A 57671-nucleotide genomic window follows, 5' to 3' on the forward strand; every position below is an offset into this window, starting at 1 on the left:
TAATCTTTTATTCATTCTAGGATTAGTAGGATTGCTCTTCTTTTCTTACTACCTACAAAGAAACAGTTAAATTTATAAAATATAGATTTACTTTACAATAAAACACTAAAAAGAGAATTATTATGTCTAACATTCAAAACATGTCCCTGGAGGACATTATGGGAGAGCGTTTTGGGCGCTACTCCAAGTACATTATTCAAGACCGGGCTTTGCCAGATATTCGTGATGGATTGAAGCCGGTTCAGCGCCGTATTCTTTATTCGATGAATAAGGATGGCAATACCTTTGACAAGAGCTACCGTAAGTCGGCCAAGTCTGTCGGGAATATCATGGGGAATTTCCACCCACACGGTGATAGTTCTATCTATGATGCCATGGTTCGTATGTCTCAGGACTGGAAAAATCGTGAGATTCTAGTTGAAATGCATGGTAACAACGGTTCTATGGACGGGGATCCGCCTGCGGCTATGCGTTATACCGAAGCGCGTTTGTCTGAAATTGCTGGCTACCTTCTTCAAGACATCGATAAAAAGACTGTTCCTTTTGCATGGAACTTTGATGATACAGAGAAAGAACCGACAGTCTTACCAGCAGCCTTTCCAAACCTCTTGGTCAATGGTTCTACTGGTATTTCGGCTGGTTATGCCACAGACATTCCACCTCATAATTTAGCTGAGGTTATTGATGCGACGGTTTACATGATTGACCACCCGACAGCCAAGGTGGATAAACTCATGGAATTCTTGCCTGGACCAGATTTTCCGACTGGAGCCATCATCCAAGGGCGTGATGAAATTAAGAAAGCCTATGAAACAGGAAAAGGGCGCGTGGTTGTTCGTTCCAAGACTGAAATTGAAAAGCTAAAAGGTGGTAAGGAACAAATTGTTATTACTGAGATTCCTTATGAAATCAACAAGGCTAATCTGGTCAAAAAAATCGATGATGTTCGTGTCAATAATAAGGTAGCTGGTATTGCTGAGGTTCGTGATGAGTCTGACCGTGATGGTCTTCGTATCGCTATCGAACTTAAGAAAGACGCCAATACGGAGCTTGTTCTCAACTACCTATTTAAGTACACCGACCTGCAAATCAACTACAACTTTAACATGGTGGCGATTGACAATTTCACGCCTCGTCAGGTTGGGATCGTTCCAATTTTGTCTAGCTACATCGCACATCGTCGTGAAGTGATTTTGGCGCGTTCACGCTTTGACAAGGAAAAGGCAGAGAAACGTCTCCATATCGTAGAAGGTTTGATTCGCGTGATTTCGATTTTGGACGAAGTCATTGCCCTTATCCGCGCTTCTGAGAATAAGGCGGACGCCAAGGAAAACCTTGAGGTCAGCTATGACTTTACAGAAGAGCAGGCTGAGGCTATCGTAACCTTGCAACTGTACCGTTTGACCAATACAGACGTAGTTGTCTTGCAGGAAGAAGAAGCAGAACTTCGTGAAAAGATTGCTATGCTTGCGGCGATTATCGGTGATGAACGGACCATGTACAATCTCATGAAGAAAGAACTTCGTGAGGTCAAGAAGAAATTTGCGACTCCACGTTTGAGTACTTTAGAAGACACTGCGAAAGCAATCGAGATTGATACAGCTAGTCTGATCGCCGAGGAAGATACCTACGTCAGCGTGACCAAGGCAGGTTATATCAAGCGTACCAGCCCACGTTCCTTTGCAGCTTCCACTCTGGAAGAAATTGGCAAACGTGATGATGACCGTTTAATCTTTGTTCAATCTGCCAAGACCACCCAGCATCTTTTGATGTTCACGACCCTTGGAAATGTCATTTATCGACCAATCCATGAATTGGCAGATATTCGTTGGAAGGACATCGGCGAGCATCTGAGCCAGACCATTACAAACTTTGAAACTAACGAAGAAATCCTTTATGTTGAAGTAGTGGATCAGTTTGATGATGCGACAACTTATTTTGCAGCGACTCGTCTCGGTCAAATCAAGCGTGTAGAACGAAAAGAATTCACTCCGTGGCGGACCTACAAGTCTAAGTCAGTTAAGTATGCTAAGCTCAAAGACGATACAGACCAGATTGTAGCAGTGGCTCCGATTAAACTAGATGATGTTGTCTTGATTAGCCAAAATGGTTATGCCCTTCGTTTCAACATCGAAGAGGTTCCAGTTGTCGGTGCCAAGGCGGCAGGGGTCAAGGCTATGAACTTGAAAGAAGATGATGTCCTCCAATCGACCTTTATCTGTAATACCTCGTCCTTCTACCTCTTGACTCAGCGTGGAAGTTTGAAACGTGTTTCTATTGACGAAATTCCAGCAACCAGCCGTGCCAAACGTGGTTTACAAGTTTTGCGTGAGTTGAAAAATAAACCACATCGTGTCTTCTTAGCAGGAGCAGTTGCAGAACAAGATTTCGTTGGTGACCTCTTTAGTACAGAAGTGGACGAGAACGACCAAACTCTGCTTGTTCAATCCAACAAAGGAACAATCTATGAAAGCCGATTGCAAGACTTGAACTTGTCAGAACGCACAAGTAACGGTAGCTTCATCTCTGACACGATTTCTGATGAAGAAGTTTTTGATGCTTATCTTAAAGAAGTATTTACTGAAGCTAAATAAGTGAAATGAAGAATCAGTTCTAAGAGCTGGTTCTTTTTATTGAAGAAATTTTCTGAAAATTACAAAATATACTTGCTATTTTAGAAAAATAGTGTAGAATATAAGAAATAGGTTTTTAGAATAAGGAGTGGAATATGACAGTAACGATTGATTGGGAAAACCTTGGTTTCTCCTATATGAAATTACCTTATCGCTATATTGCTCATTTTAAAAATGGACAATGGAATCAAGGAGAGCTTACAGAGGATGCAACTTTGCATATTTCAGAGTCTTCTCCAAGTCTTCACTATGGTCAACAAGCATTTGAAGGTTTGAAAGCTTATCGTACTAAGGATGGCAGTGTTCAACTGTTCCGTCCTGATGAAAATGCCAAACGCCTGCAACGGACATGTGACCGTCTCTTGATGCCACAAGTTCCAACAGAAATGTTTGTAGAAGCTTGTAAAGCAGTTGTCCGTGCGAATGAAGAATACGTACCACCATACGGAACAGGTGGAACCCTCTATCTTCGCCCTCTTTTGATTGGTGTCGGAGATATTATCGGGGTAAAACCAGCAGAAGAGTATATTTTCACCATCTTTGCTATGCCAGTTGGAAATTACTTTAAGGGTGGTTTGGTCCCAACCAACTTCTTGATTCAGGATGAATACGACCGTGCCGCTCCAAATGGTACAGGTGCGGCTAAGGTTGGTGGGAACTATGCTGCCAGTCTCTTGCCAGGGAAATTGGCTAAATCACGTCATTTCTCAGATGTTATCTACCTAGACCCTTCAACTCATACAAAGATTGAAGAAGTCGGTTCAGCTAACTTCTTTGGAATTACAGCTGATAATGAATTTGTAACACCATTGAGTCCATCTATCTTGCCATCTATTACCAAGTATTCCTTACTTTATTTAGCAGAACACCGCTTGGGCTTGACTCCTATTGAGGGGGATGTCCCAATTGATAACCTTGACCGTTTTGTAGAGGCTGGTGCCTGTGGTACAGCAGCGGTTATTTCTCCAATTGGAGGTATTCAGCACGGTGATGATTTCCATGTATTTTATAGTGAAACAAAAGTAGGACCTGTGACTCGTAAACTCTATGATGAATTGACAGGAATTCAGTTTGGTGATATTCCAGCGCCAGAAGGTTGGATTGTAAAAGTAGATTAAAAATATATTAAAGGAGATTTTTATGAAATCAAAAAAGTGGATTTTAACAACAGGACTTATCCTAAGCACAACAGCTCTTTTAGCAGCCTGTGGAAAAGCTGATAAAGAAGCAGATGCTCCGACAACATTTTCTTATGTATATGCAGTGGATCCAGCATCCTTGGACTACAGTATAGCAACGCGTACATCCACAACAGATATTATCGGGAATGTCATTGATGGTTTGATGGAAAATGATAAATATGGTAATGTTATTCCTTCTTTGGCTGAGGATTGGTCTGTCTCAAAAGATGGATTGACTTATACCTATAAACTTCGTAAAGGAGTGAAATGGTACACATCAGAAGGCGAAGAATACGCAGAAGTAACAGCCCATGACTTTGTGACAGGACTAAAACACGTCGCTGATGGTAAGTCAGACGGTGTCTCTCTCATCCAAAATTCAATCAAAGGCTTGGACGCCTATATGACTGGTGAAACCAATGATTTCTCTACAGTTGGTGTTAAAGCTTTGGATGACTATACAGTTGAGTATACATTGAATGCGCCAGAAAGTTTCTGGAATTCAAAAGTGACTACAGCAACGATGTTGCCTGTAAATGAAGAGTTTTTAAAGGCATCAGGAAAGAATTACGGAGAGGTTAGCCCAGCAGGTATTCTCTACAATGGTCCTTATTTCTTAAAAACATTGACTTCTAAATCGTTGATTGAATATGAAAAAAATCCAAATTACTGGGATAAAGAAAATGTTAAAATTGAGAAGATTAAATTGACCTACTACGATGGTTCAGATCAGGAGTCTTTGATCCGTAGCTTCTCCTCTGGTGCTTATACGACAGCCCGTCTCTTCCCAAGCAGCTCAAACTTTGCTTCAACTTTGGAAGAATACGGAGATAAAATCACTTATAGCCCACAGGACTCAAGCAGTTATTACTTCACCTTTAACGTAAATCGTCAGTCATACAATAAAACTGCGAAAACAAGCGAAGAGCAAAAGACTTCTACAAAAGAAGCGATGCTCAATAAGGACTTCCGTCAGGCTATCAACTTTGCCTTCAACCGTCATTCGTATGCTGCCCAGCTAAACGGTGAAGATGGTGCGGACAAGATTATTCGTAACAGCCTTGTTCCAGATAACTTCGTACAAGCAGGTGGTAAGAACTTTGGTCAAATCGCCCAAGCAGAGTTGGTGAACTATGGTGACCAATGGAAAGGTGTTGAGCTAGTTGACGGTAAGGATTCTATCTACAACCCTGACAAGGCTAAAGCTGCTTTCGAAAAAGCTAAGAAAGACTTGGAATCTAAAGGGGTAACCTTCCCAATTCACTTGGATGTCCCGGTTGAACAAACAGATACTATCGCCGTTCAACAAAGCAACTCTTTCAAACAGTCTATTGAATCAACTCTTGGTGCTGAAAATGTTGTCATCGATGTACTTCAAATGACAGATAATGAAAAAGAAACGATTACATCACAAGCGCGTGTTCCTTCTCAAAAAGACTATGATTTGAACAGTACAGGATGGGCTCCAAGCTATCAAGATCCAGCATCTTACTTGAATATTATGGATCCAAAATCTGGTTCTGCCATGAAACACCTTGGTATTACGAAAGGAAAAGATAAGGATGTTGTCGCTAAACTTGGTTTGGATCAATATAAGAAATTGTTAGAAGATGCTGTTTCTGAGACCACTGACTTAGAGAAGAGATATGAAAAATATGCCAAAGCTCAAGCTTGGTTGACAGATAGTTCATTATTGATGCCAACAGCCTCATCTGGTGGTTCTCCAGTTGTAAGTAACGTAGTACCATTCTCAAAACCATACTCACAAGTTGGTATTAAGGGGGATCCATATATCTTTAAAGGAATGAAATTGCAAAAAGATATTGTTACAACAAAAGAATATGACGAAGCTCTTAAAAAATGGCAAAAAGAAAAATTGGAATCCAATAGCAAATATCAAAAAGAACTAGAAAAACACATTAAATAAGGAATGGTATTGCTTTTGATAAAATTTAAAAAATACTGTCATTTTGAATATAAAGGAGTTTGATATGGAGTGGATTAAACTAATAGGAATAGCAATCATTGTTGTGGGTTTTATTTTAAAGTTTGATACAATTGCAACAGTAGTCTTAGCTGGTTTGGTTACAGCTTTAGTTTCAGGTGTTTCTCTTGTTGAATTTTTGGAGATTTTGGGAAAAGAATTTAGCAATCAGCGAGTGCTCACGATTTTTATGGTTACCTTGCCTCTTGTGGGGCTGTCAGAAACCTTTGGACTCAAGCAACGATCAATTGATTTGATTCGAAAGATTAAAGGTCTGACAGTTGGAAACTTCTATACAGTTTATTTCTTTATTCGAGAGTTAGCTGGTTTCTTTTCAATTCGTCTAGGAGGACACCCTCAGTTTGTCAGACCTTTGGTTCAACCTATGGGAGAAGCAGCAGCAGAGTCTCAATTAGGTAGAAAGTTAACAGAGGTTGAAGATGAGGCAATAAAAGCGCGTGCGGCTGCAAATGAAAATTTTGGAAATTTCTTTGCTCAAAATACGTTTGTAGGTGCTGGGGGAGTCCTCTTGATAGGGGGAACATTAGATCAGTTAGGCTATGAAAGTAATTATGCAGGGATTGCTTCTGCATCTATTATTGTTGCTGTTATAACACTTATTGTAGTGGGGATTTATAATTATTTATTTGATAAAAAATTGACATCAGAAAAGACTAGGGGAGGAGAACAAAAATGACAGAGTTGGCAAAGCAACTATTAGAGTTGACCTATATTGTGATTGGTTGTCAATTTCTCCATACAGCCTATTGTAGTTATAAAGATAAAACAAACCCAGTCCGATTTGGAACATCTGCATTTTGGACTCTATTGGCTATTACGTTTATAGGTGGTTCCTATATGCCAAATATGAGTATTGGTATTATTGTAATCATATTATCGCTGTTAACATTGTTTAAGCAAGTCCGTATCGGAACCTTGCCATCCTTAGATGAAATGAAAGCCAATATTGAATCTAACAGATTGAAAAATAAAATTTTTATTCCAGTTATGCTGATGGCAATACTTGCGTTGGTCTTAGCGCAAATGATTCCAGAATTTAGCAAGATTTCGATTAGCCTTGCCGCCTTATTTGCTACAATTTCTGTTCTTGTGATTACCAATAGTCACCCTAAGAGTTTGTTATCAGAAAATAATCGAATGACTCAGCAAGTTTCAACAAGTGGGATTGTTCCCCAATTATTAGGGGCTTTGGGGGCTATTTTTACTGTAGCAGGTGTTGGTGATGTTATCTCTCATCTGATTAGCGGTATTGTTCCTTCAGATAGTCGCTTTATAGGAGTTTTGGCCTATGTTCTTGGAATGGTTCTATTCACAATGATTATGGGAAATGCTTTTGCAGCATTCACCGTTATTACAGCAGGTGTTGGAGTTCCCTTTGTATTTGCTCTGGGAGCTAATCCAATTGTGGCTGGTGCTCTTGCCATGACAGCAGGTTATTGTGGGACCTTATTGACCCCAATGGCTGCTAATTTTAACGCTCTACCAGCAGCATTGATGGATATGAAAGATCAGAATGGCGTTATAAAGGCTCAAGCAGGTGTTGCGCTAGTAATGATTGTTATTCACATATTCTTAATGTACTTTCTCGCATTTTAGTAAAGGAAAATAAAATGAAAATATTGGTTACAGGTTTTAATCCTTTTGGAGGTGAAAAGATTAATCCAGCTTTGGAGGCTGTAAAATTATTACCATCTGAGATTAATGGGGCCGAAGTTCGCTGGGTAGAAATTCCAACGGTTTTTTATAAGTCGTCAGAAGTTTTAGAGGCAGAAATATTACGATATCAACCAGATGCTGTACTTTGTATTGGACAAGCAGGCGGCAGGACAGGTTTAACACCTGAACGAGTGGCTATTAATCAAGATGATGCTCGCATACCTGATAACGAAGGCAATCAACCAATTGATACACCGATTCGTATTGATGGAGCATCGGCCTATTTTAGTAGTTTACCTATCAAAGCGATGGTACAAGCTATTAAAAAACAGGGACTTCCGGCAGTTGTATCCAATAGTGCAGGAACCTTTGTTTGCAATCATTTGATGTACCAAGCTCTTTATTTAGTGGATAAAAAATTCCCTAATATGAGAGCAGGTTTCATGCATATTCCATATATGATGGAACAAGTAGTAAATAAGCCGAATACTGCAGGAATGAGTCTATGTGATATTGTAAGAGGCATAGAGGTAGCTATTGAAGCTATTGTAGACTACAAAGATAAGGATTTGCAGTTAGTAGGTGGTGAGACTCACTGATAACCTAAAAAGGATAGTCAATTATGCTTGTTTACTAACTATTAGCTATGCTAAATTGATTGAGGTTGTTTACATAAAACTCTATGTCAGACAAGCCTGATATAGAGTTTTTTCTTGCTAGTTTTAGGATTTTCTTGTAAAATAGAAAAAGTGAAGAGAGGTATGAAATGAGTAAGAAAGATAAAAAAATCGAAATTCAAGTAGCAGATGCCAAGGTTAATGTAGGAAAAGACAGTTTTGAAGGTTATACCTTGACCATTGGTAAAAAAGTTATCGGAGAAATTGCCGAATTAGATGGACAATTTGCCATCATAAAGAATGGGAATGTCGATAGTTTTTATAAAAAATTGGAAAAAGCTGTGGAAATTTTGATTGAAAATTATAATTTAGCAAAATAAGTCTTGTTTTTTTGAAATTTTCATGATATAATAGTCCATGTTGATTGTAGGAGAGATAGCGAAGAGGCTAAACGCGGCGGACTGTAAATCCGCTCCTTCGGGTTCGGGGGTTCGAATCCCTCTCTCTCCATTTTATCAATGGGGTATAGCCAAGCGGTAAGGCAAGGGACTTTGACTCCCTCATGCGTTGGTTCGAATCCAGCTACCCCAGTTCTTAGGTAATAATCAAGATAAAAAGCAAAATATCTTAGGGTATTTTATTTTTATAATTGAAAGACGTGAATGATATGAACATGTCCTTGCGGGTGCTTAGGAAAAAAATTATAAGTATGTCAAGTTTAAGAAAAACTTGATTGTTGGAGGATTTTTTAGATGAACGAATTTGAAGATTTGCTAAATAGCGTTAGCCAAGTTGAGACTGGTGATGTTGTTAGTGCTGAAGTATTGACAGTTGATGCGACTCAAGCTAACGTTGCAATCTCTGGAACTGGTGTTGAAGGTGTCTTGACTCTTCGCGAATTGACAAACGATCGCGATGCAGATATCAATGACTTTGTTAAAGTAGGAGAAGTATTGGATGTTCTTGTACTTCGTCAAGTAGTTGGTAAAGATACTGATACAGTTACATACCTTGTATCTAAAAAACGCCTTGAAGCTCGCAAAGCATGGGACAAACTTGTTGGTCGCGAAGAAGAAGTTGTTACTGTTAAAGGAACTCGTGCCGTTAAAGGTGGACTTTCAGTAGAATTTGAAGGTGTTCGTGGATTTATCCCAGCTTCAATGTTGGATACTCGTTTCGTACGTAACACTGAGCGTTTTGTAGGTCAAGAATTTGATGCTAAAATCAAAGAAGTTGACGCTAAAGAAAACCGCTTCATCCTTTCACGTCGTGAAGTTGTTGAAGCAGCTACAGCAGCAGCTCGCGCTGAAGTATTCGGTAAATTGGCTGTTGGTGATGTTGTAGCTGGTAAAGTTGCCCGTATCACAAGCTTTGGTGCTTTCATCGACCTTGGTGGTGTTGATGGATTGGTTCACTTGACTGAATTGTCACATGAACGTAACGTATCACCAAAATCAGTTGTAACTGTTGGTGAAGAAATTGAAGTGAAAATCCTTGATCTTAACGAAGAAGAAGGACGTGTATCACTTTCACTTAAAGCAACAACACCTGGACCATGGGATGGCGTTGAGCAAAAATTGGCTAAAGGTGATGTAGTAGAAGGAACAGTTAAACGTTTGACTGACTTCGGTGCATTTGTTGAAGTATTGCCAGGTATTGATGGACTTGTTCACGTATCACAAATTTCACACAAACGTATTGAAAATCCAAAAGAAGCTCTTAAAGTAGGTCAAGAAGTTCAAGTTAAAGTTCTTGAAGTTAACTCAGATGCAGAGCGCGTATCACTTTCTATTAAAGCTCTTGAAGAGCGTCCAGCTCAAGAAGAAGGACAAAAAGAAGAAAAACGTGCTGCTCGTCCACGTCGTCCAAAACGTCAAGAAAAACGTGATTTTGAACTTCCAGAAACACAAACAGGATTCTCAATGGCTGATTTATTTGGTGATATCGAACTTTAATCAAATTGAAAATTCACAAAATCCTTTGTTTACTAAACAAGGGATTTTTCTTTTGTCTCGGCTCCTTTTTTGATATAATAGTTCTATGTTAAAATCAGAAAAACAATCACGTTATCAAATGTTAAATGAAGAATTGTCCTTCCTATTGGAAGGCGAAACCAATGTTTTGGCTAATCTTTCCAACGCCAGTGCTCTCATAAAATCACGTTTTCCTAATACCGTATTTGCAGGTTTTTATTTGTTCGATGGAAAGGAATTGGTTTTAGGTCCCTTCCAAGGAGGTGTTTCCTGCATCCGTATTGCACTAGGCAAGGGTGTTTGTGGTGAGGCAGCTCACTTTCAGGAAACTGTTATTGTTGGAGATGTGACGACCTATCCCAACTATATTTCTTGTGACAGTCTAGCTAAAAGTGAAATTGTGGTGCCGATGATGAAGAATGGTCAGTTACTTGGAGTTCTGGATCTGGATTCTTCAGAGATTGAGGATTACGATGCTATGGATCGAGATTATTTGGAACAATTTGTCGCGATTTTGCTTGAAAAGACGGAATGGGACTTTACAATGTTTGAGGAAAAATCTTAATGTATCAAGCACTTTATCGAAAATATAGAAGTCAAAACTTCTCCCAGTTGGTTGGTCAAGAAGTTGTGGCTAAGACTCTTAAACAAGCAGTAGAGCAAGAGAAAATAAGTCATGCCTATCTTTTTTCTGGTCCACGGGGAACAGGAAAAACCAGTGTAGCTAAGATTTTTGCTAAGGCTATGAACTGTCCCAATCAAGTGGGTGGCGAACCTTGCAATAACTGCTATATTTGTCAGGCAGTGACGGATGGTAGTTTAGAAGATGTCATTGAAATGGATGCGGCCTCTAATAATGGGGTGGATGAAATCCGTGAAATTCGTGATAAATCTACCTATGCCCCTAGTCTTGCTCGTTATAAGGTTTATATCATAGATGAGGTTCACATGCTGTCTACAGGGGCTTTTAATGCCCTCCTAAAGACGCTGGAAGAGCCAACACAGAATGTAGTCTTTATTTTGGCCACTACTGAATTGCACAAGATTCCTGCTACTATTTTATCCCGTGTGCAACGTTTTGAGTTTAAATCAATTAAGACACAGGATATTAAGGAACATATCCACTATATCTTAGAAAAAGAAAATATCAGTTCTGAACCAGAGGCTGTGGAAATCATTGCCAGACGAGCGGAAGGTGGAATGCGGGACGCCTTGTCTATTTTGGATCAAGCCCTGAGTTTGACACAGGGAAATGAATTGACGACTGCCATCTCTGAAGAAATTACTGGCACCATTAGCCTATCAGCCTTGGATGATTATGTGGCTGCCTTGTCTCAACAGGATGTTCCCAAAGCTTTGTCTTGCTTGAATCTTCTTTTTGATAATGGTAAGAGCATGACCCGTTTTGTGACCGACCTTTTGCACTATTTAAGAGACTTGTTAATTGTTCAAACAGGGGGAGAAAATACTCATCATAGTCCAGTCTTTGTAGAAAATTTGGCACTTCCTCAGGAAAATCTGTTTGAAATGATTCGCTTAGCGACAGTGAGTTTAGCAGATATTAAGTCTAGTTTGCAGCCCAAGATTTATGCTGAGATGATGACCATCCGTTTAGCAGAGATTAAGCCTGAACTAGCTCTTTCTGGGGCAGTTGAACATGAAATTGCTACGCTGAGACAGGAAGTGACACGTCTCAAACAAGAACTCGCAAATGTGGGAACTGTATCCAAGCCAACAAGTCCAGCTCCTAGTCGTCCAGCTACGGGCAAAACAGTCTATCGTGTAGATCGCAATAAAGTGCAATCTATCTTACAAGAGGCTGTCGAAAATCCTGATTTGGCACGTCAAAACCTGATTCGCTTGCAGAATGCCTGGGGAGAGGTAATTGAAAGTCTAGGTGGGCCGGATAAGGCTTTGCTGGTTGGTTCTCAACCGGTTGCGGCCAATGAACACCATGCAATTCTTGCTTTTGAGTCTAACTTTAATGCTGGTCAAACCATGAAACGGGACAATCTCAACACTATGTTTGGCAACATCCTCAGTCAGGCAGCAGGTTTTTCACCTGAGATTTTAGCTATTTCCATGGAGGAATGGAAAGAAGTTCGCGCAGCCTTTTCAGCCAAAGCCAAATCTTCTCAAACTGAAAAAGAAGCAGAAGAAAGTCTGATTCCAGAAGGATTTGAATTTTTGGCTGATAAAGTGAAGGTAGAGGAAGACTAAAGAAAGATTTCATGATACAATAAATTTATGAATAAACAACAATTTATTATTATGGCGCTGTTTACAGCTGCTGAGACCTATTTTTTCAATGAAGCCTGGATGACTGGCCGCTATATTATGGCAGCCTTTTGGGCAATTTTACTCTTCAGAAATTTTCGTGTCAGTTATGTGATGGGCAAAATCGTTGATGTCATCGATCAGCATTTTAATAGGAAAGACTAGCCCTCAGCTTCCAGACAAAATCAAAGCCTTTTAGGCTTTTTTTTGTTATACTATAAAAGTATATTTATTGACCTTTTATACTCTTCGAAAATCTCTTCAAACCACGTCAGCTTTATCTGCAACCTCAAAGCGGTACTTTGAGCAACCTGCGGCTAGCTTCCTAGTTTGCTCTTTGATTTTCATTGAGTATTACCGTATTTTCTAGAGACAACTAGTATGTTTCTAGTAAGCACTGTAAAGGTCTTGAAAAAGAAAGGAACTATCATGTCAGTATTAGAAATCAAAGATCTTCACGTTGAGATTGAAGGAAAAGAAATTTTAAAAGGGGTGAACCTGACCCTGAAAACAGGAGAAATTGCCGCTATCATGGGACCAAATGGTACAGGTAAATCGACTCTTTCTGCCGCTATCATGGGAAATCCAAACTATGAAGTAACCAAAGGTGAAGTTTTGTTTGATGGCGTAAACATCCTTGAGTTGGAAGTGGATGAGCGTGCGCGTATGGGACTTTTCCTTGCTATGCAATACCCATCTGAAATTCCTGGAATTACCAATGCTGAGTTTCTTCGTGCCGCTATGAATGCTGGTAAAGAAGATGATGAAAAGATTTCAGTTCGTGAGTTTATCACTAAGTTGGACGAGAAAATGGAATTGCTCAACATGAAAGAAGAAATGGCTGAACGTTATCTCAATGAAGGTTTCTCTGGTGGTGAGAAAAAACGAAATGAAATTCTTCAACTTTTGATGTTGGAACCAACTTTTGCCCTTTTGGATGAGATTGACTCTGGTCTTGATATTGACGCTCTTAAAGTCGTATCAAAAGGTGTCAATGCTATGCGTGGTGAAGGCTTTGGTGCTATGATTATCACTCACTACCAACGTCTTTTGAACTACATCACACCAGACGTGGTACACGTCATGATGGAAGGTCGTGTTGTCCTTTCTGGTGGTCCAGAATTGGCTGCGCGTTTGGAGCGTGAAGGATACGCAAAACTAGCTGAAGAACTTGGCTACGACTACAAGGAAGAATTGTAATTCCCTCGTATCTTTTAGGAGAAGTAAATGACTAAAGAAAATATTAAACTTTTTTCAGAAATGCACGCTGAACCAAGCTGGTTGGCTGACCTCCGTCAAAAAGCTTTTGACAAGATTGAGACTTTGGAATTACCAGTTATTGAGCGTGTCAAATTCCACCGTTGGAATCTGGGTGATGGAACGATTACAGAAAGCGAGCCATCAGTAAATGTTCCAGATTTCACAACTTTAGATAACCACTTGAAGTTGGTGCAAGTAGGAACGCAAACTGTTTTTGAGCAAATTCCAGTTGAGTTGGCTCAACAGGGTGTCGTCTTTACAGACTTCCATTCAGCTTTAGAAGAAATTCCAGAGCTTGTTGAGGAATTATTCATGTCATCTGTCAAGTATGACGATGATAAGTTGGCAGCCTACCATACAGCTTATTTCAATAGTGGTGCTGTCCTCTATATTCCTGATAATGTTGAGATTAAAGAACCAATCGAAGGTATTTTCTACCAAGACAGCGATAGCGATGTACCGTTTAACAAGCATATTATGATTATCGCTGGTAAAAATTCTAAGATTAGTTATCTGGAGCGTTTAGAGTCACGTGGTGAAGGAAGTACAAAAGCAACTGCAAACATCACTGTCGAAGTGATTGCACGTTCTGGTGCTCAAGTGAAGTTTGCTGCGATTGACCGTCTAGGTGAAAACGTCACTGCTTACATTAGCCGTCGTGGTAAATTAGGCAACGATGCAAGTATTGACTGGGCGATTGGTGTCATGAACGAAGGGAATGTTGTTGCTGACTTTGATAGCGACTTGATTGGAAATGGTAGCCATGCAGATCTCAAGGTTGTAGCTCTTTCAAGTGGCCGTCAGGTACAAGGGATTGATACTCGTGTAACCAACTATGGTTGCAACTCAATTGGAAATATCCTTCAACATGGGGTTATTCTTGAAAAAGCAACTTTGACTTTCAATGGTATCGGTCACATCATCAAGGGTGCTAAGGGAGCAGATGCGCAACAAGAAAGTCGTGTTCTCATGCTTTCAGACCAAGCGCGTTCAGATGCTAACCCAATTCTTTTGATTGATGAAAATGATGTTACTGCAGGACACGCGGCTTCTATCGGTCAGGTGGATCCAGAAGATATGTACTACCTCATGAGCCGTGGCTTGGATAAGGCAACTGCAGAACGTTTGGTTGTCCGTGGTTTCCTTGGCTCCGTTATCGTTGAGATTCCAGTCAAGGAAGTTCGTGATGAAATGATTGCGACTATCGAAGAAAAATTGTCAAAACGCTAAGGGGTAGCCTATGTTAGATGTAGAAGCGATTCGCAAGGATTTTCCAATTTTAGACCAGATTGTCAACGATGAGCCATTGGTCTATTTAGACAATGCTGCAACGACACAAAAACCACTAGCTGTTCTTGAAACGATTAACCGCTACTATGAGAAGGACAATGCCAATGTTCACCGTGGTGTTCATACCTTGGCAGAAAGGGCGACAGCTTCTTATGAGGCGGCTCGTGAAACCATTCGTAAGTTTATCAATGCAGACTCTACAAAGGAAGTTCTCTTTACCAGAGGAACGACAACCAGTCTTAACTGGGTAGCTCGCTTTGCTGAGGAGATTCTGACTGAGGGAGATCAAGTTTTGATTTCTGTCATGGAACACCATTCCAATATCATTCCATGGCAGGAAGCCTGCCGTAAGACTGGGGCAGAGCTTGTCTATGTTTATCTCAGGGACGGTGCCTTGGATATGGATGACTTGCGAGTTAAATTGACTGATAAGGTGAAATTTGTCTCCCTAGCTCATGCCTCAAATGTTCTTGGAGTGGTTAATCCTATCAAGGAAATCACTCAAATAGCCCACCAAGTTGGAGCCATCATGGTGGTGGATGGTGCTCAATCTACGCCTCATATGAAGATTGATGTTCAGGACTTGGGTGTGGACTTCTTTGCCTTTTCAGGTCACAAGATGGCTGGTCCAACTGGTATCGGTGTTCTTTACGGCAAAGAAAAGTATCTGGAGCAAATGTCACCCCTTGAATTTGGTGGTGAGATGATTGATTTCGTTTATGAACAATCTGCTAGTTGGAAGGAATTGCCTTGGAAATTCGAGGCTGGAACTCCTAACATGGCTGGTGCAATCGGACTTGCTGCCGCAGTGGATTATCTGGAAAAGATTGGTATGGATGTCATTGAAGCCCATGAACAGGAATTGATCGCCTACGTATTTCCAAAATTGCAGGCAATTGAAGGACTGACCATTTATGGTTCACAGGACTTGGCTCAACGTTCAGGTGTCATTGCTTTTAACCTAGGCGACCTTCATCCTCACGACCTTGCAACGGCTTTGGATTATGAAGGTGTGGCAGTTCGTGCGGGTCACCACTGTGCGCAACCCTTGCTCCAGTATTTGGATGTTCCAGCAACAGCTCGTGCAAGTTTTTATATCTACAATACCAAGGAAGATTGCGACAAGCTAGTCGATGCCTTACAAAAGACAAAGGAGTTTTTCAATGGCACTTTCTAAACTAGATAGCCTTTATATGGCAGTGGTAGCGGACCATTCGAAAAATCCACATCATCAAGGAAAGTTGGAAGATGCTGAACAAATCAGTCTCAACAATCCGACCTGTGGCGATGTCATCAATCTCTCTGTCAAGTTTGATGCAGATGACTGTTTGGAAAATATCGCTTTTCTAAACTCAGGTTGTACCATCTCAACTGCCTCTGCAAGCATGATGACAGATGCTGTTTTGGGCAAGACCAAGCAAGAAATTTTAGAACTTGCGACTATTTTTTCTGAAATGGTTCAAGGACAAAAAGATGAACGCCAAGACCAACTAGGCGATGCAGCTTTTTTGTCAGGTGTTGCCAAATTTCCGCAACGAATCAAGTGTGCAACCCTAGCTTGGAACGCCCTTAAGAAAACAATCGAAAATCAAGAAAACAACTAAGACAAGTTTCTTTTGTCTTATGAATCAGTAGAAATGAAGAATGAAAGAAAGGATATTATGGCTGAAGAAAGAGTAGAACCAAAACCAATTGACCTTGGTGAATATAAATTTGGTTTCCATGATGATGTAGAGCCTGTCCTATCGACAGGAAAAGGATTGAATGAAGATGTCATTCGTGAACTATCAGCTGCTAAGGGAGAACCTGAGTGGATGTTAGAATTCCGTTTGAAGTCTTATGAAACCTTCAAAAAAATGCCTATGCAAACTTGGGGAGCAGACTTGTCAGAGATTGACTTTGATGACTTGATCTACTACCAAAAACCATCTGATAAGCCAGCCCGTTCTTGGGATGACGTTCCTGAAAAAATCAAAGAAACCTTTGAACGTATTGGGATTCCGGAAGCTGAGCGTGCCTATCTAGCAGGTGCCTCTGCCCAGTATGAGTCAGAAGTGGTTTACCACAACATGAAGGAAGAGTTCCAGAAATTGGGGATTATCTTTACAGATACAGATTCTGCCCTCAAGGAATACCCAGACTTGTTTAAACAATACTTTGCCAAGTTGGTACCGCCAACAGATAACAAATTAGCTGCCCTCAACTCAGCAGTATGGTCTGGTGGAACCTTTATCTACGTACCAAAAGGTGTAAAGGTAGATATTCCACTTCAAACTTACTTCCGTATCAACAACGAAAATACTGGTCAGTTTGAACGTACCTTGATTATCGTTGATGAGGGAGCAAGTGTCCATTACGTAGAAGGATGTACAGCGCCAACTTATTCAAGTAACAGCTTGCATGCGGCCATCGTAGAAATCTTTGCCTTGGATGGAGCTTATATGCGTTATACGACTATCCAAAACTGGTCTGATAACGTCTATAACTTGGTAACCAAACGTGCTAAAGCTCAAAAGGATGCCACTGTTGAGTGGATTGATGGTAACTTGGGTGCTAAAACAACCATGAAATATCCATCTGTTTACCTTGATGGAGAAGGGGCGCGTGGTACCATGCTTTCGATTGCCTTTGCCAATGCTGGGCAACACCAAGATACGGGTGCTAAGATGATCCACAATGCTCCACATACTAGCTCGTCTATTGTGTCTAAATCCATTGCTAAAGGCGGAGGAAAGGTTGACTACCGTGGACAGGTAACCTTTAACAAAAACTCTAAGAAGTCTGTTTCTCACATCGAGTGTGATACCATTATCATGGATGACTTGTCAGCATCAGATACCATTCCGTTTAATGAAATTCACAACTCGCAAGTAGCTTTGGAACACGAAGCTAAGGTATCTAAGATTTCTGAAGAACAACTCTATTATCTCATGAGCCGTGGATTGTCAGAATCTGAGGCAACTGAGATGATTGTTATGGGATTTGTAGAACCCTTCACAAAAGAGCTTCCAATGGAATATGCTGTTGAGCTAAACCGCTTGATTAGCTATGAAATGGAAGGATCAGTCGGTTAAAATTTGTTTTTAGATTTACCCCCAATCAAGGATCTTGAAGATGAATTTGTAATAAAAAATCGCGATTTTAAACCGCGATTTTTTTATAATTTCTCATTAACAAATCGGATAAACTGATTCCACCAAACTTTTAAGAAGAAGGCTTTTTCAACATTCTTTTCTGCTACCATTTCAAAACTAGGACGTTCTGTGGTAATGTAACCTTGACCGATCAAGTCCTTGTCTTCGTAAGTCAGATGGCCAACCACTGTTCCAGCTTCAAGTGGTGCTGGGATTGCTTTGGAATCAGGTGTGAATTGAACAGATTGGGAAGATTGATTCCCAATACGCTCAATTAGATAGATATCCTCTGGGGCCACTGCAGTGACCGTATCTTCTTTTCCATCTTGTACAGGGGCTTTGCTATCTTGATAGGCATCGCCTTGCTGAACGATTTTGCGAAGTGTAAATGTAGAAGAAATATAATCCATTAGGGAAGATGTAGCTGTAAACCGAGCGTAGGGATTATTGTCTTGATGGTCTGCATTTAAAACAACTGTGATGACTCTCATGCCTTTTTCGACAGTAGTACCAACAAAAGACTCTCCAGCCTTATCTGTTGTTCCTGTTTTTAGCCCATCAAAACCACCACGGTAAGCAGGCATACCTTCTAACATGTAGTTGGTTGAAGTAATTGTCATTCCAGCAAAAGTAGAAGAAGGTTTTTTGGTGATTTCCAAGACTTGTGGGTATTTTTTGATGAGGTTGCGGGCAACGATAGCGACATCATAAGCACTGAGCTTATTTTCATCATCTTTATTAGACCCTGGGTAAATGTTATCTCCGAGAGTTTCGTTGTTCAGACCAGTTGTATTGACAACCGTGGCATCTTTGATTCCCCATTCCAGGAGTTTGGCCCGCATCATATCAACGAAGTTTTTTTCAGAGCCAGCAATTTTCTCAGCTAGGGCAATAGCGGCGCTGTTGGCACTAGATACCAGGGTTGCTTCAAGCAACTCTTCGACAGTATAATTACGGGCCTCCATAGGAACATTACTGGCTTCAGAATTTGTTGTCAATTGATAAGGATAGTCAGAAATATCTACAGGAGTGGAGAGGGTAATACTTCCCTTTTCCAGAGCTTCATAGACCAGATAAACAGTAATCAATTTTGTTATGGAAGCAATTTCGACAGGTTGCGTTGCATCCTTCTCATAGAGAATTTTACCAGTATTTGCCTCAACAGCAATCGCATGTTTAGCGGCAATGGTAAAATCTTGAGCAACAGCAGTAGAAGCACCTCCTAAAAGGGAGACAGTTAATAAAGTTAAAAATATTTTTTTCATAGTAGTCTTATTCTATCATAAAGAAAAAAAATATTCTTGCTTTAATAATTCATCCGTTAAGCTTTTTGAAAATATGGTAAAATAGAGTGAGGGAGGTAACTCATGTTTCGTAGAAATAAATTATTTTTTTGGACCACAGAAATTTTACTCTTAACCCTCATCTTTTACCTATGGAGACAGATGGGGTCTTTGATTAACCCTTTTGTTAGCGTGCTTAATACAATTATGATTCCATTTTTATTAGGGGGCTTTCTTTATTATTTGACAAACCCTATTGTTACTTTCTTAAATAAAGTCTGTAAACTCAATCGTTTACTTGGTATTTTAATTACCTTGTGTGCTTTGGTCTGGGGAATGGTCATAGGTGTTGTCTATCTCTTACCTATTTTGATTAATCAGTTATCTAGCTTGATTATATCTAGTCAAACTATTTATAGTCGAGTACAAGACTTAATCATAGACTTATCTAATTACCCTGCGCTCCAGAATTTGGATGTAGAAGCTACAATTCAGCAGTTAAACTTATCCTATGTTGATATTCTTCAAAAGATCCTAAATAGCGTATCAAATAGTGTGGGGAGCGTCTTGTCAGCTCTTATCAGTACTGTTTTGATTTTGATTATGACTCCAGTTTTTTTGGTTTATTTCTTACTAGATGGACATAAATTCTTGCCCATGCTTGAAAGAACGATTCTAAAGAGGGATCGTTTGCATATTGCAGGCCTCTTAAAGAATTTGAATGCGACGATTGCTCGCTATATTAGTGGAGTTTCGATTGACGCAATCATTATAGGTTGTTTAGCTTATATTGGCTATAGTATTATTGGTTTAAAATATGCTTTAGTTTTTGCTATTTTTTCTGGTGTAGCCAATTTAATTCCTTATGTGGGGCCAAGTATTGGTCTGATTCCTATGATCATCGCAAATATATTCACTGATCCCCATAGAATGCTGATTGCAGTGATTTATATGCTTGTTGTTCAGCAGGTAGATGGTAATATCTTATATCCTCGAATCGTAGGAAGTGTTATGAAGGTTCATCCAATCACGATTTTAGTTTTACTTTTGTTGTCAAGCAATATCTATGGTGTAGTTGGAATGATTGTCGCAGTGCCAACCTATTCTATCTTAAAAGAAATTTCTAAGTTCTTATCCCGTTTGTATGAAAATCATAAAATAATGAAAGAACGAGAAAGAGAATTAGCTAAGTAAAAGTCAGGAGAACCCTGATTTTTCTTTACTGGAAGTGGCCTTTAGATTAGAAGATTGAAAATAAGTTAAAGTCCTAAACTAATTTTCACAGCTAAGAATAGTAGAAGTTAATCTGATAAAAATCGAAAAACCAGTGGAATTCCGTGTCAGGGTAAGTTCCACTGGTTTTCATAGTCTATTAAAGTTTGAATGAAATTTATTTATTTTAGCACAACAAGTAAAACGTAGTCCGAATAATATAAGGATTGATTTTATAGTTTTTAAACTCAAATGAATTGAAATAAAGAGAGTAGGAAAATTCTCATCTGAAAGTATTTTAGAATAATTTTCTTAGTGAATTTCTTCAAAACAGATAGCTTTATCTTAGGTATGTGTTAATTGGATTTCGTAAGTTCTATTCACAATCGTAAAGTTATGCACTGAGAAAGTTGTAGTTAGTCTCCCAGTTTGCTAAATTTCTCGAATAGTATCTTTTTTAGGTAAGTGATTTCCTTTTTGCATTTTTGAGTTAGATAAGGTATAATGGTTTTATTGTCTTTTGGGGTCGTTACGGATTCGACAGGCATTATGAGGCATATTTTGCGACTCGTGTGGCGACGTAAACGCTCAGTTAAATATAACTGCAAAAAATAACACTTCTTACGCTCTAGCTGCCTAAAAACCAGCAGGCGTGACCCGATTTGGATTGCTCGTGTTCAATGACAGGTCTTATTATTAGCGAGATACGATTAAGTCTTGTCTAGCGGCTTGATAAGAGATTGATAGACTCGCAGTTTCTAGGCTTGAGTTATGTGTCGAGGGATTGTTAAAATAATACATAACCTATGGTTGTAGACAAATATGTTGGCAGGTGTTTGGACGTGGGTTCGACTCCCACCGGCTCCATTATTCCTTTGCATTCTTTTGCATTCCTTGGTAAAACGTTGTTAAATCAACGTTTTTTATTTTTATCTTTGGTATTCCTTGGTATTCTTTTGCAAAAAAAGATACAACATTTTGTTGTATCCTAAATATTAAATCAAGTCCTGAATTTTCTTAAGTTTTTATCATATTTTCTGTTATAATTAAGGTGCCTTAAGAAAAATAATGAAAAAACTAAATGTTTTTCATATAGTTTTCATTGTTTTAATAGTTTAAAGTCAATCTTATTTTTCTCTAATAGAAAATAATGAAAAAGTAGGTTTAGAAAGAGGTAAGTATCTATGTCTTCTCATAAAAAAGTGTCACTCTCTGAGATTAATCAATCTATCGATACTCCAAATAACAATCATTTCTGGCAAAATTTAAAGGCCTTTTTAGGTCCGGGTGCTCTTGTCGCAGTTGGTTATATGGATCCAGGAAACTGGATTACCAGTGTAGTCGGTGGTGCTTCCTATAAGTATAGTCTCTTGTTTGTTATCTTGATTTCATCTCTCATTGCCATGCAACTTCAGCAGATGGCAGGAAAGCTTGGTATTGTAACCCAGATGGACCTGGCTCAAGCAACGGCTCATCATTCACCTAAATGGCTTCGTTATAGTCTATGGGTGATTTTAGAATTAGCCTTGATGGCGACAGATCTGGCAGAAGTTCTAGGTTCAGCGATTGCTCTCAATCTTCTCTTTAAGATTCCGATTATGATAGCCATCCTCTTGACCGTGTTGGATGTTTTTCTCTTATTGCTTCTGATGAAATTTGGCTTTAAGAAGATTGAAGCTATTGTGACAACACTGATTTTAACCATTCTAGCAATTTTTACCTATCTTGTAGCCTTGTCACATCCAAGCTTCCAAGGAATCGTTGAGGGTTATCTACCGAATGCAACCTTATTTGAAAGTCCCTTGCCAGGGCATGAAAGTCAATTAACCTTGGCACTAGGGATCGTGGGAGCAACGGTTATGCCCCATAACCTCTATTTGCATTCTTCCTTGTCACAAACTCGGAAAATCAATCACAAGGACAAGAATGATGTTCGAAAAGCCGTGCGCTTTATGACCTGGGATTCTAATCTCGAGTTATCCTTGGCCTTTGTCGTTAACTCCCTTCTTTTGATCTTAGGAGCGGCTCTCTTTTTCGGCCATGCATCCGAGATTTCTGCCTTCTCTCAAATGTATAATGCCTTGCAGGATTCTACTATTGCAGGAGCTATAGCTAGCTCGACCTTATCAACCTTGTTTGCCTTGGCTTTATTAGCCAGTGGTCAGAATTCGACAATTACGGGTACCTTGACTGGACAAATCGTTATGGAAGGTTTCTTGCATATGAGATTGCCTCAATGGTTCATTCGTTTGGCGACTCGCCTCTTTGCCTTGCTACCTGTCATGATTGTAGCGGTTCTGTTTGGTCATCAGGAAAAAACATTAGATCAGTTATTGGTTTATTCACAAGTCTTTCTTTCAATCGCTCTTCCGTTTTCAATCTTCCCTTTGATTTATTTAACTTCTAAGAAATCACTGATGGGCGAATTTACCAATGCTAAATGGAATACCATCCTTGGTTATATTGTTTCCATTATCTTAACAATTCTCAATGTGAAATTGTTATTTGATATTTTCTAAGAAATTCACCCGAGTTATAAAACAAGCATATAAGAAAAAAGATACCCAAGATTTCTTGGGTATCTTTTTTAAAATAAACGGAAGACATGGGATTCGAACCCACGCACGCTGTTACACGCCTACCGCGTTTCCAACACGGCCTCTTAAGCCTCTTGAGTAATCTTCCAATACTTACTCAAATAGTCTACCATAAAGGCTCTTATCTTGCAATAAAAATTCTGAAAATAAGAAAAATGATAGAATTTGAAAGAAAATGATAAAAAATGCTTGACTTTAAAAGAAAGTGTGATAGAATGAATAGTGTAAACGATAACAGGAGGTGATTCGGTGTTAAAAACAGAGCGGAAGCAACTGATTTTAGAGGAGTTAAATCAACATCATGTAGTTTCTCTAGAAAAATTAGTTAGTTTGCTAGAGACCTCAGAATCAACGGTTCGAAGAGACTTGGATGAATTGGAAGCAGAAAACAAGCTTCGTCGCGTGCATGGTGGAGCAGAATTGCCTCATTCCTTGCAGGAAGAAGAAACCATTCAAGAAAAATCTGTCAAAAACCTTCAAGAGAAGAAGTTGCTGGCTCAGAAAGCAGCCTCTCTTATCAAGGAACAAGATGTCATCTTTATCGATGCTGGAACAACGACAGCCTTTTTAATTCATGAATTGGTCAATAAGAATGTTACAGTTGTGACCAACTCCATTCACCATGCAGCTCAGTTGGTTGAAAAGCAGATTCCAACTGTCATGGTTGGAGGAAGTGTCAAGATGGCGACAGATGCGAGCATCGGGGGCGTTGCTCTTAACCAGATTAACCAATTGCACTTTGACCGTGCCTTTATCGGGATGAATGGTGTGGACGATGGCTATTATACGACTCCTGATATGGAGGAGGGAGCTGTGAAGCGTGCTATTTTAGAGAATGCCAAACAGACCTATGTCTTGGTGGATTCGTCTAAGATTGGACAAACTTGCTTTGCAAAGGTAGCACCACTCAAACGCGCTATTGTTATCACAAGTCAAGGGCATGATCTCTTGCAGGTTATTAAGGAGAAAACGGAGGTAATAGAAGTATGATTTATACAGTCACACTCAATCCATCCATTGACTATATCGTTCGTTTGGACCAAGTCCAAGTCGGTAGTGTCAATCGTATGGACAGTGATGATAAGTTTGCTGGTGGGAAAGGAATCAATGTCAGTCGTATCTTGAAACGCTTGGGTATTCCCAATACAGCGACGGGATTTATCGGTGGCTTTACTGGTAAATTTATCACAGATACTTTGGCAAAGGAAGAAATCGAGACACGTTTTGTCCAAGTGGCAGAAGATACTCGTATCAATGTTAAAATCAAAGCAGACCAAGAAACAGAAATCAACGGAACGGGTCCAACTGTTGAGCCCGAACAACTTGAAGAGTTAAAAGCCATTCTTTCAAGTCTGACAGCAGAAGATACAGTTGTCTTTGCTGGTTCAAGTGCTAAAAATCTAGGCAATGTCATCTACAAGGATTTGATTGCCTTGACACGCAAGACTGGTGCGCAAGTGGTTTGTGACTTTGAAGGACAGACCTTGATTGATAGTTTGGACTACCAGCCACTATTGGTTAAACCAAATAATCATGAACTTGGAGCTATCTTTGGGGTTAAACTTGACAGTTTGGACCAAATTGAGAAATATGCTCGAGAGTTACTGGCTAAAGGTGCTCAAAACGTCATTATCTCTATGGCTGGTGACGGTGCCCTTCTTGTCACATCTGAGGGAGCTTACTTTGCTAAACCAATCAAAGGGACAGTCAAAAATTCAGTCGGAGCTGGTGATTCTATGGTTGCCGGATTCACAGGTGAATTTGTCAAATCAAAAGACGCAGTAGAATCCTTCAAATGGGGAGTGGCTTGCGGAACGGCAACCACCTTCTCAGATGATTTGGCAACAGCAGAATTTATTAAAGAAACATATGAAAAAGTTGAGGTAGAAAAACGATGAAAATTCAAGACCTATTGAGAAAAGATGTTATGTTGCTGGATTTGCAGGCAACTGAAAAAACAGCTGTCATTGAAGAGATGATTAAAAGTTTGACAGAGCACGGTTATGTGACAGATTTTGAAACCTTTAAAGAAGGCATTTTGGCGCGTGAAGCCTTGACTTCTACTGGTTTAGGAGATGGTATCGCAATGCCTCACAGCAAAAACGCTGCTGTCAAAGAAGCGACAGTTCTCTTTGCTAAGTCAAACAAGGGTGTTAATTACGAAAGTTTAGATGGGCAACCAACCGACCTCTTTTTTATGATTGCAGCTCCAGAAGGTGCCAATGATACCCACTTGGCAGCCTTGGCAGAATTGTCTCAATACTTGATGAAGGATGGTTTTGCGGACAAACTTCGTCAAGCGCAATCAGCTGATCAAGTTATCGAACTTTTTGACCAAGCTTCAGAAAAAGCAGAGGAGCCTGTTCAAGCATCTACCAATGACTCTGGCGACTTTATCGTAGCTGTTACAGCTTGTACAACAGGTATTGCCCACACTTATATGGCTCAAGAAGCTCTTCAAAAAGTAGCTGCTGAAATGGGGGTTGGCATCAAGGTTGAAACCAACGGTGCTAGCGGTGTTGGAAACCAACTAACTGCTGAGGACATCCGCAAGGCTAAAGCTGTTATCATCGCAGCAGACAAGGCTGTAGAAATGGATCGTTTCGATGGCAAACCATTGATCAATCGTCCAGTTGCTGACGGTATTCGTAAAACAGAAGAATTAATTAACTTGGCTCTTTCTGGAGATGCTGAAGTCTACCGTGCTTCTAATGGAGCCAAAGCTGCAACAGCCTCTAACGAAAAACAAAGCCTTGGTGGTGCCTTCTACAAACATTTGATGAGTGGTGTATCGCAAATGTTGCCATTCGTTATTGGTGGTGGTATCATGATTGCCCTTGCCTTCTTGATTGACGGTGCTTTGGGTGTTCCAAATGAAAATCTTGGTAATCTTGGTTCCTATCATGAGCTAGCTTCTATGTTCATGAAAATCGGTGGTGCAGCCTTTGGTTTGATGCTTCCAGTCTTTGCAGGTTATGTTGCCTACTCTATCGCTGAAAAACCAGGTTTGGTAGCAGGTTTCGTGGCTGGTGCTATTGCCAAAGAAGGTTTTGCCTTTGGTAAAATTCCTTATGCCGCAGGTGGTGAAGCAACTTCAACTCTTGCAGGTGTCTCATCTGGTTTCCTAGGTGCCCTTGTTGGTGGATTTATCGCAGGTGCCTTGGTTCTTGCTATTAAGAAATACGTTAAAGTTCCTCGTTCACTTGAAGGTGCTAAATCAATCCTTCTCTTACCACTTCTTGGAACAATCTTGACTGGATTTGTCATGCTAGCTGTTAACATCCCAATGGCAGCAATCAACACTGCTATGAATGACTTCCTAGGCGGTCTTGGAGGAGGTTCAGCTGTCCTTCTTGGTATCGTCCTTGGTGGAATGATGGCTGTTGACATGGGTGGACCAGTTAACAAAGCAGCTTATGTCTTTGGTACAGGTACGCTTGCAGCGACTGTTTCTTCTGGTGGCTCTGTAGCTATGGCAGCAGTTATGGCGGGAGGAATGGTGCCACCACTTGCAATCTTTGTCGCAACTCTTCTTTTCAAAGATAAATTTACTAAGGAAGAACGCAACTCTGGTTTAACAAACATTATCATGGGCTTGTCATTTATCACTGAGGGAGCGATTCCATTTGGTGCCGCTGACCCAGCTCGTGCGATCCCAAGCTTCATTCTTGGTTCAGCAGTAGCAGGTGGCCTCGTTGGTCTTACTGGTATCAAACTCATGGCGCCACATGGAGGAATCTTCGTTATCGCGCTTACTTCAAATGCTCTTCTTTACCTCGTTTCTGTCTTGGTAGGAGCAATCGTAAGTGGTGTGGTCTATGGTTACCTACGCAAACCACAAGCATAAAAAATAGAAAAATGAAAAGATTGGACCGTTTTATCCAGTCTTTTTCTCTTCCCGAAATGCCTGTGAAATATGGTATAATAGAAGAATGGCAAACAAGAATACAAGTAAAACAAGACGGAGACCGTCTAAAGCAGAACTCGAAAGAAAAGAAGCGATTCAACGGATGTTGATTTCGTTGGGAATAGCGATTTTATTGATTTTCGCAGCCTTCAAATTAGGGGCTGCAGGTATCACCCTTTACAATTTAATCCGCTTGCTGGTGGGGAGCTTAGCATATCTGGCAATATTTGCTCTCTTGATTTATCTCTTCTTTTTCAAGTGGATACGAAAACAGGAAGGGCTCTTATCTGGCTTTTTCACTATATTTGCTGGCCTGCTCTTGATTTTGGAGGCCTACTTAGTTTGGAAATATGGTTTGGACAAGTCTGTTCTAAAGGGAACCATGGCTCAGGTTGTGACTGATTTGACTGGTTTTCGAACGACCAGTTTTGCTGGAGGGGGCTTGATTGGGGTTGCTCTTTATATTCCAGCTGCCTTTCTCTTTTCAAATATCGGCACTTACTTTATTGGTTCTATCTTGATTTTAGCAGGCGCTCTCCTAATCAGTCCTTGGTCTGTTTACGATATTGCTGAATTTTTCAGTAGAGGATTTGCCAAATGGAGAGAAGGGCATGAGCGTCGAAAAGAGGAACGCTTTGTCAAACAAGAAGAAAAAGCTCGCCAAAAGGCTGAGGAAAAGGCTAGATTAGAAAAAGAAGATGCTGAAAAAGCCTTACTCGATTTGCCTCCTGTTGATATGGAAACGGGTGAAATTCTGACTGATGATGTTGTGCTTGACGTTCCTCCTGTTCCAGAAGAAGAGTGGGTGGAACCAGAAATCATCCTGCCTCAACCAGAGCTTGAATTCCCTGAACAGGAAGATGGCTCTGATGATGAAGATGTTCAGGTCGATTTTTCAGCCAAGGAAGCCCTCGAATACAAACTTCCAAGCTTACAACTCTTTGCCCCAGATAAACCCAAGGATCAGTCTAAAGAGAAGAAAATCGTCCGGGAAAATATCAAAATCCTAGAAGAAACCTTTGCTAGCTTTGGTATCAAGGTAACAGTTGAACGGGCTGAAATTGGGCCATCAGTGACCAAGTATGAAGTCAAGCCAGCAGTTGGAGTACGGGTCAACCGCATTTCCAATCTAGCAGATGACCTCGCTCTAGCCTTGGCGGCCAAGGATGTCCGAATCGAAGCACCTATCCCAGGGAAATCTCTAGTCGGAATCGAAGTACCCAACTCTGAAATTGCGACAGTTTCTTTCCGCGAACTATGGGAACAATCTCAAACGAAAGCAGAAAATCTCTTGGAAATTCCTCTAGGAAAGGCGGTTAATGGCACTGCAAGAGCTTTTGACCTTTCTAAAATGCCCCACTTGCTAGTTGCAGGTTCAACGGGTTCAGGGAAGTCAGTAGCGGTTAACGGCATTATCGCTAGCATCCTCATGAAGGCGAGACCTGACCAAGTTAAATTTATGATGGTCGATCCCAAGATGGTTGAGTTGTCTGTTTACAATGATATTCCCCACCTCTTGATTCCAGTCGTGACCAATCCACGTAAGGCCAGCAAGGCTTTGCAAAAGGTCGTGGATGAAATGGAAAATCGTTATGAACTCTTTGCCAAGGTGGGAGTTCGGAATATTGCAGGTTTTAATGCCAAGGTAGAAGAGTTCAATGTCCAGTCTGAGTACAAGCAAATTCCGCTACCGCTCATTGTCGTGATTGTGGATGAGTTGGCTGACCTCATGATGGTTGCCAGCAAGGAAGTGGAAGATGCCATCATTCGTCTTGGGCAGAAGGCGCGGGCTGCAGGTATCCACATGATTCTTGCAACCCAGCGTCCATCAGTTGATGTCATCTCTGGTCTGATCAAGGCTAATGTCCCATCTCGAGTGGCTTTTGCGGTATCATCAGGTACAGACTCGCGCACCATCTTGGATGAAAATGGAGCGGAAAAACTGCTTGGACGTGGAGATATGCTTTTTAAACCAATTGATGAAAATCATCCAGTTCGTCTCCAAGGCTCCTTTATCTCGGATGATGATGTCGAACGTATCGTAAACTTCATCAAGGCTCAGGCTGATGCGGACTACGATGAGAGTTTTGATCCAGGTGAGGTTTCTGAAAATGAAGGTGAATTTTCAGATGGTGAATCTGGTGGAGATCCGCTTTTTGAAGAAGCCAAGGTTTTGGTTATTGAAACACAGAAAGCCAGCGCATCTATGATTCAGCGTCGTTTATCAGTTGGATTTAACCGTGCGACCCGTCTCATGGAAGAGCTTGAGATGGCAGGTGTCATTGGTCCAGCTGAAGGTACCAAACCAAGAAAAGTATTGCAACAATAAAAAATAGCTTCTTTCCAAGTTTGGAGGGAAGCTATTTCTGGCTATTGATTGGTTTTATTTTCTGAAGTTGGCGCATTGGACTGTTTTTCGTTTTCAGTAGCAGGTTTACTTGAAGCAGGAGTAGAAGAGTCCTGAGTTGCTGTTTTCTGATCTTCTTTTTTCTCTTCCTTGACGCTAGATTTTGGTGTTTCCTCTTGCTGTGTTTTTTCTTGACTAGTGTTAGTCTCTTTAGTTGGACTGGTGTTTTCCTTAGGGGATTCCTTTTGGATTTCTTTGACAATGGTTGTCGTCTGGCTTGTCGTAGGTTCTTTTTTAATATTTTTGTTATTATCCAAGGCATTCATGATCGTGATAGTCGCAGTAATCAAGCCGAGGATACTACCGATAGTAGCAACGGTTTTTTGAAAGACTGTAAAGCCTTTTTTGATGTGTTCTGTTTTTGGTTTTGAAGTTCTACGATAATTAGACATACATTCTCTCCTTTGATTAAAATTTATTATACCGCAATTCTTTAAAAAAATCTTAAAAAAAGAGGAATTGCCCTTTCTTGTCGCAAGCTCCGTTTCATGATACAATAGAAGAAGTGATTTTAGAAAGCGTGAGAAAACATGATTTACTTTGATAATTCGGCGACGACCAAGCCCTATCCTGAAGCCCTTGAAACCTATATGCAGGTCGCTTCAAAAATTTTAGGAAATCCATCTAGTCTCCATCGTTTGGGAGACCAGGCAACACGAATCTTAGATGCTTCTCGGCAACAGATTGCAGATTTAATTGGTAAGAAAAGCGATGAGATTTTCTTTACTTCTGGTGGAACAGAAGGGGATAACTGGGTTATCAAGGGAGTAGCATTTGAAAAAGCCCAGTTTGGTAAGCACATCATCGTATCAGCCATTGAACATCCAGCAGCCAAAGAATCAGCTCTTTGGTTGAAATCTCAAGGTTTTGAAGTGGATTTTGCTCCAGTAGATGAGAAAGGATTTGTGGATGTTGAGGCGCTAGCAGATTTGATAAGACCTGATACGACCCTCGTTTCCATCATGGCAGTTAACAATGAAATCGGCTCGATCCAACCTATTGAGGCTATTTCAGAATTGTTGGCAGATCAGCCGACTATTTCCTTCCACGTTGATGCGGTTCAGGCGCTTGCTAAGATTCCAACTGAAAAATATCTGACAGAACGAGTGGATTTCGCGACCTTTTCGAGTCATAAATTTCATGGTGTCCGAGGTGTTGGTTTTGTCTATATCAAGTCTGGCAAGAAGATTACACCTTTTTTAACAGGTGGTGGCCAGGAACGTGATTACCGTTCGACAACTGAAAATGTGGCAGGGATTGCAGCAACCGCTAAGGCTCTCCGTTTATCTATGGAAAAGCTAGATATCTTTAGGAGCAAGACTGGGCAGATGAAGGCAGTGATTCGTCAAGCACTTCTCGACTATCCAGATATTTTTGTCTTTTCAGATGAGGAAGACTTTGCCCCTCATATCCTGACTTTTGGAATCAAGGGTGTTCGTGGTGAAGTCATCGTTCACGCTTTTGAAGACTATGATATTTTCATCTCAACGACCTCTGCTTGTTCGTCCAAGGCAGGGAAACCTGCAGGTACCTTGATTGCCATGGGAGTGGACAAGGATAAGGCCCAGTCAGCTGTGCGTCTTAGTCTAGACCTTGAAAATGATATGAGTCAGGTCGAGCAGTTTTTGACCAAGTTAAAATTGATTTACAATCAAACTAGAAAAGTAAGATAGGAGCATTCATGCAGTATTCAGAAATTATGATTCGCTACGGTGAGCTGTCAACCAAGGGCAAAAACCGTATGCGTTTCATCAATAAACTTCGCAATAATATTTCAGACGTTTTGTCTATCTATCCCCAAGTTAAGGTAACCGCAGATCGTGATCGTGCCCATGCATACCTCAATGGCGCGGATTACACAGCAGTTGCAGAATCGCTTAAGCAAGTCTTTGGAATTCAGAATTTTTCTCCAGTATATAAGGTTGAAAAATCTGTAGAAGTTCTGAAGTCTTCTGTCCAAGAGATTATGCAGGACATCTACAAGGAAGGCATGACCTTTAAAATCTCTAGTAAACGTAGCGATCACAACTTTGAATTGGATAGTCGTGAACTCAACCAAACCCTTGGAGGAGCTGTTTTCGAAGCTATTCCAAACGTACAAGCTCAAATGAAAAGTCCTGACATCAATCTTCAGGTGGAGATTAGAGAAGAGGCAGCCTACCTTTCTTATGAAACTATTCGTGGGGCTGGTGGTTTGCCAGTTGGAACTTCAGGTAAAGGGATGCTTATGTTGTCAGGAGGGATTGACTCACCTGTAGCAGGTTATCTTGCTTTGAAACGTGGAGTGGATATTGAGGCAGTTCACTTTGCTAGCCCACCTTACACCAGTCCTGGTGCTCTTAAAAAAGCCCAAGATTTGACCCGTAAATTAACCAAGTTTGGTGGAAATATCCAGTTTATCGAAGTGCCTTTTACAGAGATTCAAGAGGAAATCAAAGCCAAAGCGCCAGAAGCCTATCTCATGACCTTGACGCGTCGTTTTATGATGCGGATTACCGACCGTATTCGTGAGGTACGAAATGGCTTGGTTATCATCAATGGGGAAAGTCTAGGTCAAGTAGCCAGCCAAACCCTTGAAAGTATGCAGGCTATCAATGCTGTTACAAACACTCCCATCATCCGTCCAGTTGTGACAATGGATAAGTTGGAAATCATTGACATTGCTCAGGCAATCGATACCTTTAACATTTCAATCCAACCGTTTGAAGACTGTTGTACGATTTTTGCACCAGATCGTCCTAAGACCAATCCTAAGATTAAGAATGCAGAGCAGTACGAAGCGCGTATGGATGTTGAAGGCTTGGTTGAGCGAGCAGTGGCTGGAATCATGATCACTGAAATCACACCTCAAGCCGAAAAAGATGAAGTCGATGACTTGATTGACAATCTGCTCTAATCAGAAAACACAAAAGAATAGCTGAAATCAGGAAAGAAAGTTAGTTTTTTATCATAAAAATAGGTAAAAAACTGACTTTTTTTCTATTTTTATGATATAATGAGATAAAATTTTGAATATAGAGAGTTTTCTGACAATGAATCATTCCTACTTTTATCTAAAAATGAAAGAACACAAACTCAAGGTTCCTTATACAGGTAAGGAGCGCCGTGTGCGTGTTCTTCTGCCTAAAGATTATGAGAAAGACACGAATCGTTCCTATCCTGTTGTTTACTTTCATGACGGGCAAAATGTTTTTTATAGCAAGGAGTCTTTCATTGGACATTCATGGAAGATTATCCCAGCTATCAAACGAAATCCTGATATCAGTCGCATGATTGTCGTTGCTATTGACAATGATGGTATGGGGCGGATGAATGAGTATGCGGCATGGAAGTTCCAAGAATCTCCTATCCCAGGGCAGCAGTTTGGCGGTAAGGGTGTGGAGTATGCTGAGTTTGTCATGGAGGTGGTCAAGCCTTTTATCGATGAAACCTATCGTACCAAAGCTGACCGCCAGCATACGGCCATGATTGGCTCTTCGCTAGGAGGCAATATTACCCAGTTTATCGGTTTGGAATACCAAGACCAAATTGGTTGCCTGGGCGTCTTTTCATCTGCAAACTGGCTCCACCAAGAAGCCTTTAACCGCTATATCGAGCGTCAGCAACTATCGCCTGACCAGCGTATCTTTATCTATGTAGGAACAGAAGAAGCAGATGATACAGACAAGACCTTGATGGCTGGCAATATCAAACAAGCCTATATCGACTCGTCGCTTCGCTATTACCATGATTTGATAGCAGGAGGAGTACACTTGGGTAATCTAGTATTGAAAGTTCAGTCTGGTGCCATCCATAGTGAAATACCTTGGTCAGAAAATCTACCCGATTGTCTGAGATTTTTTGCAGAAAAATGGTAAGTTAAGAAAGGAAAAAACGAAATGCATACTGAACATCTTAGCCACTGGAGTGGCAATCTTAACCGTGAAATGTACCTTAACCGTTATGGTCATGTTGGGATTCCAGTTGTGGTCTTTGCTTCATCAGGTGGTAGTCACAATGAATACTATGATTTTGGCATGATTGATGCCTGCGCTTCCTTTATCGAGGAAGGCCGTGTCCAGTTCTTTACCCTGTCCAGTGTAGATAGTGAGAGCTGGTTGGCCACTTGGAAACATGCTCATGACCAAGCGGAAATGCACCGTGCCTACGAACGTTATGTGATTGAGGAGGCCATTCCTTTTATCAAGCACAAGACAGGTTGGTTTGATGGCATGATGACGACAGGCTGCTCTATGGGAGCCTATCATGCACTCAATTTCTTCCTCCAGCATCCAGATGTCTTTACAAAAGTGATTGCTCTCAGTGGTGTTTACGATGCACGTTTCTTTGTCGGTGATTACTACAACGACGATGCTATTTACCAAAACTCGCCAGTAGACTATATCTGGAATCAGAACGACGGCTGGTTTATTGACCGTTATCGTCAGGCAGAGATTGTGCTTTGTACGGGTCTCGGTGCCTGGGAACAAGATGGATTGCCATCCTTCTACAAGCTTAAAGAAGCCTTTGACCAGAAACAAATTCCAGCCTGGTTTGCTGAATGGGGACACGATGTCGCCCACGATTGGGAATGGTGGCGCAAACAAATGCCTTATTTCCTTGGAAATCTCTATTTATAAAAGGAGTTATCTATGAATTACCTTGTTATTTCTCCCTACTATCCACAAAACTTTCAACAGTTTACCATCGAACTAGCTAATAAAGGCATCACAGTATTGGGAATTGGTCAAGAACCTTACGAGCAATTGGATGAGCCCTTGCGCAATAGCCTGACCGAGTATTTCCGTGTAGACAATCTTGAAAATATAGACGAAGTCAAACGAGCAGTTGCTTTTCTCTTTTATAAACATGGCCCAATTGACCGCATCGAGTCCCACAATGAATACTGGCTGGAACTGGACGCAGCACTCAGAGAACAATTTAATGTTTTTGGTGCCAAACCAGAGGATCTCAAAAAGACAAAATATAAGTCTGAAATGAAGAAACTTTTCAAAAAAGCAGGTGTCCCTGTGGTTCCTGGAGCTGTTATCAAGACGGAAGCAGATGTTAATCAAGCTGTAAAAGAAATCGGCCTTCCAATGATTGCCAAACCTGATAATGGAGTGGGAGCAGCCGCAACCTTTAAGCTTGAGACAGAGCACGATATCAATCACTTCAAGCAAGAATGGGACCATTCAACCCTTTATTTCTTTGAGAAATTTGTCACTTCCAGTGAAATTTGTACCTTTGATGGGCTCGTGGACAAGGATGGTAAAATTGTCTTTTCAACAACCTTTGACTACGCCTATACACCGCTTGATCTCATGATTTATAAGATGGACAATTCTTATTACGTTCTCAAGGATATGGATCCCAAACTGCGCAAGTATGGTGAAGCCATTGTCAAGGAATTTGGTATGAAAGAACGTTTCTTCCATATTGAGTTCTTCCGTGAAGGGGATGATTACATCGCCATTGAGTACAATAACCGTCCTGCAGGTGGTTTCACTATTGATGTTTATAACTTTGCTCATTCCTTGGACCTCTATCGTGGCTATGCAGCTATTGTTGCAGGAGAGGAGTTCCCAGCGTCAGAATTTGCATCTCAGTATTGTTTGGCTACATCACGTCGTGCAAATGCCCATTATGTCTATTCTGAGGAGGACTTGCTTGCCAAATACAGCCATCAGTTCAAGGTTAAGAAAATCATGCCAGCGGCCTTTTCAGAACTTCAAGGAGATTACCTGTATATCCTGACAACTCCGAGTCGACAAGAAATGGAGCAGATGATTGCAGATTTCGGACAACGTCAGGCTTAAGAGACTATTGGATTAAGGAAATTCACTTCCTTAATCCTTTTGTTTTGTCTGATAAAAAATAAGAGCATCCTAACAAGGTAGCTATCATAAAACTTGTTCGATAACTATTTGAAGCAGGATTAGGTGGTCAGAAATTGAATTTTAACATTTCAATTGAGTCATAGTATTGTGCTTTCGTATCCTTAAATCAGCTAAAAGGATCCATGACGACACCTATACGATATAGTTTTCAAAATACCAAACAAGTCTATTAATACTCAATGAAAATCAAAGATCAAACTAGGAAACTAGCTGCAGGCTGCTCAAAACACTGTTTTGAGGTTGTAGATGAAACTGACGAAGTCAGTAACCATACCCACGGCAAGGCGATGTTGACGGAGATTGAAGAGATTTTCGAAGAGTATAAATCTTCCTAGGATAAAGCAAAACGCATAGTATCAAGGGTTTTCAACACTTGATACTATGCGTTTTCTGATGTTAAAGACTTTCTACCAGTTTTTTTTAAAGCATAATTGTTAGTTGTAGTCATTTATTATTCTTCAAAGAAAAATGGTGGGGCGAATTTTTTCAGTTCTTCAAAGCACTTTTGAGCAGCTTCTGCATCTTCGCAGATGATGAGACAGACATCATCGCCACAAAGGGTTGCGATAATATATTGGAAATCAAGAGCATCAATAATTGTAGCGAACGATTGTGCTAGACCAGGAAGAGTTTTGAGTAGGACTTGGTGCTGAATAGGTCGCAACATGATGAGGGCATCTTCCATATAGTTTTCCAAACGTTTTTCCCATTTTGAGATGGAACCATTATTAAGAACATGATAAGCGTTATCTTCTTCGCGGACTTTTGATAGGTTCATATTTTTGATGTCGCGTGAGAGGGTTGCCTGGGTCACTTGAATGTCGTTCTCAGCAAGAAGGGACTGCAATTCAGCCTGTGTATGAATCTTGTTTTTTGCGACAAGAGCGCGTATGAGTTGGTGGCGGTGTTCTGATTTATTCATAATAATGTAACTCCTTTTAGCAAGGTATGGTAAGCGTGGACTGAGAGAGGTCGACAGTCAGGTGGTAGTCGGTATTGTCACGGATGGTGATTTCAAAGTCAGTCGTATAGAGGACTAAACGAAGAGTATCTCCTTCTTTTAGCTTATAAATAGTAGGTTGCAGTTCAAATTGCACATCCATCCATTCATCTGCAGTAACATCCTCTACTAACAGTAAATCATTTCTATTTTGTAAATTAAGGTAACCTTTTGTCATGACTCGTTGTGCATTTGGTCTAAATGGTAATTCACAGAGATTTTCCAACATGTGGTAGCGTCCATTATCAATGGTTTTAGCACTGATAATAGCTGGATAAGGTTGTAGGTATTTCTTCTGTCCAAATTCTAGCAGTTGGGCAGATAAGAGCCCCTTATTTGTACTGGATTTGATACGAAGATTAAGTTGGGCACGACCGTTCAAGTGAAGATCCTTAGTCACAGGAAGGTCAATAGTAATTTGATTTGTTTTCCCTTGATAGAGTTCCGTATTGAAGGTCTGGTAGGTCTTACCATAACGTTCAAAATCCTTATCTGAGTACTGGTTTTGAATGACCTGTTCTTCTTGACCGAGTGAGAAGGTTTCAAAGTTTTCTTGCTCACCAAAGTTATCAAGAGATAACCAAGTCTGAGGAGCAGTATTGTCCTGCCAGATAACGGTCGGAAGTTGAAAATCTGTATCTTGTCCCAATAATTTCTTGGTTAATAAGGCATTCATGGATTCACGGAAGTCAATGGACTGCCAGTTGTTCATGTACACATGGGCGCCATTGTGGAAAAAGAGATGCTTGTTTATGTGAGCAGGAAGGGCATGGAACATCTGGTAAACATGAAGTGGTTTGACATTCCAATCCTGTGAACCGTGGGTAAAGACAACCTCTGATTTTACCTTATGGGCATTGAGCAGGTAGTTGCGATCATGCCAAAACTGGTTATAGTCGCCGGTCTTGCGATCCAGTTGCTCTTTTACTTTTTCTAAGTCAGCTTGGTGAGCTTCATTGCCACGGATATAGTCGCCAGCCAAGAGATTACGAGAGTAGGTTAGTTCAGCAAGGGAGTCAAAGTCCTCACCTGGATAACCACCTGGGCTAGTCACCAGACCGTTTTCACGGTAGTAGTTGTACCATGAAGAAATGCCAGCCTCAGCAATGATAACCTCTAAACCATCGACACCTGTAGTCGCAAGCCCATTGGACATGGTTCCAAGATAGGAAAGTCCAGTTGTGGCAACTTTTCCATTTGACCAGTTAGCTTTGACTTGACGCTGACGTGTATGGTCAGTGAAGGCACGACAACGACCATTAAGCCAGTCGATGACATTTTTATAAGCCTCAATTTGTTGGTAGTCGCCATTAGTCATGAAACCAGTAGAGTCTTTGGTACCAACACCTGACACATAGAGATTGGCAAAACCTCGTGGAAGGAAGTAGTCGTTGAGTGTATAGCTAGAGTTGATGTGACTTAGCTTTTCCTCAGCTTCTGACACAAGCTCAGCTTGGCCTTGAGGTTGGACGAGATTGAGTTGAGGTTCCTCTAGTTCAATCTTATGAGCAGGTTTAACCTCAAGCTCGGCCTCCATCTTGTAGAGAGCCTTATCGCTTGCCTTGTCATTTGTTCCCTGATGATAAGGGCTGGCTGTCATGATAGCAGGGATTTGTCCATCATAACGAGGACGAATAATGCTGACCTTGACTAGATCTGGTAAGCCTTTTTGGTCAGTATCGACACGAGACTCAACGTAAACGACTTCACGAATGACATCATGGCTAGAAAAAGTAGCCAAACTCTTGCCGTTAAAGTAGTGATAGCCATTATCCTCAGGGATAAGACCGTCGCTTACCAGCTGATCAATCAGGGTATTCCCCTTTTTGGTGCGAGTATTGAGTAACTGATAGAGATTTTCAATCATGTCACCGTATACAATAGGAAATCCAGTCTCCTTACGAAACGCTTCACTATCTTCGAAGTCAACCAAATAAGAAAAGCCTAAAAGTTGAAAGGCGACAGTATAAAAAATATCTGCTGTCAAGTCTTTGTCAGATTTGAAAAAAGTTAATATGTTAGTTTCTTTATCTATAGCTAAGCAGGAGAGTGGATAGTCGGTGTTCTCATAAGTGAAAAATAAGCGACGTAAAAAAGTTTCCAGTAATTCCTTGGGATTGGCTGTGTTTTGTAAATCAAAGCCATATTTTTTTAGTTCAGATAAGATATTTTCTTTTGGAAAAGTGATATAACTATATTGATTAAAACGCATAGAACCTCCATATAGAATGATAGTTAAGGTTATTATATCAAAAAAAAAGCAGAAAGGGAATTGTTAACTGCAAAAGGAAATAATCCAATAAAAATGAATAAAGTACTAAATTCAACATAGAGAACAGTGTAACAATAGATATAATAGGTATAATATAAAAATTCTAGGAGATTTATATTGTATGTTTTCTATTTTATATATAATATAGTATAAATATAAAAAATAATGACAAAAACACAAATGAATAAAAAGTAAATTAGTACGCTGATGAAATTTTTCTGGTAACTTCTCAAAGTAACTTCCACTTGCCTGACCAAAGTGGAAATTAGTCTAAAACGGATTTTTATGGTGGAATTAAGTGTGAGATGTTTGAGAAGTTACGTAAGCTTAAAAAAATGAGTAATAGAAGCTGATTTCATTGACTTTTAAGGGAGGAGAGGAGTATAATATATACTGTATAATTGTATGCAATTGATTACAAAAATAAAAATAGAAAGCGATAACTATGTATAAAGCAAAAAGACACGTGAACAGATAATCTTTTGATTTAATGTTTTACTAAGTACTGAATTGGAGGAGATAATATGAGGTTAGAAAAAATGAAAAGGCATTCAATTCGTAAGTTGAGTGTAGGAATTGTTTCTGTTGTGATAGGGCAGTTCTGTATTGGTAGAATAGAAACACCTGTAGTAGCGGATGAAGTTAAAATAACAACTAGTGCAGAAAATTCTACTTCTGAGAGTGCAAGCAAGATTTCAAATGAAAATTCTAATGTAAAAGAAGAAAATAACTTATCAACAGCTTTGGAACAACAAAATCATAAAGAGTTAAAGTTACAAGAGAATAGTCATAAAAATATAGGAGAATCCTCTACACAAGAAGTTCGAGAAGAAGGAACACAATTACCAAAAAATAAATTGGAAGAAGATAATAAGCAACTAGTAAGAAAAAAACGTTCTGTAACTGACGAGGAAACTCCAACAAGTATTGCTAGTGAAGAATTACCGGTTACTCAATCGACTCCTCATTATTTAGTAACGGGTAAAAACTATTATAACGATCCATCTATAAATTTGGGAGAAACTTTAACTAAAAAAGTTAAAGACATTGTTAATGCCAATCAATTTACACGATTAAAGAATACTTATGGAGATGATCTTTCAGAGGATACTACGGTATTAGAATTTTGGAAGAAATTTGGGTATTCTCCTGAAGATCGTTATTCCTATCATCATAAAGTAACCGATAAAAGAGGGAATGCTGCAAATGCAACTGAGAAAACTGGACAACAGACAACCTTTGAACTACCTTATGAGATTATTTATTATCAAAAAAATGGACAAAAACATGCTGTAAAAGTTCCAAATCTTTTTTCAAGATTAGCAGTTGGGGAACAACCAAATATTTGGAAAAAAGTTGATAAAAACTGGGGAAGTGGTTGGACAAGAGGTTCAGTATCTGACTTAGAAGTGATGAATAATCTTTTAGGTTATGGGGAAGATAGTACAGTTGACCAGTATATTTTAGATCCTGCTAATAAAAATAATTTTGTAATACCAACACGTTATAATACAGAAAGAAATGATGTATGGTTAACAATGAGAGGTGGAAGTCCAGATCGGTATGGATCTTATTTAACTGGAGCTCGTGCTCATCTCACGGCAACATCTGCTTCTGGGAAACAAATGAATGAAAAATCTAATATAGAAAAAACAAGTTCGGATGAATTTTATATTAATACTACTACAAAATTAGGGATTACAGAGGCTGGATTCGATAATCTTGGAGAGGGATTTTTAGGAGGAAAGTCTGTTGTTGGTAGTCAAAAAATATTTGAAAAAGTCAATAATGGTGGAACGGTAAAATCTTTTTGGAGTAGTTATACTTTCCAAGATTTGAGAAATCGTTTGATTACACATTTTATGAATGATATTAATTCTAATCTTGAGAATTATGAAAAACAAGCAACTGGAATTAATTTAGGAGTAGGTGGTCAAATTCAGTTGACAGGACTTTATCGTATGTCAGACTTAGATCCAGCGACAATTACTACTAATAATATTTCTAATTATAATAATTATTTATCTGATGAGAAAACACGTTTAGATGAATCTTCACATGTAACGAATGTTGAATACTATATGTATAATAGTGCAAATAAAGAACAATTATTTTCTCCAGCTAAATCAGTATTCCAAATTGAAACTACTCGTCCTTACTTTAAGAGCTTTGGAGATTTATCAACAGCTGTTAAACTTAGAAAGACAATACTAGATACAGAATTTGTTAATAAATTAGGAAGTAATTCGTTTGAATTAGAAGATAAAGGAATGACAAGTTCTGGTGATAAAATTGGTGTGGATAAGACACATGTTCGTGCCATGATTACTGAAAATGGTGTGATAAAAGAACGTAATTTAAGTTTAGATGATTTAAAAGCTTCATTAAACAAGCCAGAGTACTTAAATAAAGAATTGAAGATTTTTTATACGTATGCTGCTTTAGATACTAAAGGAATTGATGGAAAGTTACCAACTGAAATAACTACGAATCAAGGAGCATATGCAGTTCCAATAGTCCGTACTGTACAAGTATTAGAAAATATAGCTAAGACAGAAGACAGGAAAGTAATTCGTAAAATTCAGTATAAAGATCAAGATACACAACAGTTGATTCAAGAAGCGCCTGCTGTTACACAAGAAGCAATTGTAACTAGAACTAAGTTATTGGATCCACTTACAAATAGTATACTAGGTTATGATACAAATAATGATGGTATAGTAGATACGACTGATGAAAATCAGGCTTGGGTAGTTAAAGAACAAACGTGGATAGAGGTGAAATCACCATTAATTGAGAACTATAACGCACCAAATAAAGCAAAAGTGGAAGCAGTAGAGATTACACCAACAACAGAAAATGTGACAGAAGTAATTGAGTATACGCAAGGAACAGAAAATATAGTTGAAAGTAACACAGTTACACGTACTATCAAGTATGTAGATGCAGCGGATAAGACAAAAGAAGTTGCAAGAACTGTTAAACAAACAGCAACCATCACACGAACAAATGTGAGAAACAAAGTTACAGGAGCAATAACTGAAGGAAAATGGAGTGAAGTAAGCTGGGATGCAGTAGAATCTCCAAGTGTTAAAAACTATAATGCTCCAAATAAAGCAAAAGTGGATGCGGTACAAATTACACCAACAACAAAAGATGTGACAGTGATTGTGGAATATACAAAACTCAAGCCAGAACCAAAACCGGAGCCAAAACCAAAACCAGCATCACAACCGGAACCAAGACCTTACCCAGGTCCAACTCCAACTCCGATTCCACAACCAGCTCCAGCACCTCAGCCAGAGCCTAATCCTGCACCAAATCCTGTTCCAGTGTCACCTGAGACTCCTGAACAACCAGTAGCTCTAGTGACACCAGAACAACCAGCAGAGCCTGCTACACCACAGTATATGAATGGTCAAAATGAACTTCCAAATACTGGTACAAAAAATCATGCTGATTTAGCAACATTTGGACTTCTAGGAGCCTTGGGTGGATTTGGATTGGTAGCTCGTAAGAAAAAAGAAGATGAAAAATAATTTCGAATCTCTTTAGATACAGTTTTTCATTCAAATAGTCAAAGAACTTGAGATTTCATATCTCAGGTTCTTTTCTTTCTCTTTTTGAAAATGGTATAATATAGTGAGAAGGATAGAGGAGAATTGTAAATTGATCGCACAACTAGATACAAAAACAGTCTATAGTTTTATGGAGAGCGTCATTTCAATTGACAAGTATGTGAGAGCAGCTAAAGAATACGGCTACACTCATCTGGCCATGATGGATATTGATAATCTTTACGGTGCTTTCGACTTTCTAGAGATTACAAAAAAATACGGTATTCATCCTTTACTAGGGCTTGAAATGACTGTATTTGTGGATGCTCAGGAAGTGAATTTGCGCTTTTTAGCTCTATCTAGTGTGGGCTATCAGCAGTTGATGAAGCTTTCAACAGCAAAGATGCAGGGTGAGAAAAGTTGGTCAGTCCTGTCCCAGTATCTGGAGGATATTGCGGTCATTATGCCTTATTTTGATGGACTGGAGTCGTTAGAACTAGGCTGTGATTACTATATTGGAGTTTATCCAGAAACACTGACAAGCGAATTTCATCATCCTATTTTGCCCCTTTATCGGGTCAACGCTTTTGAAAGTAGGGATAGAGAAGTTTTGCAAGTCTTAACAGCGATTAAAGAAAATCTACCACTTAGAGAAGTTCCCTTGCGTTCACGACAAGATGTCTTTATATCAGCAAGTTCTTTAGAGAAATTATTCCTAGAACGTTTTCCGCAAGCCTTGGACAATTTAGAAAAGCTGATTTCAGGCATTTCTTACGACTTGGATACGAGTCTGAAACTGCCTCGTTTTAACCCAGCTAGACCAGCAGTAGAGGAGTTGAGAGAGCGTGCTGAACTGGGGCTTGTTCAGAAGGGGTTGACTAGTAAAGAATATCAAGAACGTCTAAACCAAGAATTGGCTGTTATTCATGATATGGGCTTTGATGATTATTTCTTGGTTGTCTGGGATTTGTTGCGTTTTGGACGTTCGAATGGCTATTATATGGGAATGGGACGGGGTTCTGCAGTAGGTAGCTTGGTTTCCTATGCCTTAGACATCACAGGGATTGACCCAGTAGAGAAAAATCTGATTTTTGAACGCTTTCTTAATCGTGAACGCTATACCATGCCTGATATTGATATTGATATCCCAGATATTTATCGTCCAGATTTTATCAGGTATGTTGGCAATAAATATGGTAGTAAACATGCGGCTCAAATCGTTACTTTTTCAACCTTTGGGGCCAAGCAAGCTCTTCGAGATGTCTTGAAACGTTTTGGTGTGCCAGAGTATGAATTATCTGCAATTACCAAGAAAATCAGTTTTCGTGACAATCTCAAGTCGGCTTATGAGGGTAACCTCCAGTTTCGTCAGCAAATTAATAGTAAGTTAGAATACCAAAAAGCCTTTGAGATTGCTTGCAAGATAGAGGGTTATCCAAGACAAACCTCTGTCCATGCGGCTGGTGTTGTAATTAGTGACCAAGATTTGACCAACTACATCCCCCTAAAGCACGGTGATGAAATTCCACTGACTCAGTATGATGCTCATGGAGTTGAGGCTAGCGGACTTTTGAAAATGGACTTTCTGGGATTACGAAATTTGACCTTTGTCCAGAAGATGCAAGAGTTGCTTGCTGAAACAGAAGGTATTCATCTAAAAATAGAAGAAATTGATTTGGAAGACAAAGAAACGTTAGCTCTTTTTGCTTCTGGCAATACAAAAGGTATTTTTCAATTTGAGCAACCTGGTGCTATTCGCCTGCTAAAACGTGTTCAGCCTGTCTGTTTTGAAGATGTCGTCGCGACTACTTCTCTAAATCGACCGGGTGCTAGTGACTATATCAATAATTTTGTGGCAAGAAAGCATGGGCAGGAAGAAGTGACTGTTCTAGATCCAGCTCTGGAGGATATTTTGGCTCCAACTTATGGCATTATGCTCTATCAGGAGCAGGTTATGCAGGTTGCCCAGCGATTTGCTGGATTTAGTCTTGGGAAGGCCGATATTTTGCGTCGAGCTATGGGGAAAAAGGATGCTTCTGCCATGCATGAGATGAGAGCTTCCTTTATTCAAGGTTCATTAGATGCTGGTCATACTGTGGAAAAGGCAGAGCAGGTCTTTGATGTCATGGAGAAGTTTGCAGGTTATGGTTTTAACAGGTCACATGCCTATGCCTACTCAGCCTTGGCCTTCCAGTTGGCTTATTTCAAAACGCATTACCCAGCCATTTTTTATCAGGTCATGTTGAATTCTGCCAACAGTGATTACTTAATAGATGCACTTGAAGCAGGCTTTGAAGTGGTGCCTCTGTCCATCAACACCATTCCCTATCACGATAAAATTGACAACAAGGCTATCTATCTAGGATTGAAATCGATTAAGGGAGTCAGCAATGATCTGGCTCTATGGATTCTTGAAAACAGACCCTATTCTAACATTGAAGATTTTATAGCTAAATTACCTGAAAATTATCTGAAACTTCCTCTGCTAGAACCTTTGGTAAAAGTTGGTCTTTTCGATTTATTTGAAAAAAATCGTCAAAAAGTATTCAATAATTTAGTTAATCTATTTGAATTTGTAAAAGAGTTAGGAAGTTTGTTTGGAGATACTATTTATAGTTGGCAGGAATCGGAAGATTGGACGGAACAAGAAAAATTCTATATGGAACAAGAGCTTTTAGGGATAGGTGTCAGCAAACATCCCCTACAAGCTATTGCAAATAAGGCTATTTACCCGATTACTCCAATTGGGAATTTGTCAGAAAATAGCTACGCTATTATTTTGGTTGAAGTTCAGAAAATAAAAGTAATTCGTACCAAAAAGGGCGAAAACATGGCTTTCTTACAGGTAGATGATAGTAAAAAAAAATTGGATGTTACTCTCTTTTCAGACTTATATCGTCAGATTGGGCAGGAAATAAAAGAGGGAGCCTTCTACTATATAAAAGGAAAAATCCAGTCACGTGATGGCCGTCTGCAAATGATTGCACAAGAAATAAGAGAAGCAGTTGCTGAACGCTTTTGGATACAGGTGAAGAATCATGATTCGGATCAAGAAATTTCACGTATTTTAGACCAGTATAAGGGCCCAATCCCAGTCATTATCAGGTATGAAGAAGAACAGAAAACAATCGTTTCCCCTCATCATTTTGTAGCTAAATCCAATGAATTAGAAGCGAAATTGAATGAAATCGTTATGAAAACGATTTATCGCTAAAAATACGGAAAATAGAAGAATTTTAAAATCAAATGTGGTATAATCAAGAAGAATGTTAAAAGAAAAAGGAGCATAAACCAATATGAAACGTATTGCTGTTTTGACTAGTGGTGGAGACGCCCCTGGTATGAACGCTGCTATCCGTGCAGTTGTTCGTCAAGCAATTTCAGAAGGAATGGAAGTGTTTGGTATCTATGACGGATATGCTGGTATGGTTGCCGGTGAAATTCATCCCTTAAATGCGGCTTCAGTAGGAAACATCATTTCTCGTGGTGGTACTTTCCTTCACTCAGCTCGTTACCCAGAGTTCGCTCAACTTGAAGGGCAACTTAAAGGGATTGAGCAATTGAAAAAACACGGCATTGAAGGTGTAGTTGTTATCGGTGGTGACGGATCTTACCACGGTGCTATGCGTTTGACTGAGCATGGTTTCCCAGCTATCGGTCTTCCAGGTACAATTGATAACGATATCGTTGGTACTGACTTCACAATCGGTTTTGACACAGCGGTTACTACTGCTATGGACGCTATCGATAAGATTCGTGATACATCATTAAGTCACCGTCGTACTTTTGTCATCGAAGTTATGGGGCGTAACGCTGGTGATATCGCTCTTTGGGCGGGTATCGCAACTGGTGCTGATGAAATCATCATCCCTGAAGAAGACTTTAAGATTGAAGATATCGTAGCAAGCATCAAAGCGGGCTATGAATGTGGTAAAAGACACAATATCATTGTTTTGGCAGAGGGTGTGATGTCAGCAGATGAATTTGCTCAAAAACTAAAAGAAGCTGGAGATACGACCGATCTTCGTGTGACAGAACTTGGACATATTCAACGTGGTGGTTCTCCAACTGCGCGTGACCGTGTATTGGCGTCACGTATGGGTGCCCATGCCGTTAAACTTCTTAAAAAGGGTATCGGTGGTGTTGCGGTAGGTATTCGTAACGAAAAAATGGTTGAAAACCCAATTCTTGGTACTGCAGAAGAAGGAGCATTATTTAGTTTGGCAGCAGACGGTAAGATTATTGTAAATAATCCACACAAAGCTGATCTTGACCTGTCACAATTGAACAATTGCTTGTCATAATTCATAATTTAGTTAATAAGACCAAAAGGTCATATATATAAAGGAGTCACAAAAAATCATGAACAAACGTGTAAAAATCGTTGCAACTTTGGGTCCTGCGGTAGAAATCCGTGGTGGTAAAAAATTCGGTGATGACGGATACTGGGGTGAAAAACTTGATGTTGAAGCTTCAGCTAAAAACATTGCTAAATTGATTGAAGCTGGTGCTAACACATTCCGTTTCAACTTCTCACACGGTGACCACCAAGAACAAGGTGAGCGTATGGCAACTGTTAAACTTGCTGAAAAACTTGCAGGTAAAAAAGTTGGTTTCCTTCTTGATACAAAAGGACCTGAAATCCGTACAGAATTGTTCGAAGGTGAAGCTAAAGAGTATTCATACAAAACTGGTGAGAAAATCCGTGTTGCAACTAAACAAGGAATCAAATCAACTCGTGAAGTGATTGCATTAAACGTTGCTGGTGCTCTTGATATCTATGATGATGTTGAAGTTGGTCGTCAAGTGTTGGTTGACGATGGTAAACTTGGTCTTCGTGTGGTTGCTAAAGATGACGCAACTCGTGAGTTTGAAGTTGAAGTTGAAAATGATGGCGTAATTGCTAAACAAAAAGGTGTGAACATCCCTAACACTAAAATTCCTTTCCCAGCTCTTGCTGAACGCGATAACGACGATATCCGTTTCGGTCTTGAACAAGGTATCAACTTCATCGCGATTTCATTCGTACGTACTGCAAAAGACGTGAACGAAGTTCGTGCAATCTGTGAAGAAACTGGAAACGGACATGTTCAATTGTTCGCTAAAATCGAAAACCAACAAGGTATCGATAACTTGGATGAAATCATCGAAGCAGCTGATGGTATCATGATTGCTCGTGGTGATATGGGTATCGAAGTACCGTTCGAAATGGTTCCAGTTTACCAAAAAATGATTATCAAGAAAGTCAATGCTGCAGGTAAAGTTGTTATCACTGCAACAAACATGCTTGAAACAATGACTGAAAAACCACGTGCAACTCGTTCAGAAGTATCAGACGTATTCAACGCTGTTATCGACGGAACTGACGCTACAATGCTATCAGGTGAGTCTGCAAACGGTAAATACCCACTCGAGTCAGTAACTACAATGGCTACAATCGACAAGAACGCTCAAACTCTTCTTAATGAATACGGACGTTTGGATTCAGATTCATTTGAGCGTAACTCTAAGACAGAAGTAATGGCTTCTGCTGTTAAAGATGCGACTAACTCAATGGACATTAAATTGGTTGTAACTCTTACTAAGACAGGTCACACTGCACGTTTGATCTCTAAATACCGTCCAAATGCTGACATCTTGGCATTGACATTTGATGAATTGACAGAACGTGGCTTGATGTTGAACTGGGGTGTTATCCCAATGTTGACAGATGCTCCATCATCAACTGACGATATGTTCGAAATCGCTGAACGTAAAGCGGTAGAAGCAGGTCTCGTTGAGTCAGGCGATGATATCGTTATCGTTGCTGGTGTACCAGTAGGAGAAGCTGTTCGCACAAACACAATGCGTATCCGCACAGTACGTTAAGAAAAATATAAAAACCTATCATATCCAGCTTTAGAGCTTGTGTGATAGGCTTTTTTTGTATAGAGGGTAAGAAAGAGGCAAAACTTTCATAATGGATTGATACTCTTCGAAAATCTCTTCAAACCACGTCAGCGTCGCCTTACCGTATATATGGTTACTGACTTCGTCAGTTTTATCTGCAACCTCAAAGCAGTGTTTTGAGCTGACTTCGTCAGTTCTATCTGCAACCTCAAAGCAGTGCTTTGAGCAACCTGCGGCTAGCTTCCTAGTTTGCTCTTTGATTTTCATTGAGTATGAAATAAGATATGCACAAAGTGCTTAGGAAATTCAAATGAATTTCTACAAATATTTTAGCAATCGGAATCTACTTGTCTAGATTCGATCTGATATATTTTCGATTTAATGATATGGTATTTAAAACCTCCAAAGCAGCTTGCTCCATTCTTTTACTTACGTGAGTGTAGATGTTATTTATTGTTTTAGCGTCTTTGTGTTCCACTCTAACCATTATAGCATTCTTCTCAGCTAGTGTACTAAGGAGTGTGTGCCTGAAAATATGGGAACTAAGGGGCTGATTTATCGGTTTCGCTAGTTTAGTATTTGCCTTTTGCAAAGTGATCTTAAATCCCTTTCTCTAAATTGACATATCACTAGTGTTTAACAAAATCTAATCTGCTTTAGGTCACTTATTCTTTTTTTGAAATGTAGAATGAACTTTTTCAAAGTTTTTCGAATCCTTTAAAATCTGTTTGTTTTATATCGCCATTCTCCCCCTTTTTTAATTCTCCCTATACAGCCTGGCAATTTTTCCGATGGTACGAATATGGTTGCTTTCGTTTAGGTGGATGTCGGGATTGAGTTTTTTTGAGGTAGCCTTGGCGGAGTTTCTTGACATAGTTAGCGCCGTCTACTTGGAAGATGCCGATGGTATTATAGTCAATCTGTGGGGGATTCTTGATAAATAGGTAGTCGCCGTTTCTTATCTTTGGCTCCATGGCCCTGCTGACGACATAAGCGATTGCGTCTTAGTCGTCTGGGATTTCATCCTCATAGAATGGGAATTCCATATCTAAATCGTCGTCCTGCATCAAGCGGCTACCTGCAGAGATAAACTACCTAAAACGAGAGTAAGTAGTCTGTCTGTAGTCGTCCAGTCTGATGATTTTTACGATACTTCGTTTATCTTCGTTTTTCTGCTCATACAGTTGCCTCTCGGCATAGGTCAGGATTTTACCTTGTCTGGATGGTGTCCGTTGGTCGTAGATAGATTGGATATCGCTAGGAGAATCCTTTTGAACTGGAGGAAAGAGGCATCAATCAAGCTACTGAATACTTTAGCTAAGTCAAATATAGTATTTTTCTTAGTAGTCCTAACCCTTTTTTCATAATTTCCAATGGTGTTTTTACTTATACCTATCTTAGTACCCAATTTTTATTGAGTCCAACCATTTACTAGTCTATATTGTTTTATTTTTAGACTGTAACAATCGCAATCTCTTCTTTATCCACAAATGAAATCGCTTTCTATTTTTATAAGTAAAGCATAACACGAAATCCACGAAAATGAAAACTTTGTTGTGTTTTCGTAAAAAATTTGTTGACAGAGCACGAAACGCCTACTATAATTAAATCAAGCTTAAGGAAATAACAAAAAAACAAATCAGAGGGAAAGACGATGAACACACTAAATGAGAAAGTAATCAATATTTGTAAAGCAGTAGTTAAAGAAACTTTAATCCAAGACATTTAGGAGAAAAGATGAAGAAATCAAGAAAATTAGCCACATTAGGACTCTGTTCAGCCTTGTTTTTAGGCTTGGCAGCTTGTCAACAAGATGCTACAATTTCGAATGGGACGAGTCAAAGGCAAAGTAGTTCAACGAAAGTGCCATGGAAAGCTTCATACACCAACCTAAACACCCAGGTAAGTACAGAAGAGGTCAAATCTGTCTTATCAGCTCACTTGGATCCAAATAGTGTTGATGCCTTTTTTAATCTTGTAAATGATTATAATACCATTGTTGGCTCAACTGGTTTATCAGGAGATTTCACTTCCTTTACTCACACCGAATACGATCTTGAGAAAATTAGCCATCTTTGGAATCAAAAGAAGGGCGATTTCGTTGGGACCAACTGCCGTATCAATAGTTATTGTCTTTTGAAAAATTCAGTCACCATTCCAAAGCTTGAAAAGAATGACCAATTGCTTTCCCTAGATAATGATGCGATTGATAAGGGAAAGGTCTTTGATTCACAAGATAAGGAAGAGTTTGATATTCTATTTTCGAGAGTTCCAACTGAGGCAACTACAGATGTCAAGGTTCACGCTGAAAAGATGGAAACATTCTTCTCCCAATTTCAATTCAACGACAAAGCTCGAATGCTGTCTGTAGTTTTGCACGATAATCTGGATGGCGAGTATCTGTTTATTGGACACGTTGGCGTCTTAGTACCTGCTGATGACGGTTTCTTATTTGTAGAGAAATTGACTTTCGAAGAGCCCTACCAAGCGATTAAATTTGCCAGCAAGGAAGATTGTTACAAGTATTTAGGCACCAAGTATGCGGACTATACAGGCGAGGGACTGGCTAAGCCTTTTATCATGGATAATGATAAGTGGGTTAAACTTTAATGGTGGTATGATATGACAGTAATCCTAGAACTTTTATTTCTATTTTTGATGAGTTGGTGGGTTATTTCAATCGTTAATAGCCAGAAACCACGAAAAAATGAAACATTTATTGGTTATATCCAAAGATACGATATTGATGGGAATGGCTATCAATCAGAAGTATGGGAAGTGACTGAGGAGGAAGATTTATAATTAAAGAACAGAATCTTCTTTACAGTATTTCACCTATTTCCAAACAGTCCATTTGTAGTTTTATCCAGATTGGTATATAATTTAACTTAGAGAAAATAGGAGGACTAATCAGATGGAATTAAAAGATTTTACAGAAAAAGAACAGGAAATGATAAAGAATGGGCTGACGACGTCTAAGATTAGTGACAAGGAAACTGCTGAGAAGATTCTTGCGCTTGTCCCACAAGACTTGATTAAGCGAATCCCGTTTTTCGTCAGAAAACATGCGACGACACGTACTATTAAACGCATTTCAATCGAACACCCTGAGCTTTACGCTACAGCTCAAACAAGTGGTGAAATCCCAGAAAAAGAACGAGAAGAACTACGTCAGATTATCACGACGATCTTTGAACAAAAGATGAATAAGCATAGTATTAAGTAGAGAATGAAAATGTATTTGATTTGTGAATTGTTAACTAGTTATATATCATTTTAAAAATCGCAATTTATATTCTACTATACAATACTCAACAAAAACGAACAGGCTCTTTTCTGTTATTCAGAAGAGAACTTGTTCGTTTTTATCTTATTTTCCTTAAAAAGCTCGATACACATAGGGGTTTTCTGGTTTATCGACTTTGGTAAAGCTTTCGATTTCCAAGGTTGGAAGGTTTTGTTTGAGTTCTTTATGGTAGTGATTGACCAGTTTTCCCTTGGCTGTTATCCAAGTATTATTTTCATATTGACGGGTATTTCCCTTGGTCAGTAAGCCATAGACACCTGAATCCGCGATACAGTGGATAATGCCGAAGCGGAACAGAAATTGGCTATTGGCATGACTGGGGTCGTTATAGACAAAGCCTGTAAACTGGATTGTCTTGCCCTCAAACTCATCTGGATAGTCGTAGATAGCTTCCATGACTTCCATATAGTTTTCGTTAGTAATGTTAATGCTATCTTGGGACAAGTATTTATCCGCCGCCGTTCGCATTTCCTTTTCATAGGCTGATTTTGAAAAATAAGAACTGGTATCTGGTTTCAAATATTGACTTGTCGTCCCTTCGCTTGTCTGAATGGCCAGATCCGTTCCTTCCGATAGGGGGAAATGATAGCCTTTTGCTGAAACGGTCTGAGAATCCAAGCTAACAGTTGGAAAAGTTAAGCCGATGACAAGTGGAATAGCCAGAAGAGAAATACTCGTCATCTTGGCTAATCGGCTATTCAGATGACTGTGGGTTTTGACTTGCTTCATCCAGATATACAATTGAACAATAGCCAAGATAAAGGAAAGGACCATGGAAATATAGGCAAGATAGGAATAGTGCATGTTGATGTACTGGTTTAATTTGCCCGACAGATGGAGATAAATAGTCAGTTCAAAATAGCCAGCTAAAACTAAAAATCGAATCATAGGATGACTCCAATCAAGAGAGAATACACTAAGACGACAAGAGTCACAATCATAATGAAGTGACTGATAAATCGTGCTTTCAAGTAATTTTTCATCATGAGAATATTTTTAATATCCAGCATTGGGCCAATAACGAGAAAGGCTAGAACCGGTGCCAATCCGAAACTCGAGAGAAGAGAAGTCCCGATAAAGGCATCCGCCTCACTACAGAGCGAAAGAAGAAAGGCCAAAAGCATCAAGAGCAGGATGGCAAAAAGAGGAGTCGCACTGATAGAGGTCAGAATTCGAGTCGGAACGTAGACCTGTGTCACAGAAGCAAAGAGACAGCCGAATACCAAATAACGTCCCGTATCAAAAAATTCATCAATTGCTTGCACAAAAACCTGAAAAACTTTTTTTGCAGGACTCAAATGAGAAAAATCGTGCTCATGACAGGCCAAACGATTTTCTTTCTGAATCGGTTCTTGCCAGAAGAATCCTAGAAAAATCCCAAGTATCACAGCCACTACAATGGAACCTAGAGCTCGTAACAGAGCGACATGGAAGGAGTTCCCAAAGGCAGAATAGGTCGCAAAGAGAACAATAGGATTGATGACAGGTGCTGTCACAAGAAAGGGAACGACCGTGTAACTGGGAACCTTTTTTTCCAGAAAACGATTGATAATGGGGACGATTCCACATTCACAAGAAGGGAAAAGTATCCCAACGAAGGTCCCAAAAAAGATTCTCCCCCAACGATTTCGAGGGAGAAAATGATAAACCTTGTCAGGTGTGATATAGACCTCAATCAGCCCTGAGACAATACTTCCTATCAGAACGAAGGGTAGGGCTTCAATGATTATAGAGAGAAAAATAGCCCCAGTCTGAAGCACACTAGATGGGAGTTGTTGGAAAGCAGTCATCTAGTTTTTCTTTTCTGCTTTGGCTTTTTTCTCTTTGTCATCAGGGAAAGTGACTTGTTTCAAATCTGGGAGTTTAGCAAACTCTTCAAACATCTTGTCCAAGTCGTCTCGTTTTGTAAATTTTACAGCCATAGGTGTACCTCGATTCTAAATTCTACCTCTATTATACTATTATTTTGAGGAAAAGGGAAAAGTTAAAATTGAGTATCTAACGAATAATAGAGCTTGATATATCCTGATATACACTATGATTGTGATATAATAGTTGTGGAATAACGGAGGAAATGATGGAACATGAAAAGATCGGTCAGGTTACTGACGAAGTAAAAGAAATTTTTAATATTGTTCTTGAAGCCAGTGATATCAAGGTTAACAAAGAAGGTTTAAGAAGCCATATGTTGAAACGTCATCACAATGATGTGATTCGTCATATCGAAGATCTGGAACTGATACTAAGTAATCCAGATTTCGTTGGGGTCAATCCACGAGAGAAAGATGCTAGTTTTGAATATGTAAAAAGATTTGATGATAATGTTCTTGTTGCGATTAAGTTACATAAAAGTGGTGATTTCTTTTATGTTCCGACCATGTATCGCTTACAAGATTTCAAGTTACAAACTCGTATTAAGTCTGGTAGATTGAGAAAGCTTGACAAAAAAAGTAGATAGTGCTAGAATAACATTAACGAAAGACATTTGAGGGCAGAAAGGTTCCTGCCGCACCTTGAAAAAGGTATCTGAGATGCTGGGTACACCGACCAGCCAAGTGTCCGTTATATCAAAGGAGGAGCTTAAATGCTCCTTTTTTGTTTAAAAAATTCAAAATAGATTACACTCACCGCAGGCTCAGGCTTGCGATTTTTTTATTTCTCAAAAACACGCATTTTAAACGATTAGAAACAGAAATTACAATCCTATTGTTCAAAAAAGCGTTTTCTTGAAGAATAGAGAGGGAGAATAGTGGCGCATTATTGTCAAAAATAAAAACAGTGAAATTAATCACGAATCCTTTTGTAAACTATTAGAATTAAATTGCAACCTTCTCAATGAATAGAATATTGAAATGAAGTAAATTTATTTCCCAACTTATGTTTTAAAATTGTAAGAGATAATTTGAATAATATTAGCTTGTGGTATAATAGATTCATGGATAAAAAATATGAAAAAATCTCCCAGGATTTGGGAGTGACGTTAAAGCAAATCGATACCGTTCTAAGTTTGACAGCTGAAGGGGCGACTATTCCCTTTATCGCGCGTTATCGCAAGGATATGACTGGTAGTCTGGATGAGGTGGCGATTAAGGCTATTATTGACCTAGATAAAAGTCTGACTAACCTCAACGACCGTAAGGAAGCTGTCTTGGCTAAGATTCAAGAAAAAGGCAAGCTGACCAAGGAATTGGAAGAAGCTATCTTAGCTGCCGAAAAATTAGCAGATGTAGAAGAACTTTACCTACCCTTTAAAGAAAAACGTCGGACCAAGGCAACTATTGCCCGTGAAGCCGGACTCTTCCCACTTGCTCGCTTGATTTTGCAAAATGTAGCTGACTTAGAGAAAGAGGCTGAAAAGTTTGTCTGTGAAGGATTTGCGACAGGGAAGGAAGCCTTGGCTGGTGCAGTTGATATCTTAGTCGAAGCCTTATCGGAAGACGTGACACTGCGCGCCATGACTTATCAGGAGGTATTGAGACACTCTAAACTTACTTCTCAAGTCAAGGATGAAAGTCTTGATGAAAAGCAGGTTTTTCAGATTTATTATGATTTTTCTGAGACAGTTGGAAATATGCAGGGTTATCGTACCTTAGCCCTCAATCGTGGGGAGAAGCTAGGTGTCTTGAAGGTCGGTTTTGAACATGCAACGGACCGTATCCTTGCCTTCTTTGCTGCTCGTTTCAAGGTAAAAAATGCCTATATAGATGAAGTTGTTCAACAGTCAGTTAAGAAAAAAGTCTTACCTGCTATTGAGCGACGCATTCGGACAGAATTAACTGAGAAAGCAGAAGAAGGAGCTATCCAACTCTTTTCTGACAACCTGCGCAATCTCCTCTTGGTTGCTCCATTGAAAGGGCGCGTGGTTCTAGGATTTGACCCTGCCTTTCGTACAGGTGCCAAGCTAGCTGTCGTGGATGCAACAGGGAAAATGCTGACAACTCAGGTCATTTATCCTGTCAAACCAGCGTCAGCTCGTCAAATCGAAGAAGCCAAGAAAGATCTGGCAGATTTGATTGGTCAATACAGTGTAGAAATTATTGCCATAGGAAATGGGACGGCCAGTCGTGAAAGTGAAGCCTTTGTGGCGGAAGTTCTGAAAGATTTTCCTGAGGTTAGTTATGTCATCGTAAACGAAAGTGGTGCTTCGGTCTACTCTGCCAGCGAACTTGCTCGTCAGGAGTTCCCAGACTTGACCGTTGAAAAACGCTCTGCTATTTCTATCGCCCGTCGTTTGCAGGACCCCCTTGCTGAATTGGTCAAAATCGATCCTAAGTCAATCGGTGTCGGTCAATACCAGCATGATGTCAGTCAGAAGAAACTATCTGAGAGTCTGGACTTTGTTGTCGATACAGTGGTAAACCAAGTCGGTGTCAATGTCAATACGGCCAGTCCAGCTCTTCTTTCACACGTAGCTGGACTCAATAAAACCATTTCTGAAAATATTGTCAAATACCGTGAGGAAGAAGGAAAAATCACTTCACGCGCTCAAATCAAGAAAGTTCCGCGTCTGGGGGCCAAGGCTTTTGAACAGGCAGCTGGTTTCCTTCGTATCCCTGAAAGTAGCAATATCCTTGATAATACAGGAGTTCACCCAGAAAACTATTCTGCTGTTAAGGAACTCTTTAAACGTTTAGATATTAAAGACCTAAACGAGGAAGCCCAAAGCAAACTCAAGTCGCTTTCAGTCAAAGATATGGCGGTAGAGCTAGACCTTGGTCCAGAAACCCTTAAAGATATCATTGCAGATCTTCTCAAACCAGGTCGAGATTTCCGTGATTCCTTTGATGCACCTGTACTTCGCCAAGATGTCCTAGATATCAAAGACTTAGTGGTCGGACAGAAGCTGGAAGGTGTGGTGCGTAACGTCGTTGACTTTGGTGCCTTCGTTGACATTGGGATTCATGAGGACGGCCTGATTCATATTTCACATATGAGTCGTAAATTTATCAAACATCCTAGCCAAGTGGTATCCGTTGGTGATTTGGTGACCGTTTGGGTCAAGAAAATCGATACTGAACGTGAAAAAGTCAATCTGTCGCTCCTCGCTCCAAATGAAACTGACTGATTACGTCAAGCAGGTTTCACTAGAAGACTTCGGCAGACCTTTTATCCATCATGTCCAGTGGAATTCTCGTCTACGTTCGACAGGTGGGCGATTTTTCCCCAAAGATGGGCATTTGGATTTCAACCCAAAGGTTTATCAGGAACTGGGTCTGGATGTTTTTAGGAAAATTGTTCGACATGAACTCTGTCATTATCATCTCTATTTTCAAGGGAAGGGCTATCAACACAAGGATCGGGATTTTAAGGACCTTTTGAAAGCAGTGGATGGATTACGCTTTGTGCCCTCCTTGACAAATAGCCACTCTAAACCACTCAAGCTTTATCGTTGTCAATCCTGCCAACAAAGGTATCTGCGCAAGCGTAGGATTGATACCAAACGCTATCGCTGTGGACTTTGTCGAGGTAAATTGCTACTAATAAATCAGCCTGAGGACTGATGAAAGCCGAGCCTACCCGTGATATACTATGTCTAACCTAGCAGAAAGAGGAAATATCATGAACAGTAAATTTTATAAAATGAGACGAAATCGCATGATTTCAGGAGTTTTAGCAGGTCTGTCAGACAAGTGGAACTTTGATGTTACCCTTGTACGTTTTCTGTTTGCCATTTTTACAGTCGCAAACTTTGGACTTGGGGTGATTATCTATATCATCCTAGCTTCTATCATGCCAACCAAGGAAGAAATCGAAGCAGAAATGTACGGAACAGGCCCACGTAAACGCAAAGAAGCTCAAGCCATTGACGATAATGAAGGCTGGTTTCGGTGAGGTTTTACAAAAGATTTGGAATACGCAAAAAGCTTTAAATCAATAGTCTAAACTGCTTGATTTAAAGCTTTTTTACTTTTAATAATATTTTTCCAGCTTCATCTACAAACTAAAAGCATTCTTTTGAACTCATGTTTCTAATCTATTTTTCATGCTGAGACAATACATTTTTTGCAAAATGATGGATGCTGATAACAACTGATAACCAGCAAATAACATAAGCAGTTCCTGTAAATTCTGTACCGATAAAGTATGTTTTTTCAACTAAGAGCTGACCGATGAATGGAGAGAGCAGATAGAGAAGTCCGATGAGTATATGTTTTTTTATGTTTCATTAAAGCGCACCTTCTTTCCTTATAGATAGTACGATTTGAAAGTGTTCAATTTAATGGTATGTTATCTAGGTAAGCTTACTCAAATGTTAGTTCCCGCTTCCTCCTTTCCAAGGTAAGCCTTTTCACACGTATATTTTACAATTTTAAAAATAGGAAATCAAATCATTT

At 39.8% G+C, this 57671-nt stretch carries 50 protein-coding genes, 3 tRNA genes and 1 other RNA gene (1 of these 54 only partly in view); 43 read left to right on the forward strand and 11 right to left on the reverse strand.

What is annotated here, in order from left to right; genetic code table 11:
- The 19 genes from HT711_RS09345 to sufB form a co-directional block, all read left to right on the forward strand.
- Window positions 1–70 carry the 3' end of a type II CAAX endopeptidase family protein gene (locus HT711_RS09345; protein WP_173233835.1) on the forward strand. Its footprint begins 665 nt before the window's first position, so the window shows 70 of its 735 coding nt (coding positions 666–735); its start codon lies beyond the left edge, outside the window; it ends in the stop codon at window positions 68–70.
- Between the two features lie 52 nt (window positions 71–122).
- Window positions 123–2594, forward strand: a complete 2472-nt coding sequence (gene parC / locus HT711_RS09350; RefSeq protein WP_173233837.1) for a DNA topoisomerase IV subunit A — start codon at window positions 123–125, stop codon at window positions 2592–2594.
- Between the two features lie 134 nt (window positions 2595–2728).
- A complete protein-coding gene (locus HT711_RS09355; protein ID WP_173233839.1) occupies window positions 2729–3751 on the forward strand; it encodes a branched-chain amino acid aminotransferase in 1023 nt (340 codons plus the stop codon).
- A gap of 22 nt (window positions 3752–3773) precedes the next feature.
- Window positions 3774–5741 (forward strand): peptide ABC transporter substrate-binding protein, encoded by a 1968-nt coding sequence (locus tag HT711_RS09360; RefSeq protein WP_173217567.1) that lies wholly within the window; start codon window positions 3774–3776, stop codon window positions 5739–5741.
- Window positions 5742–5805: 64 nt separating this feature from the next.
- Entirely contained in the window at window positions 5806–6495 is a 690-nt protein-coding gene (locus HT711_RS09365) for a DUF969 domain-containing protein (protein ID WP_057487179.1), read from the forward strand.
- The gene (locus HT711_RS09370; protein WP_120007861.1) at window positions 6492–7415 is read left to right on the forward strand and encodes a DUF979 domain-containing protein; all 924 of its coding nucleotides are present in this window, start codon (window positions 6492–6494) and stop codon (window positions 7413–7415) included. The genes HT711_RS09365 and HT711_RS09370 overlap by 4 nt, the downstream gene beginning before the upstream one ends.
- Window positions 7416–7429: 14 nt before the next feature.
- Window positions 7430–8074, forward strand: coding sequence for a pyroglutamyl-peptidase I (gene pcp, locus HT711_RS09375; RefSeq protein ID WP_000699369.1), 645 nt, complete (start codon window positions 7430–7432; stop codon window positions 8072–8074).
- Between the two features lie 167 nt (window positions 8075–8241).
- Window positions 8242–8472: a DUF2969 domain-containing protein gene (locus tag HT711_RS09380; RefSeq protein ID WP_000037113.1), complete on the forward strand. Its 231-nt coding sequence runs from the start codon at window positions 8242–8244 to the stop codon at window positions 8470–8472.
- 49 nt (window positions 8473–8521) lie between these two features.
- Window positions 8522–8602: transfer RNA gene (locus HT711_RS09385), tRNA-Tyr, on the forward strand.
- A gap of 9 nt (window positions 8603–8611) precedes the next feature.
- Window positions 8612–8683, forward strand: a tRNA-Gln gene (locus tag HT711_RS09390).
- 161 nt (window positions 8684–8844) lie between these two features.
- Complete coding sequence (rpsA, locus tag HT711_RS09395; protein ID WP_173233841.1) at window positions 8845–10047, forward strand: 30S ribosomal protein S1; 1203 nt, start codon at window positions 8845–8847, stop codon at window positions 10045–10047.
- An 85-nt stretch (window positions 10048–10132) separates the two neighbouring features.
- Window positions 10133–10630: a GAF domain-containing protein gene (locus HT711_RS09400; RefSeq protein WP_120007857.1), complete on the forward strand. Its 498-nt coding sequence runs from the start codon at window positions 10133–10135 to the stop codon at window positions 10628–10630.
- A complete protein-coding gene (gene dnaX / locus HT711_RS09405; RefSeq protein WP_050222942.1) occupies window positions 10630–12285 on the forward strand; it encodes a DNA polymerase III subunit gamma/tau in 1656 nt (551 codons plus the stop codon). Before HT711_RS09400 ends, dnaX begins: the two co-directional genes overlap by 1 nt.
- A 27-nt stretch (window positions 12286–12312) precedes the next feature.
- Window positions 12313–12507, forward strand: coding sequence for a DUF3272 domain-containing protein (locus tag HT711_RS09410; protein ID WP_001041547.1), 195 nt, complete (start codon window positions 12313–12315; stop codon window positions 12505–12507).
- A 264-nt stretch (window positions 12508–12771) separates the two neighbouring features.
- Entirely contained in the window at window positions 12772–13542 is a 771-nt protein-coding gene (gene sufC / locus HT711_RS09415) for a Fe-S cluster assembly ATPase SufC (RefSeq protein WP_000114489.1), read from the forward strand.
- Window positions 13543–13569: 27 nt separating this feature from the next.
- On the forward strand, window positions 13570–14832 hold the full coding sequence (gene sufD, locus HT711_RS09420; protein ID WP_101514360.1) for a Fe-S cluster assembly protein SufD: 1263 nt from the start codon (window positions 13570–13572) through the stop codon (window positions 14830–14832).
- A 10-nt stretch (window positions 14833–14842) separates the two neighbouring features.
- Window positions 14843–16069, forward strand: coding sequence for a cysteine desulfurase (locus tag HT711_RS09425; RefSeq protein WP_173233843.1), 1227 nt, complete (start codon window positions 14843–14845; stop codon window positions 16067–16069).
- Complete coding sequence (gene sufU, locus HT711_RS09430; RefSeq protein ID WP_173214244.1) at window positions 16056–16496, forward strand: Fe-S cluster assembly sulfur transfer protein SufU; 441 nt, start codon at window positions 16056–16058, stop codon at window positions 16494–16496. The genes HT711_RS09425 and sufU overlap by 14 nt, the downstream gene beginning before the upstream one ends.
- 57 nt (window positions 16497–16553) lie before the next feature.
- Window positions 16554–17966, forward strand: a complete 1413-nt coding sequence (sufB, locus tag HT711_RS09435) for a Fe-S cluster assembly protein SufB (protein WP_000797050.1) — start codon at window positions 16554–16556, stop codon at window positions 17964–17966.
- Window positions 17967–18049: 83 nt separating this feature from the next.
- Here the strand turns inward: sufB and pbp3 are convergent, their stop codons facing one another.
- Entirely contained in the window at window positions 18050–19291 is a 1242-nt protein-coding gene (gene pbp3 / locus HT711_RS09440) for a D-alanyl-D-alanine carboxypeptidase PBP3 (RefSeq protein WP_173217559.1), read from the reverse strand.
- 102 nt (window positions 19292–19393) lie between these two features.
- Here pbp3 and cozE point away from each other — a divergent pair, with 102 nt between their 5' ends.
- From cozE to HT711_RS09455, 3 genes are all read left to right on the forward strand, one after another.
- The gene (gene cozE, locus HT711_RS09445) at window positions 19394–20503 is read left to right on the forward strand and encodes a cell elongation protein CozE (RefSeq protein ID WP_164225969.1); all 1110 of its coding nucleotides are present in this window, start codon (window positions 19394–19396) and stop codon (window positions 20501–20503) included.
- Between the two features lie 540 nt (window positions 20504–21043).
- Window positions 21044–21391: a transfer-messenger RNA gene (gene ssrA / locus HT711_RS09450) on the forward strand.
- Window positions 21392–21705: 314 nt separating this feature from the next.
- Window positions 21706–23040 carry an Nramp family divalent metal transporter gene (locus HT711_RS09455; protein ID WP_000094595.1) on the forward strand — a complete coding sequence of 445 codons (1335 nt, stop codon included), beginning with the start codon at window positions 21706–21708 and terminating at the stop codon, window positions 23038–23040.
- Between the two features lie 78 nt (window positions 23041–23118).
- On the opposite strand, the gene HT711_RS09460 is transcribed toward HT711_RS09455, so the two are convergent.
- Window positions 23119–23206, reverse strand: a tRNA-Ser gene (locus HT711_RS09460).
- A 161-nt stretch (window positions 23207–23367) separates the two neighbouring features.
- Here HT711_RS09460 and HT711_RS09465 point away from each other — a divergent pair.
- From HT711_RS09465 to HT711_RS09480, 4 genes are all read left to right on the forward strand, one after another.
- Window positions 23368–24108: a DeoR/GlpR family DNA-binding transcription regulator gene (locus tag HT711_RS09465; protein WP_173250058.1), complete on the forward strand. Its 741-nt coding sequence runs from the start codon at window positions 23368–23370 to the stop codon at window positions 24106–24108.
- Window positions 24105–25016, forward strand: coding sequence for a 1-phosphofructokinase (pfkB, locus tag HT711_RS09470; protein WP_173250060.1), 912 nt, complete (start codon window positions 24105–24107; stop codon window positions 25014–25016). The genes HT711_RS09465 and pfkB overlap by 4 nt, the downstream gene beginning before the upstream one ends.
- On the forward strand, window positions 25013–26965 hold the full coding sequence (locus HT711_RS09475; protein WP_173250062.1) for a fructose-specific PTS transporter subunit EIIC: 1953 nt from the start codon (window positions 25013–25015) through the stop codon (window positions 26963–26965). Before pfkB ends, HT711_RS09475 begins: the two co-directional genes overlap by 4 nt.
- Before the next feature lie 85 nt (window positions 26966–27050).
- Window positions 27051–29354 (forward strand): DNA translocase FtsK, encoded by a 2304-nt coding sequence (locus HT711_RS09480; RefSeq protein WP_345890517.1) that lies wholly within the window; start codon window positions 27051–27053, stop codon window positions 29352–29354.
- Window positions 29355–29395: 41 nt separating this feature from the next.
- Here HT711_RS09480 and HT711_RS09485 read toward each other — a convergent pair whose 3' ends face one another.
- On the reverse strand, window positions 29396–29824 hold the full coding sequence (locus HT711_RS09485) for a DUF6556 family protein (protein ID WP_173250064.1): 429 nt from the start codon (window positions 29822–29824) through the stop codon (window positions 29396–29398).
- Window positions 29825–29962: 138 nt separating this feature from the next.
- On the opposite strand from HT711_RS09485, the gene HT711_RS09490 reads away from it, so the two are divergent.
- The 6 genes from HT711_RS09490 (at window position 29963) to HT711_RS11345 (ending at window position 35646) form a co-directional block, all read left to right on the forward strand.
- Window positions 29963–31105: a cysteine desulfurase family protein gene (locus HT711_RS09490; RefSeq protein ID WP_173250066.1), complete on the forward strand. Its 1143-nt coding sequence runs from the start codon at window positions 29963–29965 to the stop codon at window positions 31103–31105.
- 8 nt (window positions 31106–31113) lie between these two features.
- Entirely contained in the window at window positions 31114–32328 is a 1215-nt protein-coding gene (gene thiI / locus HT711_RS09495) for a tRNA uracil 4-sulfurtransferase ThiI (RefSeq protein ID WP_173250068.1), read from the forward strand.
- A 136-nt stretch (window positions 32329–32464) separates the two neighbouring features.
- Window positions 32465–33289, forward strand: coding sequence for an alpha/beta hydrolase (locus HT711_RS09500; RefSeq protein WP_173250070.1), 825 nt, complete (start codon window positions 32465–32467; stop codon window positions 33287–33289).
- A 21-nt stretch (window positions 33290–33310) separates the two neighbouring features.
- A complete protein-coding gene (locus HT711_RS09505) occupies window positions 33311–34051 on the forward strand; it encodes an esterase family protein (protein WP_173250072.1) in 741 nt (246 codons plus the stop codon).
- A gap of 12 nt (window positions 34052–34063) precedes the next feature.
- Complete coding sequence (locus HT711_RS09510) at window positions 34064–35230, forward strand: ATP-grasp domain-containing protein (RefSeq protein WP_173250074.1); 1167 nt, start codon at window positions 34064–34066, stop codon at window positions 35228–35230.
- Window positions 35231–35490: 260 nt separating this feature from the next.
- Window positions 35491–35646, forward strand: a complete 156-nt coding sequence (locus HT711_RS11345; RefSeq protein ID WP_240149001.1) for a hypothetical protein — start codon at window positions 35491–35493, stop codon at window positions 35644–35646.
- A 116-nt stretch (window positions 35647–35762) separates the two neighbouring features.
- Here HT711_RS11345 and HT711_RS09520 read toward each other — a convergent pair whose 3' ends face one another.
- A complete protein-coding gene (locus tag HT711_RS09520; RefSeq protein ID WP_173250076.1) occupies window positions 35763–36233 on the reverse strand; it encodes an arginine repressor in 471 nt (156 codons plus the stop codon).
- A gap of 16 nt (window positions 36234–36249) precedes the next feature.
- Window positions 36250–38523 (reverse strand): Xaa-Pro dipeptidyl-peptidase, encoded by a 2274-nt coding sequence (locus tag HT711_RS09525; protein WP_173250078.1) that lies wholly within the window; start codon window positions 38521–38523, stop codon window positions 36250–36252.
- 584 nt (window positions 38524–39107) lie between these two features.
- On the opposite strand from HT711_RS09525, the gene HT711_RS09530 reads away from it, so the two are divergent.
- The 4 genes from HT711_RS09530 (at window position 39108) to pyk (ending at window position 48008) form a co-directional block, all read left to right on the forward strand.
- Window positions 39108–42122 (forward strand): LPXTG cell wall anchor domain-containing protein, encoded by a 3015-nt coding sequence (locus HT711_RS09530; RefSeq protein ID WP_173233867.1) that lies wholly within the window; start codon window positions 39108–39110, stop codon window positions 42120–42122.
- A 130-nt stretch (window positions 42123–42252) separates the two neighbouring features.
- Window positions 42253–45354, forward strand: coding sequence for a DNA polymerase III subunit alpha (locus HT711_RS09535; RefSeq protein WP_173233869.1), 3102 nt, complete (start codon window positions 42253–42255; stop codon window positions 45352–45354).
- An 82-nt stretch (window positions 45355–45436) separates the two neighbouring features.
- Window positions 45437–46444, forward strand: coding sequence for a 6-phosphofructokinase (gene pfkA, locus HT711_RS09540; protein WP_000820871.1), 1008 nt, complete (start codon window positions 45437–45439; stop codon window positions 46442–46444).
- A 58-nt stretch (window positions 46445–46502) separates the two neighbouring features.
- Window positions 46503–48008, forward strand: coding sequence for a pyruvate kinase (gene pyk / locus HT711_RS09545; RefSeq protein WP_050224194.1), 1506 nt, complete (start codon window positions 46503–46505; stop codon window positions 48006–48008).
- A gap of 30 nt (window positions 48009–48038) precedes the next feature.
- Here pyk and HT711_RS11355 read toward each other — a convergent pair whose 3' ends face one another.
- Window positions 48039–48296 carry a hypothetical protein gene (locus tag HT711_RS11355; RefSeq protein ID WP_240149002.1) on the reverse strand — a complete coding sequence of 86 codons (258 nt, stop codon included), beginning with the start codon at window positions 48294–48296 and terminating at the stop codon, window positions 48039–48041.
- Window positions 48297–48796: 500 nt separating this feature from the next.
- The gene (locus HT711_RS09550; RefSeq protein ID WP_173212270.1) at window positions 48797–49003 is read right to left on the reverse strand and encodes a S24 family peptidase; all 207 of its coding nucleotides are present in this window, start codon (window positions 49001–49003) and stop codon (window positions 48797–48799) included.
- A 763-nt stretch (window positions 49004–49766) separates the two neighbouring features.
- Here HT711_RS09550 and HT711_RS09555 point away from each other — a divergent pair.
- The 3 genes from HT711_RS09555 (at window position 49767) to HT711_RS09565 (ending at window position 51255) form a co-directional block, all read left to right on the forward strand.
- Window positions 49767–50639 (forward strand): DUF4300 family protein, encoded by an 873-nt coding sequence (locus HT711_RS09555; protein WP_112443568.1) that lies wholly within the window; start codon window positions 49767–49769, stop codon window positions 50637–50639.
- A gap of 12 nt (window positions 50640–50651) precedes the next feature.
- A complete protein-coding gene (locus HT711_RS09560; RefSeq protein WP_112443569.1) occupies window positions 50652–50831 on the forward strand; it encodes a hypothetical protein in 180 nt (59 codons plus the stop codon).
- 112 nt (window positions 50832–50943) lie between these two features.
- Complete coding sequence (locus HT711_RS09565; protein WP_112443570.1) at window positions 50944–51255, forward strand: hypothetical protein; 312 nt, start codon at window positions 50944–50946, stop codon at window positions 51253–51255.
- Window positions 51256–51408: 153 nt separating this feature from the next.
- Here HT711_RS09565 and HT711_RS09570 read toward each other — a convergent pair whose 3' ends face one another.
- The 3 genes from HT711_RS09570 to HT711_RS11450 are packed head-to-tail and all read right to left on the reverse strand — an operon-like array spanning window position 51409 to window position 53258.
- Entirely contained in the window at window positions 51409–52224 is an 816-nt protein-coding gene (locus HT711_RS09570) for a TIGR03943 family protein (protein WP_112443571.1), read from the reverse strand.
- The gene (locus HT711_RS09575) at window positions 52221–53126 is read right to left on the reverse strand and encodes a permease (RefSeq protein ID WP_173233872.1); all 906 of its coding nucleotides are present in this window, start codon (window positions 53124–53126) and stop codon (window positions 52221–52223) included. Before HT711_RS09575 ends, HT711_RS09570 begins: the two co-directional genes overlap by 4 nt.
- Window positions 53127–53258 (reverse strand): SPJ_0845 family protein, encoded by a 132-nt coding sequence (locus HT711_RS11450; protein ID WP_000268685.1) that lies wholly within the window; start codon window positions 53256–53258, stop codon window positions 53127–53129.
- 155 nt (window positions 53259–53413) lie between these two features.
- Here HT711_RS11450 and HT711_RS09580 point away from each other — a divergent pair, with 155 nt between their 5' ends.
- The 4 genes from HT711_RS09580 to HT711_RS09595 all read left to right on the forward strand — a co-directional run bounded on the left by HT711_RS09580 (window position 53414) and on the right by HT711_RS09595 (window position 57168).
- Window positions 53414–53794: a PBECR2 nuclease fold domain-containing protein gene (locus HT711_RS09580; RefSeq protein WP_164225984.1), complete on the forward strand. Its 381-nt coding sequence runs from the start codon at window positions 53414–53416 to the stop codon at window positions 53792–53794.
- Window positions 53795–54271: 477 nt separating this feature from the next.
- Complete coding sequence (locus HT711_RS09585) at window positions 54272–56401, forward strand: Tex family protein (protein WP_173233874.1); 2130 nt, start codon at window positions 54272–54274, stop codon at window positions 56399–56401.
- On the forward strand, window positions 56388–56837 hold the full coding sequence (locus HT711_RS09590; protein ID WP_173234123.1) for a SprT family protein: 450 nt from the start codon (window positions 56388–56390) through the stop codon (window positions 56835–56837). The genes HT711_RS09585 and HT711_RS09590 overlap by 14 nt, the downstream gene beginning before the upstream one ends.
- Before the next feature lie 58 nt (window positions 56838–56895).
- Entirely contained in the window at window positions 56896–57168 is a 273-nt protein-coding gene (locus HT711_RS09595; RefSeq protein ID WP_173250080.1) for a PspC domain-containing protein, read from the forward strand.
- A gap of 142 nt (window positions 57169–57310) precedes the next feature.
- Here the strand turns inward: HT711_RS09595 and HT711_RS11490 are convergent, their stop codons facing one another.
- On the reverse strand, window positions 57311–57496 hold the full coding sequence (locus HT711_RS11490) for a hypothetical protein (RefSeq protein ID WP_262080031.1): 186 nt from the start codon (window positions 57494–57496) through the stop codon (window positions 57311–57313).
- Window positions 57497–57671: the final 175 nt, after the last annotated feature.

It is taken from the genome of Streptococcus sp. 1032, from assembly GCF_013277015.1.
GTDB lineage: Bacteria > Bacillota > Bacilli > Lactobacillales > Streptococcaceae > Streptococcus.

Bases quoted from the DNA above. Each gene is read 5' to 3' on its own strand.
- parC (WP_173233837.1), top strand. From the start codon at position 123: ATGTCTAACATTCAAAACATGTCCCTGGAGGACATTATGGGAGAGCGT.
- HT711_RS09355 (WP_173233839.1), top strand. From the start codon at position 2,729: ATGACAGTAACGATTGATTGGGAAAACCTTGGTTTCTCCTATATGAAA.
- HT711_RS09360 (WP_173217567.1), top strand. From the start codon at position 3,774: ATGAAATCAAAAAAGTGGATTTTAACAACAGGACTTATCCTAAGCACA.
- HT711_RS09365 (WP_057487179.1), top strand. From the start codon at position 5,806: ATGGAGTGGATTAAACTAATAGGAATAGCAATCATTGTTGTGGGTTTT.
- HT711_RS09370 (WP_120007861.1), top strand. From the start codon at position 6,492: ATGACAGAGTTGGCAAAGCAACTATTAGAGTTGACCTATATTGTGATT.
- pcp (WP_000699369.1), top strand. From the start codon at position 7,430: ATGAAAATATTGGTTACAGGTTTTAATCCTTTTGGAGGTGAAAAGATT.
- HT711_RS09380 (WP_000037113.1), top strand. From the start codon at position 8,242: ATGAGTAAGAAAGATAAAAAAATCGAAATTCAAGTAGCAGATGCCAAG.
- rpsA (WP_173233841.1), top strand. From the start codon at position 8,845: ATGAACGAATTTGAAGATTTGCTAAATAGCGTTAGCCAAGTTGAGACT.
- HT711_RS09400 (WP_120007857.1), top strand. From the start codon at position 10,133: ATGTTAAAATCAGAAAAACAATCACGTTATCAAATGTTAAATGAAGAA.
- dnaX (WP_050222942.1), top strand. From the start codon at position 10,630: ATGTATCAAGCACTTTATCGAAAATATAGAAGTCAAAACTTCTCCCAG.
- HT711_RS09410 (WP_001041547.1), top strand. From the start codon at position 12,313: ATGAATAAACAACAATTTATTATTATGGCGCTGTTTACAGCTGCTGAG.
- sufC (WP_000114489.1), top strand. From the start codon at position 12,772: ATGTCAGTATTAGAAATCAAAGATCTTCACGTTGAGATTGAAGGAAAA.
- sufD (WP_101514360.1), top strand. From the start codon at position 13,570: ATGACTAAAGAAAATATTAAACTTTTTTCAGAAATGCACGCTGAACCA.
- HT711_RS09425 (WP_173233843.1), top strand. From the start codon at position 14,843: ATGTTAGATGTAGAAGCGATTCGCAAGGATTTTCCAATTTTAGACCAG.
- sufU (WP_173214244.1), top strand. From the start codon at position 16,056: ATGGCACTTTCTAAACTAGATAGCCTTTATATGGCAGTGGTAGCGGAC.
- sufB (WP_000797050.1), top strand. From the start codon at position 16,554: ATGGCTGAAGAAAGAGTAGAACCAAAACCAATTGACCTTGGTGAATAT.
- pbp3 (WP_173217559.1), bottom strand. From the start codon at position 19,291: ATGAAAAAAATATTTTTAACTTTATTAACTGTCTCCCTTTTAGGAGGT.
- cozE (WP_164225969.1), top strand. From the start codon at position 19,394: ATGTTTCGTAGAAATAAATTATTTTTTTGGACCACAGAAATTTTACTC.
- HT711_RS09455 (WP_000094595.1), top strand. From the start codon at position 21,706: ATGTCTTCTCATAAAAAAGTGTCACTCTCTGAGATTAATCAATCTATC.
- pfkB (WP_173250060.1), top strand. From the start codon at position 24,105: ATGATTTATACAGTCACACTCAATCCATCCATTGACTATATCGTTCGT.
- HT711_RS09475 (WP_173250062.1), top strand. From the start codon at position 25,013: ATGAAAATTCAAGACCTATTGAGAAAAGATGTTATGTTGCTGGATTTG.
- HT711_RS09480 (WP_345890517.1), top strand. From the start codon at position 27,051: ATGGCAAACAAGAATACAAGTAAAACAAGACGGAGACCGTCTAAAGCA.
- HT711_RS09485 (WP_173250064.1), bottom strand. From the start codon at position 29,824: ATGTCTAATTATCGTAGAACTTCAAAACCAAAAACAGAACACATCAAA.
- HT711_RS09490 (WP_173250066.1), top strand. From the start codon at position 29,963: ATGATTTACTTTGATAATTCGGCGACGACCAAGCCCTATCCTGAAGCC.
- thiI (WP_173250068.1), top strand. From the start codon at position 31,114: ATGCAGTATTCAGAAATTATGATTCGCTACGGTGAGCTGTCAACCAAG.
- HT711_RS09500 (WP_173250070.1), top strand. From the start codon at position 32,465: ATGAATCATTCCTACTTTTATCTAAAAATGAAAGAACACAAACTCAAG.
- HT711_RS09505 (WP_173250072.1), top strand. From the start codon at position 33,311: ATGCATACTGAACATCTTAGCCACTGGAGTGGCAATCTTAACCGTGAA.
- HT711_RS09510 (WP_173250074.1), top strand. From the start codon at position 34,064: ATGAATTACCTTGTTATTTCTCCCTACTATCCACAAAACTTTCAACAG.
- HT711_RS11345 (WP_240149001.1), top strand. From the start codon at position 35,491: ATGAAAATCAAAGATCAAACTAGGAAACTAGCTGCAGGCTGCTCAAAA.
- HT711_RS09520 (WP_173250076.1), bottom strand. From the start codon at position 36,233: ATGAATAAATCAGAACACCGCCACCAACTCATACGCGCTCTTGTCGCA.
- HT711_RS09525 (WP_173250078.1), bottom strand. From the start codon at position 38,523: ATGCGTTTTAATCAATATAGTTATATCACTTTTCCAAAAGAAAATATC.
- HT711_RS09530 (WP_173233867.1), top strand. From the start codon at position 39,108: ATGAGGTTAGAAAAAATGAAAAGGCATTCAATTCGTAAGTTGAGTGTA.
- pfkA (WP_000820871.1), top strand. From the start codon at position 45,437: ATGAAACGTATTGCTGTTTTGACTAGTGGTGGAGACGCCCCTGGTATG.
- pyk (WP_050224194.1), top strand. From the start codon at position 46,503: ATGAACAAACGTGTAAAAATCGTTGCAACTTTGGGTCCTGCGGTAGAA.
- HT711_RS11355 (WP_240149002.1), bottom strand. From the start codon at position 48,296: ATGAAAATCAAAGAGCAAACTAGGAAGCTAGCCGCAGGTTGCTCAAAG.
- HT711_RS09550 (WP_173212270.1), bottom strand. From the start codon at position 49,003: ATGGAGCCAAAGATAAGAAACGGCGACTACCTATTTATCAAGAATCCC.
- HT711_RS09555 (WP_112443568.1), top strand. From the start codon at position 49,767: ATGAAGAAATCAAGAAAATTAGCCACATTAGGACTCTGTTCAGCCTTG.
- HT711_RS09560 (WP_112443569.1), top strand. From the start codon at position 50,652: ATGACAGTAATCCTAGAACTTTTATTTCTATTTTTGATGAGTTGGTGG.
- HT711_RS09565 (WP_112443570.1), top strand. From the start codon at position 50,944: ATGGAATTAAAAGATTTTACAGAAAAAGAACAGGAAATGATAAAGAAT.
- HT711_RS09570 (WP_112443571.1), bottom strand. From the start codon at position 52,224: ATGATTCGATTTTTAGTTTTAGCTGGCTATTTTGAACTGACTATTTAT.
- HT711_RS09575 (WP_173233872.1), bottom strand. From the start codon at position 53,126: ATGACTGCTTTCCAACAACTCCCATCTAGTGTGCTTCAGACTGGGGCT.
- HT711_RS11450 (WP_000268685.1), bottom strand. From the start codon at position 53,258: ATGGCTGTAAAATTTACAAAACGAGACGACTTGGACAAGATGTTTGAA.
- HT711_RS09580 (WP_164225984.1), top strand. From the start codon at position 53,414: ATGGAACATGAAAAGATCGGTCAGGTTACTGACGAAGTAAAAGAAATT.
- HT711_RS09585 (WP_173233874.1), top strand. From the start codon at position 54,272: ATGGATAAAAAATATGAAAAAATCTCCCAGGATTTGGGAGTGACGTTA.
- HT711_RS09590 (WP_173234123.1), top strand. From the start codon at position 56,388: ATGAAACTGACTGATTACGTCAAGCAGGTTTCACTAGAAGACTTCGGC.
- HT711_RS09595 (WP_173250080.1), top strand. From the start codon at position 56,896: ATGAACAGTAAATTTTATAAAATGAGACGAAATCGCATGATTTCAGGA.